The 41,610-nt window shown below is 66.2% G+C and carries 27 protein-coding genes, 2 pseudogenes and 1 riboswitch; of the genes and pseudogenes, 13 read left to right on the top strand and 16 right to left on the bottom strand.

The window, feature by feature from the left end; translation table 11 throughout:
- Positions 1-112: 112 nt before the first annotated feature.
- A pseudogene (locus tag WS68_RS10005) lies at positions 113-721 on the bottom strand (fatty acid desaturase); the annotation flags it as partial.
- Between the two features lie 159 nt (positions 722-880).
- Between WS68_RS10005 and WS68_RS10000 the strand changes: the two are divergent.
- Positions 881-1,915, top strand: coding sequence for an AraC family transcriptional regulator (locus WS68_RS10000; protein WP_059570648.1), 1,035 nt, complete (start codon positions 881-883; stop codon positions 1,913-1,915).
- Positions 1,916-2,076: 161 nt separating this feature from the next.
- On the opposite strand, the gene WS68_RS09995 is transcribed toward WS68_RS10000, so the two are convergent.
- The 3 genes from WS68_RS09995 to cdpA form a co-directional block, all read right to left on the bottom strand.
- Positions 2,077-3,114: a sulfonate ABC transporter substrate-binding protein gene (locus WS68_RS09995; protein WP_059570647.1), complete on the bottom strand. Its 1,038-nt coding sequence runs from the start codon at positions 3,112-3,114 to the stop codon at positions 2,077-2,079.
- A 187-nt stretch (positions 3,115-3,301) separates the two neighbouring features.
- On the bottom strand, positions 3,302-4,768 hold the full coding sequence (locus WS68_RS09990; protein ID WP_059570632.1) for an HDOD domain-containing protein: 1,467 nt from the start codon (positions 4,766-4,768) through the stop codon (positions 3,302-3,304).
- Between the two features lie 34 nt (positions 4,769-4,802).
- Positions 4,803-6,545 (bottom strand): cyclic di-GMP phosphodiesterase CdpA, encoded by a 1,743-nt coding sequence (cdpA, locus tag WS68_RS09985; RefSeq protein ID WP_082709933.1) that lies wholly within the window; start codon positions 6,543-6,545, stop codon positions 4,803-4,805.
- Positions 6,546-6,836: 291 nt separating this feature from the next.
- On the opposite strand from cdpA, the gene WS68_RS09980 reads away from it, so the two are divergent.
- Positions 6,837-7,385, top strand: coding sequence for a peroxiredoxin (locus WS68_RS09980; RefSeq protein ID WP_059570630.1), 549 nt, complete (start codon positions 6,837-6,839; stop codon positions 7,383-7,385).
- A 129-nt stretch (positions 7,386-7,514) separates the two neighbouring features.
- Here the strand turns inward: WS68_RS09980 and WS68_RS09975 are convergent, their stop codons facing one another.
- From WS68_RS09975 to WS68_RS09955, 5 genes are all read right to left on the bottom strand, one after another.
- Entirely contained in the window at positions 7,515-8,141 is a 627-nt protein-coding gene (locus tag WS68_RS09975) for an NAD(P)H-binding protein (protein WP_059570629.1), read from the bottom strand.
- 225 nt (positions 8,142-8,366) lie between these two features.
- A complete protein-coding gene (locus WS68_RS09970; protein ID WP_059570628.1) occupies positions 8,367-11,669 on the bottom strand; it encodes an efflux RND transporter permease subunit in 3,303 nt (1,100 codons plus the stop codon).
- Entirely contained in the window at positions 11,670-14,780 is a 3,111-nt protein-coding gene (locus WS68_RS09965) for an MdtB/MuxB family multidrug efflux RND transporter permease subunit (RefSeq protein ID WP_059570627.1), read from the bottom strand.
- A 13-nt stretch (positions 14,781-14,793) separates the two neighbouring features.
- A complete protein-coding gene (locus WS68_RS09960) occupies positions 14,794-16,134 on the bottom strand; it encodes an MdtA/MuxA family multidrug efflux RND transporter periplasmic adaptor subunit (RefSeq protein WP_059570646.1) in 1,341 nt (446 codons plus the stop codon).
- Between the two features lie 411 nt (positions 16,135-16,545).
- Positions 16,546-17,373 (bottom strand): IclR family transcriptional regulator, encoded by an 828-nt coding sequence (locus tag WS68_RS09955; RefSeq protein WP_059570626.1) that lies wholly within the window; start codon positions 17,371-17,373, stop codon positions 16,546-16,548.
- Between the two features lie 819 nt (positions 17,374-18,192).
- Between WS68_RS09955 and WS68_RS29580 the strand changes: the two are divergent.
- The 3 genes and pseudogenes from WS68_RS29580 to WS68_RS09940 form a co-directional block, all read left to right on the top strand.
- Positions 18,193-18,501 (top strand): annotated as a pseudogene (locus WS68_RS29580) (hypothetical protein); the annotation flags it as partial.
- An 88-nt stretch (positions 18,502-18,589) separates the two neighbouring features.
- Positions 18,590-19,051, top strand: a complete 462-nt coding sequence (locus WS68_RS09945) for an Rrf2 family transcriptional regulator (protein ID WP_059570625.1) — start codon at positions 18,590-18,592, stop codon at positions 19,049-19,051.
- Between the two features lie 121 nt (positions 19,052-19,172).
- Positions 19,173-19,814 (top strand): NAD(P)-dependent oxidoreductase, encoded by a 642-nt coding sequence (locus WS68_RS09940; RefSeq protein WP_059570624.1) that lies wholly within the window; start codon positions 19,173-19,175, stop codon positions 19,812-19,814.
- A gap of 151 nt (positions 19,815-19,965) precedes the next feature.
- Here WS68_RS09940 and WS68_RS09935 read toward each other — a convergent pair whose 3' ends face one another.
- Entirely contained in the window at positions 19,966-20,631 is a 666-nt protein-coding gene (locus WS68_RS09935) for a cysteine dioxygenase family protein (protein ID WP_059570623.1), read from the bottom strand.
- A gap of 147 nt (positions 20,632-20,778) precedes the next feature.
- Between WS68_RS09935 and WS68_RS09930 the strand changes: the two genes are divergently transcribed.
- Together WS68_RS09930 and WS68_RS09925 are read left to right on the top strand one after the other, a co-directional pair.
- Positions 20,779-21,246: an Lrp/AsnC family transcriptional regulator gene (locus WS68_RS09930; protein ID WP_059514088.1), complete on the top strand. Its 468-nt coding sequence runs from the start codon at positions 20,779-20,781 to the stop codon at positions 21,244-21,246.
- Positions 21,247-21,322: 76 nt separating this feature from the next.
- Positions 21,323-21,502, top strand: a complete 180-nt coding sequence (locus WS68_RS09925) for a hypothetical protein (RefSeq protein ID WP_059570644.1) — start codon at positions 21,323-21,325, stop codon at positions 21,500-21,502.
- Between the two features lie 19 nt (positions 21,503-21,521).
- On the opposite strand, the gene WS68_RS09920 is transcribed toward WS68_RS09925, so the two are convergent.
- On the bottom strand, positions 21,522-23,804 hold the full coding sequence (locus tag WS68_RS09920; protein ID WP_059570622.1) for an FUSC family protein: 2,283 nt from the start codon (positions 23,802-23,804) through the stop codon (positions 21,522-21,524).
- Between the two features lie 302 nt (positions 23,805-24,106).
- Here WS68_RS09920 and recC point away from each other — a divergent pair, with 302 nt between their 5' ends.
- From recC to arfB, 4 genes are read left to right on the top strand one after another with little or no spacing between them, the layout of a single operon-like run.
- Complete coding sequence (recC, locus tag WS68_RS09915; protein WP_059570621.1) at positions 24,107-27,454, top strand: exodeoxyribonuclease V subunit gamma; 3,348 nt, start codon at positions 24,107-24,109, stop codon at positions 27,452-27,454.
- Positions 27,451-31,236: an exodeoxyribonuclease V subunit beta gene (gene recB / locus WS68_RS09910; RefSeq protein WP_059570620.1), complete on the top strand. Its 3,786-nt coding sequence runs from the start codon at positions 27,451-27,453 to the stop codon at positions 31,234-31,236. The genes recC and recB overlap by 4 nt, the downstream gene beginning before the upstream one ends.
- Positions 31,233-33,869 carry an AAA family ATPase gene (locus WS68_RS09905; protein WP_059570619.1) on the top strand — a complete coding sequence of 879 codons (2,637 nt, stop codon included), beginning with the start codon at positions 31,233-31,235 and terminating at the stop codon, positions 33,867-33,869. Before recB ends, WS68_RS09905 begins: the two co-directional genes overlap by 4 nt.
- A complete protein-coding gene (gene arfB, locus WS68_RS09900) occupies positions 33,866-34,285 on the top strand; it encodes an alternative ribosome rescue aminoacyl-tRNA hydrolase ArfB (RefSeq protein ID WP_059570643.1) in 420 nt (139 codons plus the stop codon). The genes WS68_RS09905 and arfB overlap by 4 nt, the downstream gene beginning before the upstream one ends.
- A gap of 24 nt (positions 34,286-34,309) precedes the next feature.
- Here the strand turns inward: arfB and WS68_RS09895 are convergent, their stop codons facing one another.
- The 5 genes from WS68_RS09895 to thiC form a co-directional block, all read right to left on the bottom strand.
- Positions 34,310-35,599: a sensor domain-containing phosphodiesterase gene (locus tag WS68_RS09895; RefSeq protein WP_059570618.1), complete on the bottom strand. Its 1,290-nt coding sequence runs from the start codon at positions 35,597-35,599 to the stop codon at positions 34,310-34,312.
- 12 nt (positions 35,600-35,611) lie between these two features.
- On the bottom strand, positions 35,612-36,544 hold the full coding sequence (locus WS68_RS09890; RefSeq protein ID WP_059570617.1) for a DMT family transporter: 933 nt from the start codon (positions 36,542-36,544) through the stop codon (positions 35,612-35,614).
- A gap of 166 nt (positions 36,545-36,710) precedes the next feature.
- Positions 36,711-36,965, bottom strand: a complete 255-nt coding sequence (locus WS68_RS09885; protein ID WP_059570616.1) for a hypothetical protein — start codon at positions 36,963-36,965, stop codon at positions 36,711-36,713.
- Positions 36,966-37,187: 222 nt separating this feature from the next.
- Complete coding sequence (locus tag WS68_RS09880) at positions 37,188-37,400, bottom strand: glycine zipper 2TM domain-containing protein (protein WP_059570615.1); 213 nt, start codon at positions 37,398-37,400, stop codon at positions 37,188-37,190.
- 321 nt (positions 37,401-37,721) lie between these two features.
- Entirely contained in the window at positions 37,722-39,638 is a 1,917-nt protein-coding gene (gene thiC, locus WS68_RS09875) for a phosphomethylpyrimidine synthase ThiC (RefSeq protein ID WP_059570614.1), read from the bottom strand.
- A 162-nt stretch (positions 39,639-39,800) separates the two neighbouring features.
- Positions 39,801-39,917: riboswitch (TPP riboswitch) on the bottom strand.
- Positions 39,918-40,095: 178 nt separating this feature from the next.
- Here thiC and WS68_RS09870 point away from each other — a divergent pair.
- On the top strand, positions 40,096-40,443 hold the full coding sequence (locus WS68_RS09870; protein ID WP_059570613.1) for a hypothetical protein: 348 nt from the start codon (positions 40,096-40,098) through the stop codon (positions 40,441-40,443).
- A 13-nt stretch (positions 40,444-40,456) separates the two neighbouring features.
- The gene (locus tag WS68_RS09865; protein WP_059570612.1) at positions 40,457-41,299 is read left to right on the top strand and encodes a DUF1223 domain-containing protein; all 843 of its coding nucleotides are present in this window, start codon (positions 40,457-40,459) and stop codon (positions 41,297-41,299) included.
- The last annotated feature ends 311 nt before the right edge of the window (positions 41,300-41,610 follow it).

Here is a 41,610-nt window from a genome sequence, read left to right as displayed (position 1 = left end):
GGTGGACTCCTTGCTGTTCGCGGCGCGCATTGCCGCTACGGGCTACGCCCTTCGCGCCAATGCGCGCCAGCATGAAAAACCAACCACTGTCAGATTTAGTCTAGTCCACCGCATATGACATCAGTTGCTCGATGCGCAACTGCACGCTTGTGCCGCGGCCCTGCTCGGGTTGCGCCGCAACGTACTGCAATACTTTTTTGCGCGTGCCGAGCGGCCGAAACGCGACGGCGAGCATGCCGTCGGCGATCATCAGCAGCCGTTTCAGACCCCAACGTTCGCCGTTCGTGATCCCGTATTCCTCGAGATCCGATTCGCCGCCCGATACCTTGTGATGATGCAGATGCATCCGGCGCCGCGTCCACGGATTGATCGTGCCGGGACGGGTGAGCCAGCAAAGCGCCATCATTAGATGGTAGGCCCAAGGCTTCGTCTTGAAGTACATCAGATGAATCAAATCGTGCTCGAGTTCGTGAATTAGCGACGTCGCGAGCGTGGCGACGATCAGCGCGACATACCATGCGATCGCGCCGTGCGCATACAGATAGGCTGAGCCGATCACGATCGCGACGCACACCGCCATCACGCTCGCGCCGATCAGGTTCTGATTGTCGAGCAGCGGGTATTTCGCGCGCAACGCGTCGCTTGCCGCGTTGACCTCACGGCGAACATACGCGACTTTCTCCGCGTCGTTCTTGAAGCGCATCGTCTTGGTCTGGTTCATAAGTTTTGATCCGTATCCCTGAATGATCGACGCTTGGTTCGTCGACGACATCATCTTAGAGCCGCTTGCGCCTTCGCCGGGAGGGGCGGGTGTGCCAAAGAAAGAGTCATTTTGGGCCATTGTGGCTATAATCGACCCGATCACTGCATGGAGTCGAGCATGGCTTTGTCCGTTCCGGACCCCACCAGGCAATTGAACAAGGCCACAGTTTCATCTGCCTATCCGCTTTTTATGCTGATGCTGGCCGAGGAGCGCGGCATTGCCGACGAGGACATCCTCGCAGGCACGGGGGTCACGCGCGCGCAGCTCGAATCGCCGAACGTGCGCATCACGCCGCTGCAGCAGGCTGCGATCGTGTTCAATCTGCTTGGGGCGACGAACGATCCGGCGATCGCGATCGAGATCGGCCTGCGCAGCAGCTTGACGAAATCCGGATTGATCGGCTTCGGCTTGATGAGCTGCGCGACACTTGGTGAGGCGGTCGAACTCGGCATCCGCTATCTGCCGACTCGCGTACCGTTTTTTTCGGTGCGGCTCGCGCGGCTCGAACAATCCGTGCAGATTGATGTGCTCGAGGCGTTTCCACTCGGCCGGCTGCGGCAGTTCGGAGTCGAGAATTTCATGGTCGAGACGGCGATTTTGTTCAATTCGTTGCTCACGCCTTCTCGAGACGAGACGATGGGGCGCACCGAACTGTATTTTGAATGGCCGCAGCCGGCCTATTTCGAGCGTTATCGCGAGCGGTTGCCGCGTTGCCATTTCGACGCGCCGGCCAATCAGATCCGCTTCGATGCGGCGCGACTCGACGAGCCGATCTTGACGGCCAACGCGCAGACGGCGCAGATGATCGTGCAGCAGTGCGAAGAGGAACTGGCCCGGCTCGGGTATGTCGAGAGCGTCGTCGAGCGCGTGCGCAATTTGCTGATTTGCGGTGGCGACGGCTATCCGTCGCTCGATCAGATCGCGCGCGAGTTGCATCTGTCCGAACGCACGCTCAAGCGCAAGTTGAGCGATTGCGGAACGACGTACTCGGCGCTGCTCGACGAAATTCGCCTGCGCGATGCGCTGCGCCTGCTCGAAGGCACGCAACTGAGCGTCGACGAGATTGCCGCGCGTGTCGGCTATACCGACCGTGCGAATTTCAGCCGGGCGTTCAAGCGTTGGACGGGGACGACGCCGAGCTGTCGGCGCTGACGCATCGCGCCGCTGAGCCGGCTGCGGCGTGCGTTTGTCGATGCGCAGTCGGCTGCCGATCGGCGCGCAGCAATGTCGATGACGGCGGCGTTCGTGCGGGGCGCTCGCGTTCGTGCGCGGTGCGGCTTCGCTCGCAAGCCCGCGTACCGCTCTCGCGCGTGCTATGCGCGCTGCCAGCGCGCGGACGAAACGTCGATCTTGCGCGGAATCAGCTTGAGGCTCGAAAATGTGTCGGCGATCTGCTGCTGGTACGCGAGCGCCGCGCTGTCGACTGTCTGCACGCCGTAGCTGGCGCGGTTCAGCGCGAGTTCGAGCGTCGGGGTATCGAGTCCGACGAGCGGCGATAGTTGCGCCGCCGCGGCCGTGATGTGCGCGCGCGCCCAACTGTCGAGCGCGCCGATTTCGTCGAGCAGCGCCTGCACGAGTTGCGGAGCGGCGTCGGCGAACTTGCGGCTCGCGACGTAGTACTGCGCATTGTTCACGAGCCCTTCGCCGTGAGTGAGCGTGCGCACGTTCGCTTGCCGCTCGATTGCGGCGAGATACGGGTCCCAGATCACCCACGCGTCGACGCCGCGCTGGACGAACGCGGCGCGCGCATCGGCGGGGGCGAGATAGACTGGCGAGATGTCCCGGTAATCGATCCGCGCCCGCTGCAGCGCGTTGACGAGCAGATAATGGACGTTGGAGCCTTTGTTGAGCGCGACTTTCTTGCCGCGCAAATCGGCGATCGTATGGATCGGCGAATCGTGCGGCACGACGATCGCTTCGCCTTTCGGCGCGGGCGGCTCGCTGCCGACATAGACGAAATCGACGCCGCCCGCGAGCGCGAAGACCGGCGGCGTCTCGCCGACGGTGCCGACGTCGATCGCTCCCGCATTCAAGCCTTCGAGCAACTGCGGACCGCCGGGGAATTCGATCCACTGAACGGCAACGCGCTGCGCGGCGAGCCGCTTTTCGAGCGAGCCGCGCGCTTTCATCAATACGAGGTTGCCGTATTTTTGATAGCCGATCCTGAGTGTGGCGGGCGTTTGAGCGCTGCTTTGCGCAAGCGCGCCGCCGCTTGCGGACAGCGCGGCAAAACCGCCCAGGAGCGGCGAGGCGAGCGCGGCCGTCGCGCCTGCTGCCTTCAGCAGCGCGCGGCGCAAACCGTCCTGAGGAGTGAGGGAGGGCCGCGGGCGGGATCGAAGGGGCGAAGTCATCTGGCTGGTCCGTTGTGCGAGGCTGCGCTGCGATGTACCCGCATGGCTTGCCGGCGGTTGCATCGCAAATTCGCCGCCATCATGCTTTGCGCGCGTCGCGCCGGTCAACGGCTGGCTTCGACTTTGTTCTGCTATCGATTCCGCACGGCGGAATTAGCGGGGCGCTGCGCGCCGGGCGTCGGGCGCATCAGGCGTCGTCGGCCGGCGCGCGATGGAAGAAGCGCCCGAGTTCTTTAGCGAGCGCGTTGAGTTCGCTCATTTCCACTGACGTGATTTTGCGCGCCGGTTGCCCGCGCGACCAATCGCCATACAGCAGCGCTACCGTGGTTCCGCAGGCGGCGACGGGCAGCAGCACGAACGCGAGCGCGTCGTCGAAGGCCGCGCGGTACCACGTGGGCAGTCGTTTCGCCATTTTCGGATCGCGCACGTTTTCGATGAAAATGCCGACCGAGTTGCTGATCGCGAGGTGGAACACGTCCGGCTCGAAGGTCTCGTCAAAACGCAGCGTGTCGAGCATCGCGTCGATATCGGGCCCGAATCCGAGCCGCGCGGCGAACACGCCGTCATCGCGCCGCACGAACATCACGACGCGAGTGAACGCGAGTCCCGCAAGCACGCTTTCGGACGCGAGCGCGAGCACTGGGCCAAGCACATGCTCGGACGGCAATGCGCGCAAGTCCGCGAGCCCCGCTTCGAGGCACGCGCGCGGATTCGACGCGCCGCGCGCCATTTTGTCGGCGCTCGCGCGCAATTCGACGATTTCACGCATCACCGTGTCGCTCGTCTCCTCGCGCGATACCGACGCGGCGATTTCGACGAGCTTTGCGGGATCGGCGCCGAGCACGCCTTGAAAGCGCTGCGCGAGCGAGGCGAGCCGCGCGTCGCGTTCGCGCGCGCTCGCCGATGTGAGCACGGTGGCCACATCGGTCGAGTAATGACTGACTGCGCGCAGCCACTGGACGTCGCGCGGCGCGTCGTCGTCCGGGCGATACGGCATCATCCCGCAGCGAGTCAGTTCGGGCAGCCGCCAGCGGATCGCGGCCTCGAGGCCGATCTCGGCGAAACCGACGCCGAGCACCGCGCGGCATGCGGCTTCGCCGTCTTCGTCGTTCCCGCCGTCCAATTCGGCAGCGCGGCGGATTGCGTCCCATTCGGCGTCGAGATAGCAGACGACGAGCAGCCTGCCGACTTGCCGCATCAGCGTGCAGACGACTGCTTCCTCGCCCTTGCGTAAATCCACGTGCGCGGTGAGCTTGCGCGCGATGCAGCCCGACAGCAGCGCGCGGTTCAGTTCGAGCTTCGCGGCGATGCGGCGCGGCGCGCTGTGATGGAAGTGGTCGACCAGCTTGAGCCCGACGACGAGATGGCCGACCGCATCCATCCCAAGCACCATCAGCGCGCGCGTGACCGTGGTGATGTTGCCGCCGAACGCCATATACATCGCCGAGTTGGCGAGCCGCAGCACTTTCTGCGTCAGCGCGAAATCGGACAGCACGACGCGCACGAGCGCCGTGATGTCGAGATCGTCGTGCTTCATCGCCGCCATCGTCGCGCGCACCGCGTCCGACAGCAGCGGAAAATCGCCGCGCTCGTTCATCCGGGCCCAGAGCTTATCGAGCAGCGCCGTCCTTGATAATTGTGCGGTGATGGGCATACGAATCAATGATTGAAAAGGCCGCCGCCGTGCGTCATGCGGCCTCGTGCAAATGCAGCTGCTGCGCTTCGAAGCGCAGCGCAAGCTCATCGGACGGCAGCGCCCGGCACACGAGCCAGCCCTGGATGTGGTTGCAACCCATCTCAGTCAGCAGCGCGCGCTGCGCTTCGGTTTCGACGCCCTCGGCGACGAGTTCAAGTTCGAGCGTCTGCGCGAGGCCGACGACCGCCGACACGATCGCCCGGTCATTTCTCGACGTCAACAGATTTTCGACGAAGCTGCGATCGATCTTCAGCTTCGCAAGCGGAAAGCGCTGCAGATAGGCGAGGCTCGAGTAGCCGGTGCCGAAATCGTCGACCGCGAAGCGGATGCCCAGCTCGGTCACTTCCTCGAGTAGCGATTTCGCGTGCTGCGGATCGCGCATCAGCAGGCTCTCGGTGATCTCGAGCACGATTCTGCGCGGATCGATGCCCGTCAAATTGATCGCGTCCCGCACGCTTTGCGTGAAGCGCGGGTCGCGGAACTGCTGCGGCGAGACGTTGACGGCCACGTATTGCAGCGCGATGCCTTGCCGGTCCCACGCGACGAGCTGCATGCACGCGGCCTTGAGCACCCAGTTGCCGAGATAGTTGATGAGGCCGATCGATTCGGCGAGCGGAATGAACGTCGCGGGCGCGACGAGCCCGTGTGTCGGATGTTGCCAGCGGATCAGCGCCTCGACGCCGACGACGGCACCCGTGCTGCTCTTGGTGATCGGCTGGAAGTGCAGCGAGAATTCGCCGTTGCGCACGCCGTTGTACAGATCGGCTTCGAGCTTCAGGCGTTCGGCGTCGGCCGGATCGTCGGTCGGCTGGTGGAAGGCGAGCGCGTTGCCGCCCGCGGTCTTTGCCTGGGCAAGCGCGCGGTCCGCGCGGCGCAGCAGCGGACTGTGATGCTGCGTGTGCCACGGCGTCGCGCGGATGTCCGGATACAGCGCGATGCCGACGCTTGCGGACAGATGCACGGGTTGGCCTTCGTATGAATACGGCTGCTGGATCGCCGTCTGCAGCCGGCGCGCGAACGCCTGTGCCGCGTCGATCGCGGCGGCGCGCGTTGCCGCGGTCAGCATGATCGCGAACTTGTCGCTCGCCACGCGCGCCAGCCGCTCGCCATGCGTTGCGAGCCGCTGCAGCCGCTGTGCGGTGTCGCGCAGCAGCGCGTCGCCCGCATCGTAGCCGAGCGCGCGGTTGATCCGCTGATAATCGTCCAGATCGAGCAGCAGCAGCGCCGTGCAGCCATTGCCGTCGTCGGCCGCCTGTTGCGCGCGCATCAGTTCGGGCAGCAGCGCGGACAGATTGTCGAGGCCCGTCATCGGATCGTGGTGCAGCTCGTAGGTGAGCCGCGCCTCGATCGCGCGCCACGACGAAACGTCGAAGGCCGCGATCGCGAAGCCGTCGACGCCATGGTGGCGGCTTCTCACCGCGCGCACCTCGACGTCGAGCGGATAGGTGAGCGACTTGACGAGGCAGAGCGTGGCCTTTTCGACGCTGCCGGTCTCCGATGCGCGCGCAAGCAACGCGTCGAGCGCCGCGGTATCCTCGTCGTGGATCAGGTCGCGCAGCGTCAGCGTATGCAGATAATCGCGGTGGTAGCCGATGAAGCGCAGGCTCGCGTCCGACACGTAGAGAAAGCGCAGGTCGCGATCGACATGGGCGAGGAAGTCGACCGCGCCGACGGTTTGCTCCAACCAGCTTTGCACGGTATCGTCGGCGCGTGGCGTGCCGGCGCGCGCGGGCATCAGCGCGCCGCCCGACCACGCGAAGCGGCGCAGCGTGCGAAGCGCGGCGCGCCAGGAGCCCTTGCGGGGCGCGGTGTTCCTGAAGGCTTCCATGTATATCGCTGGCGTATAGAGGCTGGAACCGATATCGTCCGGGCGTGATAACGGCGTATTGTGTCGATTCTTTAGCGATGAGGGGAATTGGGCCTGGAATGTTTCATCGATAGCATGCGCTTGAAATATGAAACTCGGTGCATGCTGCCGATTAAAGCGGGCCGGATTCGGAAGAGCCTATCAACAACGAGGATTGGGATGAAACGAAAATGGATTCCGAGCGTCGCGGCGGCGCTCTTCGCCCTGCACGCGGCCATGGCGCACGCGGTCCTGAAGATCGGCGACACGGCGCCGGATTCCAGCACGCAGGCGTCGCTCGGCGGCAAGACCTATACGTATTCGCTCGCGAGCGAGTTGAAGCAGGGGCCGGTGGTGTTGTATTTCTATCCGGCTGCGTTCACGAAGGGCTGCACCATCGAGGCGCATGCGTTTGCCGATGCGGTGGATGCTTACAGGCAATATGGCGCAACGGTGATCGGTGTGTCGGCCGACGATATCGGCACGCTGACGAAATTCTCGGTCAGCGAGTGCCGCAGCAAATTTCCGGTCGCCGCGGATCCCGATGCGAAGATCATCCGCGGGTATGACGCGAAACTGCCGGCGATCGACAAGGCGAACCGCGTGTCCTACGTGATCTCGCCCGAAGGGAAGGTGATCTACGAATACACGAGCCTGTCGCCGGACAAGCACGTCGAGAATACGCTGAACGCGGTGAAGGCCTGGGCGGCGTCGCATAAGCAGCCGTGATCGCGCCGCGCGGCGGTGCAGGCCACGCTTGGCGCCGCACGCGGATCGCGCCGGGCCCGCGCATGCAAGCGCGCCGGGGCGGGGAGCGCGGTTGTGACTGCGCAGTTATCACGGCGCGGTTGGCGTCGATTACGCGCGCAACGCTTGCTCGATCGGCACGCCGCCGCCGACGAAACCGATCGTCTTTTTCGAGATGTCACGCTTGATCGCCTCGATCGCGGCCCACGCGACGTCCTGCCGCGCGACGGGCGGCGCGCCGTCGACCCGCTCCTCGGTGAGCGCGATCGTGCCGACGCCCGGATCGTCCGACAGCGGGCCGGGCCGCAGGATCACGTAATCGACGCCGGATGCGATCACGCGCTCGTCGCCCTCACGCTTCATTTGGGAATAGTGGCGCAGCATGCTGGGGCTGCGCTCCGGCCAGTACGCGGACAGCGAGCTGATCACGACGAGCTTCTGGACGTTGTACGCTTTCGCATAGGCAGCGGCGCGCGCGACGGCGTCGCGGTCGATCTGTTGCTCCTCGGCTTCGCCTTCGGATTCGGCCGAACCCGCCGCGTAGATCGCATAGGTGATGCCGTCGAAGGCGAACGAGAAGTCGGCCGTCAGATCGGCGACGATCACCGTTGCCCCCGGCAACGTGTAATCCGGCCGGCGCACGAGCGCTGTGACCTCGAAATCCTGCTGCTTGAGCAGCAGGTCCGCAAGTGCGTGGCCCGTGCGGCCGGACGCGCCAATCAGTAGTACCTTCGACATGAAACCACTCCTCGCATTGCGTCAGGCCAAGCGTGCCTTTTGTGATAGGACCGTTGGCTTTGGGATAAGTTTATGCCGAATTCAGGCCGGATCGGCGAGGAGGCGAAACGGGGCGGCAGTGGCACGAAACCTGCGGTGTGCCGGACGGCCGGATGCGGGCGTTGCCGCGCGGAAATTGGCGGCGTAATCGGAAGCGGGCCCGCCTGCGGCGGCGAGCCCGCCCGATCATTCGCCCGCGCCGGCGGCGCCGGCCGCTCGCGTGCCGCGCCGGCGGTTTTCCCAGCGCACGCGCAGACGGTCCATATACAAGTAGACGATCGGCGTCGTATAGAGCGTCAGCATCTGCGACACGATGAGTCCGCCCGCGATCGCGATGCCAAGCGGCGCGCGCAGCTCCGCGCCGTCACCGCGGCCGAACGCGAGCGGCAGCGCGCCGAGCAGCGCCGCCATCGTCGTCATCATGATCGGGCGAAAACGCAGCAGGCAGGCTTCGTGAATTGCATCGAATGACGATTTGCCTTGCCGCGACGCATCGATTGCAAAGTCGACCATCATGATCGCGTTCTTTTTCACGATCCCGATCAGCAGAATCACACCGATCAGCGCGATGATGCTGAACTCGGTCTTGAAGAGCAGCAGGCCGAGCAGCGCGCCGACGCCCGCGGACGGCAGCGTCGACAGGATCGTGACCGGGTGGATATAGCTTTCGTACAGAATGCCGAGCACGATGTAGACGGCGGCGAGCGCGGCGAGGATCAGGATCGGCTGGTCGCGCATCGATTGCTGGAACGCCTGCGCGGTGCCCTGGAAGCTGCCCGTGATCGTCGGCGGCACGCCGATTTCGGCCATCGTCTGGTAGATCGCCTGGGTGGCGCTCGACAGCGACACGCCCGGCGGCAGGTTGAACGAAATCGTCGTCGCGACGAAAAGGCCCTGATGATTGACCGACAGCGGCGTCGTGCTCGGGCCGAAGCTCGCGATCGCCGACAGCGGGATCATCGGCGATTTCGACGTCGACACGGCCGCCCCCGCCGATGCACTCGACTTGCCGCTCGATGCGATCGAGTTGAGCGCCTGGTTGCGCGCGGAATCGGAGGCGATCGCGGCGGCGCTCGTCGCGCTCGTGCCGGCCGCCGACGTGCCCGCGGACGTCGCGACATAGGTGCCCGCCGTCGCGTTGGTCGTCTGCGAGCCGCTCGCGCTGCCGCCCGACGTGCTGATGTACACCTGCTTGAGCATCTGCGGGTCCTGCCAGTAGCGCGGCGCGACTTCCATGATGACGTGATATTGGTTCAGCGCGTTGTAAATCGTCGATACTTGGCGCTGGCCGAACGCGTCGTACAGCGTGTTGTCGATTTGCGCGGGCTTGATGCCCAGGCGCGCGGCGGTGGCGCGGTCGATCGTCACCATCGCCTCGAGGCCGCCTTGCTGCTGATCGGAGTTCACGTCGGCGAGTTCGGGGCGTTTTTTCAGCGCTTCGGTCAGCAGCGGCCCCCATTTGTACAGCTCGGGCGTCGAATCGCCGAGCAGCGTGAACTGATATTGCGCATTGCTTTGCCGGCCGCCCATCCGGATATCTTGCGCCGCCTGCAGGAAGGTGGTCGCGCCTGCGACGGCCGCGAGTTTCGGCCGCAACTGCTGGATCACCTGATCGGCGGACAGCTTGCGCTCGGGCTTGCTCTTCAGCGCGACGAACATGAAGCCCGAGTTGGTCTGCGCGCCGCCGGTGAAGCCCGCGATATGCGCGACGTTCGGATTCTCGCCGACGATGCGCATCATCTCCGAGAACTTGAGCTTCATCGCCTGGAACGACGTGGTTTGGTCGGCCTGGATGCCGCCGATCATGAGCCCCGTGTCCTGCTGCGGGAAAAAGCCCTTCGGCACGACGACGTACAGATATAGGTTGAGCGCGATGGTTGCGGCGAGCGTGAGCAGGATCGTGCGCGGATGGCGCAGCGCCCACGACAGCGAATGCTCGTAGCCGCGCTGCATCCGCTCGAAACCGCGCTCCAGCCAGCGGGCCACGCGGCCTTCTTCGCGCGGATCGTGGGCTTCGGGCAGCAGGCGCGCGCACATCATCGGCGTGAGCGTCAGCGATACGACGAGCGACACGCCGATCGCGAGTGACAGCGTGAGCGCGAACTCGCGAAACAGGCGTCCGACGATGCCGCCCATCAGCAAAATCGGCAGAAACACCGCGACGAGCGACAGGCTGATCGACAGCACGGTGAAGCCGACCTCGCGCGCACCTTCGAACGCCGCCTGCACGCGCGGCTTGCCGTTCTCGATATGGCGCGAGATGTTCTCGAGCACGACGATCGCGTCGTCGACGACGAAGCCCGTCGCGACGATCAGCGCCATCAGCGACAGGTTGTTCAGCGAGAAGCCGAGCAGATACATTGCGCCGAACGTGCCGACGATCGAGATCGGCACCGCGACGCTCGGAATCAGCGTCGCGCGCCAGTTGCGCAGGAACAGGAACACGACCATCACGACCAGGCTGACCGCGATGAGCAGCGTGTGCTCGGTGTCGGTCAGCGACGCGCGGATCGTGCCGGAGCGGTCGAGTATCGGCGTGACCTTGATGTCGGCGGGCAGCGACGCCGTCAGTTGCGGCAGCGCGGCCTTCACGCGATCGATCGTCTCGATGATGTTCGCGCCGGGCGACCGGTACAGGATCACGAGCACCGCACGGTCACCGTCGGCCAGGCCGAGATTGCGCAGATCCTCGACCGAATCGACGACGCTCGACACGTCGGAAAGGCTCACCGCGGCGCTGTTGCGATAGGCGATCACGAGATCGCGGTATTGCGATGCCTGCGACGCCTGGTCGTTCGTGTAGAGCTGATAGTGCGCCCGCCCGAACTCGATCGCGCCTTTCGGGCTGTTCGCGTTGGCCGACGCGAGCGCCGCGCGCACGTCCTCGAGGCCGATGCCGTAATGGAACAACGCCTGCGGCTCGAGTTCGACGCGCACGGCCGGGTTCGCCGAGCCGCTCACGCTGACCTGGCCGACACCGCCGACCTGCGACAGCGATTGCTGCAGCACCGTCGACGCGGCGTCATACAGCTTCGCGGGCGACGCGGTCTTGGACGTCAGCGCGACGACCATGATCGGCGAGTCGGCCGGGTTGACCTTGCGGTATGTCGGATTGCTCTTGAGGCTCGTGGGCAGATCGGCGCGCGCGGCGTTGATCGCCGCCTGCACGTCGCGCGCGGCGCCGTCGATGTCGCGGTTCAGGTTGAACTGCAGCACGATCCGCGCGTTGCCCACCGAACTCATCGACGTCATTTCGGCGACGTCCGCGATCGAGCCCAGGTGCCGCTCGAGCGGGCTCGTCACGCTGGTCGCGACAGTCTCGGGGCTCGCGCCCGGCAGCGACGCCTGCACCATGATCGTCGGGAAATCGACTTGCGGCAGCGGCGACACTGGCAGCTTCATGAACGCGAACAGGCCGGCGAGCGCGATGCCGAGCGCGAGCAGCGTGGTCGCGACGGGACGGGTGATGAAAGGGCGCGACAGATTCATTTACGCGTCCGGATTCGCGGCAGCCGGCCTGTTGCGCTCGAACAAGCCGCGGACGCGGCGCGCGAGCGAATCGAAGCCGAGATAGATCACGGGTGTCGTGAACAGCGTGAGCACCTGCGAGACGATCAACCCGCCCGCGATCGCGATGCCGAGCGGCTGGCGCAGCTCGGAGCCCGAGCCCGTGCCGAGCACGAGCGGCACGGCGCCGAGCAGCGCGGCGAGCGTGGTCATCAGGATCGGGCGAAAGCGCAGCAGACACGCCTGGTAGATCGCCTCGCGCGGCGGCTTGCCCTCGACGCGCTCGGCCTCGAGCGCGAAGTCGATCATCATGATCGCGTTTTTCTTCACGATGCCGATCAGCAGCACGATGCCGATGATGCCGATGATGTCGAGGTCGTGCCCGGTGATCATCAGCGCGACGAGCGCGCCGACGCCGGCCGACGGCAGCGTCGACAGGATCGTGATCGGATGGATGTAGCTCTCGTACAGCACGCCGAGCACGATGTACATCGTGACGATCGCCGCGAGGATCAGGAACAGCTGGTTCGACAGCGACGCCTGGAACGCGAGCGCCGCGCCCTGAAAGCGTGTCTGGAACGACGCGGGCAGCCCGACTTCGCGCTCGGCCGCCTGGATTGCGTTGACCGCTTCGCCGAGTGATGCGCCCGGCGCGAGATTGAACGAGATCGTCGTCGCCGGGAATTGCGACAGATGCGTGACGAGCAGCGGCGCAGGCCGCTCGTGGAACGTCGCGATCGTCGACAGCGGCACCTGGCCGCCGCCCGCCGACGGCAGGTAGATATTGTTCAGCGCATCGGTGTAGTGCTGCATCTGCGGTTCGGTTTCGAGGATCACGCGGTATTGGTTCGACTGCGTGAAGATCGTCGATATGATCCGCTGGCCGTAGGCGTCGTACAGCGCGTTGTCGACGGTCGCGGGCGTGATCCCGAAGCGCGCGGCGGTGGCGCGGTCGATCTCGATGTAGACGGACTTGCCGTCGTTCTGCAGATCGGTCGCGACGTCGGCAAGCGACGGTTCCTTCTTCAGCCGCTCGACGAGCTTCGGCACCCACGTCGCGAATTCGTCCGGGTTCGGGCTCGTCAGCATGAACTGATATTGCGTCGGGCTGACCGTCGAATCGATCGTCAGATCCTGCACCGGCTGCATGTAGAGCGAGATGCCGGCAACGTCGGCGGCCTGCTGCTGCAGCGTGCGGATGATCGCGCTCGCCGACGCGCTGCGCGCGTCGCGCGGCTTCAGGTTGATCAACATCCGGCCGCTGTTGAGCGTGATATTCGAGCCGTCGACGCCGATGAACGACGTCAGGCTTTCGACATCCGGATTCTTCAGGATCTCGGCGGCGAGCGCCTGCTGCCGCTCGGCCATCGCCAGGTACGACACCGATTGCGGCGCCTGCGTGATTGCCTGGATCGCCCCCGTGTCCTGGGTCGGGAAGAAACCCTTCGGGATCAGCACGTACAGCAGCGCGGTGAGCGCGAGCGTCAGGAGCGCGACGACGAGCGTCGAGCGCCGCCGGTTCAGCACCCATTCGAGCGCGACGCCGTAACGCGCGATCACGCGGTCGATCAGCGCGTGCACCTTCGCCTCGAAGCGGTGGCTCTCGGGCGGCGGCGTGTGGCGCAGGAGCTTCGCGCACATCATCGGTACGAGCGTGAGCGACACGATCGCCGAGATCACGATCGTCACCGCGAGCGTGATCGCGAATTCGTGGAACAGCCGCCCGACCACGTCGCCCATGAACAGCAGCGGGATCAGCACGGCGATCAGCGATACCGTCAGCGAGATGATCGTGAAGCCGATCTGCCTGGAGCCCTTGAGCGCCGCTTCGAGCGCCGTGTCGCCTTCCTCGACGTAGCGCGCGATGTTCTCGATCATCACGATCGCATCGTCGACGACGAAACCAGTTGCGATCGTCAGCGCCATCAGCGACAGGTTGTTCAGCGAGAAGCCCGACAGATACATTACCGCGAGCGTGCCGATCAGCGACAGCGGCACCGACAGACTCGGGATGATCGTCGCGTAGAGGTTCGCGAGAAACAGGTACATCACCAGCACGACGAGCGCGACCGCGAGCGCGAGTTCGAACTGCACGTCGCGTACGGCGGCGCGGATCATCGTCGTGCGATCGGTGACGATCTGCACGTCGAGCGCGGCGGGCAGCGTTTCCTGCAGCTTCGGCAGGATCGCCTTGATGCCGTCGACCGTCTGGATCACGTTCGCGCCCGGTTGGCGCTGCACGTTCAGGATGATCGCGGGTTCCGAGTTTACCCACGCGCCGAGCTTGGTGTTCTCCGCGCCGGCGACGATCTTCGCGACGTCGGTCAGCATCACCGGGCGGCCGCCCTTGTAGGCGACCACCGCGTCGTTGTATTGATCGGCGCTCGTCAACTGGTCGTTCGCGTTGATCGTGTATGCGCGCGTCGGGCCGTCGAAGTTGCCCTTCGGCGTATTGACGTTCAGGTTGGAGATCGTCGTGCGCAGGTCGTCGAGATTCATCCCGTATGACGCGAGCGCGAGCGGGTTCGCCTGGATGCGCACCGCCGGCCGGTTGCCGCCGGACAGGCTCACGAGGCCGACGCCGCCGATCTGCGAGATCTTCATCGCGAGGCGCGTGTCGGCCAGATCCTGGACTTGCGTGAGCGGCAGCGTCTTCGACGTGACGGCGAGCGTGAGCACCGGCGCATCGGCCGGATTGACCTTCGCGTAGATCGGCGGCGTGGGCAGGTCGGACGGCAGCAGGTTACCCGCGGCATTGATCGCCGCTTGCACTTCCTGCTCGGCGACGTCGAGCGGCAGATCGAGGCTGAATTGCAGCGTGATCACCGACGCGCCCGCCGAGCTTTGCGACGACATCTGGTTGAGCGACGGCATCTGCCCGAACTGCCGCTCGAGCGGCGCGGTGACGGACGACGTCATCACCTCCGGGCTCGCGCCGGGGTACAAGGTCCGGACCTGGATCGTCGGATAGTCGACCTCCGGCAACGCGGCGAGCGGCAGAAAGCGCAACGCGACCAGGCCTGCAAGCATGATCGCCGCCATCAGGAGCGCGGTGCCGACCGGGCGGAGAATGAAGACGCGGGACGGATTCATCGGTCAGCGCGCGTCATTGCGATTGAGCCTGCGATGCGTCATGCCGCCGGCGGCCGGCATGCGCGCCGGATGCCGCCGGCGCGGAAGCCGCGCCGCGCGCGCCCGGCGCCTGCTTCGGCTGCTCGGCCGGGATCGTGATCTTCGCGCCTTCGCGCAACCGGTCCGAGCCGTCCGTGACGACCCGCTCGCCGGGCGCGAGACCTTCGACGATGCTGGTGCGCTCGCCGTCGACGGGCCCCGGCTTCACCTTGCGCACGGTGACCGTGTTGTCCGGCTTCACGACGTAGACGAATTGACCGATCGAGCCCGTCAGCACGGCCGACGTTGGCACGATCGTCGCGTCGCGGATCGTGTCGACGAGCAGGCGCGTATTGACGAACTGATTCGGAAACAGCAGGCCGGTCTTGTTTTCGAACGTCGCGCGCAGCTTCACGGTGCCGGTCGTCGTGTCGATCTGGTTGTCGAGCGTTTCGAGCTTGCCGGTTTCGAGCGGCGTGGTGTTGTTGCGGTTGTACGCGGTGACCGACAGCTTGTTGCCGGCGTTCACTTGCTTGAGGATCGCGGGCAAATTGTCTTCCGAGGTCGTGAAGATCACGCTGATCGGCTGGAGCTGCGTGAGCACGACGATGCCGTTCGTATCCGACGGCGTCACGTAGTTGCCCGGATCGACCTGCCTCAAGCCCACGCGGCCCGACAAGGGCGCGGTGATTCGCGCATAGGTCAGGTTGAGCTTGGCGGAATCGATCGCCGCGCGGTCGATCTGCACGGTGCCCTCGTATTGCTTGACGAGCGACGCCTGCGTGTCGGCCTGCTGCTTGGAGATCGAGTCCTGCGCGAACAGCGTCTGGTAGCGCTGCAGATCGAGGCGGGCGTTCGCGAGCAGCGCCTCGTCGCGCGCGAGCGCGCCTTGCGCGTTGGCGAGCGAAACTTGGTATGGGCGCGGATCGACCTGTGCGAGCACGTCGCCTTTCTTGACGATCTGCCCTTCCTGGAACGCGACCGATTGCAGATAGCCGGAGAGCTGCGTTCTGACCGTCACGTTCGCGAGCGGCGTGACGGTGCCGAGCGCGTTGATGACGATCGGCATCTCGCCGCGCGTGGCGCTCGCCACCTGCACCGGCTGCGGCAGGTTTGCGAACGCGGCCGGCCCGCCGTGCCGGCGGCCGCCGCCCGCTTGGCCGGCGGCCGTGCCGCCGCCGTTGTTGTTACCGCTTTTCCACGGATGCCACCACAGCAGGCCACCGAGCGCGACGGCGAGCACGCCGAGCGCGATCAGCTTGCGGCGTGAGCGGGGCGCGGCGGCCGGCGGCGGGGAAGGGGGTGAGGGGGGCGTGGGCTTTTGTTGGTTGTCCATCGGTTCGATCTGGATGTCGGCGGCGTATACGACAAGAGCGGATGGGCCGCGTTCGCGGTCGACGCGACGCGACGCGTCGGCGCGCGTCGTGAAAGAAAAGAGCGGCAAAGAATTGACGCGCAACGCGGCGGCCAGTGCAGCGATGCATGGATGCTACGTCCCGCTGGGGTTACAGTCCAGCGCGCTATCTTTCGCCGAATTACGGTCGTTACAGATAAACACGCAGGCAGGCGGCAATCGCAGATGCCGAGGGTGGCGCGCATGGTATCCGGCGCGGCCGTGGCGCATGGGCCGGACGGTGCGGGGAAAGGATGGAAGTGAAAGATTGTGACGCGGGCGGCTGACGGCGGCGGCGCCCCCGTCTTGACAGGCGCGTGCGCTATGCGCGTGACGCGCGTGTGCGGCGCACGGTCAGCTCGACGGATTCGGCCAGGATGCGCCGCCGGTCTCCCGGACGATTTTTTCGATGCATTCGCGCAGCGCCGGCGCGGCGATCGAGCGCAAGTAGTCGGCCGAGCATTGATGCGCGGCGCCCCCGCAATTGACCGCGTAGCGCTCGCCAGTCGGCGCGACGAAGCCGGCCGCGATCGCATTCAATTCCTCGCGCCACTCGCCGATCGCGATCGCATAGCCGTCGTGCGCGATGAGTTCGAGCGCCGGGTTCAGGCGCGCGACGACGTGAGGCCACTCGTCGCCCGCGGCGGCCTGCAGTGCGCCGAGCAGTTCGCGGCGCGCATCGGCTTCGAGCGTCGCCAGATACGCGCGGCCGACGGCGGTGCGCGCGATGTCCATTCGCGAGCCGGCTTCGAGCCGCGTGACGAGTACGGCCGAACGCGGGCGCACGACGTCGATCGCCACCATGTCGAGTCGGTCTCGCACCGCCAAATGGACCGATAGCGAGGTCTTTTCGGCAAGCTCGACGAGGAAGGGCCGCGAGCGTGCGCGGATGTCGAAGTTGCGGAGAAAGCCGTTGCTGAGTTCGAGCACGGCGGCAGTCAACACGAAGCGCTCGCTGTCGGGCAGTTGGTAAAGGAACCCGGTGTTGACGAGCGTGGCGGTGATGCGCGAAACCGTCGGCTTCGGGATACCTGTCAGTTCTGCCAGTTCTCGGTTGCTGGCGGGCGCATCGGCGGCGGCGACGTGACGCAACACCGCCAGCCCGCGTGCGAGGGCGGTGATTTCGTCGGACGTCGATTCCCGTTCGCGGGATACTGCTTGGGCGTTAGAGCGTGAGGTCACAAGGTTCTCTCAGTTTTTCGAAACTTCATTTCGGATTTTGATTAATTATCGGACAAATATCAATGAATGCGCACAATGCAAGAGACCTTTCATTTCATGCAATACGCTATGGTTTCCCCTTGAGTTTTCTAGAGAAATGTGAGGCGACGTACTGTTTGAAATTGGATACGCGTTTGCATTTTTCGCTTGACTTGTGCGACGGAAAAGGAAAGAATGTCTCTAATTTCGAAACGTCGTTTCGTAGTTTAATCGGGAACGATGTTCGATGCAGTCTCTCAGGTTCTAGCACGGCCCTCGGAATGGCTAGAACTTTTTTAGCGCCACGGTTCCCGTGGCGCTTTTTTTTTGTTTCTCAATGATTGGATATTTGTCTCATATTTTGGGATGGCTGCCGTTGCGTGCCGGTTCGCATGACCGCGTATGGGCGTGTGGCGGGAGAATTGTAAAAAAGAAACAGAAGTGGCAAGGAGCATGGCGGGCCGTCGTATCATCAGCCTTTCGGATACGAAAGCTGCGTTATTTGAGTCCTTCGCCATCATGATCGAGATCGACACTTCCCGCGCCGTTGTTTCTTCCGACCGTGGCCGTCAAGGCATTCGCCGCCGCATCGCGCAAGCCCCTGTCCATGTTGCCGCGTTCGCGGCGGCCGCGATGCTCGCGCTCGCCGGCTGTAAGAAGCCGGAACAAGTCAGCGCGCCGCCGGCCGATGCCGCCGTGCACGGTGCGGCTCAGGCGGCAGCAAGCGCTGCCCAAGCCGCGGCGAGCGCCGCCCAGGCCGCCACGAGTGCCGTGACGCAGGCTGCTGCAAGCGCGGCGGCCCAGACCGCCGCGAGCGTCGCGGCACAGGCGGCCGCGCAGGCGACCAAGCAGCTCGATCAGGTGGCGAGCCTCGTCAATCAGCAGATCGACGCGGCGAAACAAGGGGTTGCGTCGGCCGTGCCGCCCGTCAGCGCGAGTGCCGTGTCGGCTGCCGTGCAGGCGCAGTTGCAGAGCGCCGCATCCGCGGCGATCGGGCAGGCCGCGGTTGCGGCCAGCGCGGGCCTTGCGGCAACCAACCGCGTGCTTCAGCAATTGGGCCAGACCGCCGCGCAAGCGCCTACCGCGAGCGGCGCACAAGTGGGCAAATAAAATTTCACTTGCCACTCCGGCTATATGTAACTATGATGGTTACTTATAGCCGAGCGCAAGCTCCGGGCATTTCCGTCGCGGGTGAATCATGAATACGAGCAGCCGGTTTGCATTTGCCGTTCACGTGCTTGCTTTGCTGTCGTTGCAAGAAGGCGTGCCGCTGTCGTCGGACATGATCGCGGGCAGCGTGAACACGAATCCGGCGTTGATCCGCCGGTTACTGTCGATGCTCGCCGCGGCTGGGCTGACGACGTCGCAACTCGGTGCGGGCGGCGGTGCGCTGTTGGCGCGCGAGCCGTCAGCAATCACGCTGCTCGACATTTATCGCGCGGTCGACGAAGCGCGGCTTTTCGCGCTGCACCGGGAAATGCCGAATCCGGCATGTCTTGTCGGCCGGCACATCCAGGAGTTGTTGACTCATTACATCGACGACGCGCAACGGGCGATGGAAGCGTCGCTCGCCACGCGCACGCTGACGGATGTGGCAGGCGACGTGTTGCGCTCGGAGGAATCCGGTGCGGGGCACGCACGGTGCTCGGGCTGCAGCTGAAAGAGCGGCAGTTGCGCTGCCGCGCCGCGATGGACGGCTATGATAGGGATCGACAATCCCGTTTTTTTCGATCGAATATGTAATTGATTAAGTTACATATTCATTTACCAGGAGAAACGTCATGACTCAACGTACCTTGAAAATCGCGCTGTTCGGCGCGACCGGCATGATTGGCTCGCGGATTGCCGCCGAGGCCGCCCGCCGCGGACACCAGGTGACGGCGCTGTCGCGCCGGCCCGCCGCCGGCGAGCAGCACGCCAGCGCCAAGGCCGTCGATCTGTTCGATCCGGCGAGCGTTGCAGCGGCGCTTGAGGGGCGCGACGCCGTGGCGAGCGCATATGGCCCGAAGCAAGAGGATGCGCAGAAGATCGTGAGTGCGGCGAAGGCGCTCGTCGAAGGCGCACGCGGTGCGGGAGTCAAGCGCATCGTCGTCGTGGGCGGCGCGGGGACGCTCGAAGTCGCACCGGGCAAGCAACTCGTGGACAGCGAAGGATTTCCCGAAGCGTACAAGGCCGTCGCGCTTGCGCATCGCGACGCATTCAATTATCTGACGACCGTGCAGGATCTGGACTGGACCTTCTTTTCGCCCGCCGCGCTGATTCAGCCGGGCGAGCGTACCGGCCAGTTTCGCACGGGCGCGGGCAAGTTGATCGCTGACGCCCAAGGCAACAGCACGATCTCGGCCGAAGATTATGCGGTCGCGTTCGTCGACGAACTCGAACAGAACCGCTTCATTCGCCAAGCCGCGACCGTCGCGTATTGATCGCCGCCGCGGCGGCGGGCGTCGAAGCGCGGAAATCCCGGCGGCCGTCGCTGGTTTTTACGTCACTTTCATATTGGCCGATCGCGGCGCCGGATACCCGTACGCCGCGGATCGTCACGTGCGTGCGCGAGGCGCGTAAGCGCGAGCGGCGTCAATCAAGCGCATCGGCTGCTGCGACGATGTGGTTGACATGGGTCGCCACGTCTTCGCCGCGCACGCCGTACACGTGCAGCGAGATCGCGGGCGTATCGGTTGTGCTGCCGCCATGCCCGAGCCGGTGAATGCCGGCGAGGCCGGCGCGTACATACGACGTCGAGCCCGGCGCTCGCGCACAGATTCGCGCGTTTTTCACGCGGCCGGTGACGCCATCCCAGTGGTAGACGTTTTCGGTCAGCTCGCCTTCGAGCACGGCGTAGCCGCACCAGGTCCGATGGCCGTGTATCGGGCTCCATTGGCCAGGCCGCCAGACCAGCGATACCACCGCATAACGCCCGAACGGATCGGCGGCGAGCAGGTGGCGTCGATAGTGATCGGCGCTGCTTTCCCGCTGCGCGGGCGTCAGCAGCCCATGCTCGGCGGCGGCCTCGGCGAGCGCGGCGCGCACTGCTTGCGCGAATGCCGGATGGTGGGAGGGGGCGGCCTCGTGCGTGAGCGAGTCGAATGCCGCGTCGATTCGTGCGCACAGGCGTTCGAGTGGACTGGGCGCGGCGGCCGTTGCCGGCTCTCGCAATGGTTCGGACGATCGCGCAGGAGCGGCCGAATCCCGCGCCGGGGCGGGGCGATTCGGTGTGGGTGACAGCAGGTCGGCGTGACTCATCGGGCTGGAATGTTTGTTTTGCCCGCGCGGCGCGCGGGTCTGCTTGCCGTTGTAGTTATACGCGCAGTGGCGAAGAAATGGATTCCATATTGTTCCCTGCCGCCATTCGAGAATAGAATAATTTTCTATTTGCAAAGAGTCGCGGAAATGGACGAGATCGATCTAAAGTTGCTCGAACTGCTACAGGCCGACGCGACGCTGCCGATCGCGGAGTTGGCGCAGCGGGTGAATCTGTCGCAGACGCCTTGCTGGAAGCGCATTCAAAAGCTGAAGGAAACCGGGGCGATTCGCGCGCAGGTCGCGCTATGCGATCCGCGCAAGCTCGGCGTCGGCACGACGGTATTCGTGTCGGTGCGCACCAACCAGCACACCGAGGAGTGGGCGACGCGTTTCACGCAGCTCGTGCGAGACATGCCGGAGATCGTCGAGGTCTACCGGATGAGCGGCGAGATCGACTATCTGCTGCGCGTTGTCGTGACGGGCATCGACGATTACGATCGCGTCTACAAGCAGCTGATCCGCGCGATGCCGCTTTTCGACGTCAGCTCGTCGTTCGCGATGGAGCAGATCAAATATTCGACCGCGTTGCCCGTGCGCAGCGGCGGCTGCGGATGACGGCCAGCGTGCGGCGCCGGCGCGGTTGCGCGTAGAATGCCGGCTTTGACGTTTTTTCAACGGGGTGCCGCACGCGATGAACGATCCACGCAAGAAGAATCCAGTATTCGGGGTGGCGATTCTGATCGTCGTGATGGTGGCGCTCGTGATTGGCACTATCCTGTACAACGCGATTTCGCAGAAGCACGAATACGATGAGGCGCACCCGCCGGAAGCTGCACCGGCGAGTGCGGCGTCGGCCGGCACGGGCGGCTGAGCGCGCGCGGCCGCGCCGCTCATTCGGGCAGACGGATCACGCTTGCGTCCTTGCGGATCAGCAGCGACGACGCGAGCATCTGCTTGCATTGATGCGCAAGCACTTTCAGATCGTGCGTGAGATCGGCGCCCGGGTCCGAGCGCTCGGCATCGACGACCATCGAATCAAGCTCGCGTGTCAATTGTTTGGCCGCTTCCGCGTGGTCTGCGGGCGGCGGCGTGCGGGCTTCGGCTTGTTCGAGATTGTCGCGCACGGCGGCGAGGCCGCGCTCGAGCGCGGGCGGGTCGCCGCGCTGCGCGCGCGCCGCATGCCGCAGCAGCGGCGCGGCGGCCGTGATTTGCGCGCCGAGCACATGGGTTTGCACGAGCAGGTCGTTTAGCTCCGGCACGAACTTTTGATGTGCTTTCGGCTCGATCATCATCCGCTGGAACGCCTGGCCCAGGTTTGCGAATGCGATGTGCATGTTCTTGCGCGCGAGCCGATACGGATAGTCGTCGTCGATCGCGCCGGGCGCGGTTTCGACGGCGGTCGCGACCGCGGGCACCGCCGCCGCGCCGTCGGCCGTGGGCATGCTTGGCGCGGCCTGGCCGCGGCTCGCGCGCCAGGTTGCCTCGAAATACTGACGGGTGGTTTCCAGCATATCGGCGACGAGCTTGCCGATCGCGCGGTATTCCCAGTAAGGGAACAGCCGGCTGGCGGCGATCGCGATCATGCAGCCGACCACCGTGTCGATCGCGCGCTCGCCGATGATGCGCATGTTGCCGGGCGCGAGCAGATGGAACATCAGCAGCACGTATGACGACGTGAACACCACGCTCGCCGCGTAGTTGAAGAGGAGCAGGCTGTAGCTCATCACCATCGACGCGAACATGATCGCGATCAGCACATGCGGTTCGTGCACCGTATAGATGAGCGCGAGGCTCGCCGTGCAACCGATCAGCGTGCCGACGATCCGCTGCGCGTTGCGCTGCTTGGTCAGCGAGTAGCCGGGCTTCAGGATGATGATGCTCGTCATCACGATCCAGTAGGCGTTGGTGAGCGGCAGCAGACGCCCGAGCCAGAAGCCGACCGCGACCGCGACCGTCACGCGCAGCGCGTGGCGAAAGCTCGGCGAACCCATGTTCAGGTTCGAAAAGATGAGAAGCGGCGACATCCGGCGCCGCTGCAGGAAGCGCGACAGCGTCTTGTCGATCTTCAGCTCGGTTTGCTGGGCGTCGACGCTGCCCGACAGATTGCGGCGCATCTTGTCGATCAGGCGCGTCGCGCTCCAGATCCGGCGGAACGTCGCGAGCACGGCTGCGTAGGCTTCGGCGTTCGTCGTCGCGAACTGTTTCTTGCGCATCAGTTCGATTTCGTATTCGATCGCGCGCAGCTCCGCCTTCACGCTGACTCGCGCGTGCGGCATGCGGTTTTCCAGCACCGCGAGGCCGACTTCCTCGAGATCGGCCGCCGCCTTGCGGATCAGGTCGCGGTAAAAGATCATCAGGTCCGAGCCGCCGAACGTGTTGCGCACGAGCGGGTAATCGGTGTGCGCGCCGACGAACAGCTCATGCAGATCGACGCTGTTGATGAACAGGTTGAACATCATCGTGCGGCCCGGATCGAGCTTGCCGCGCCGCAGCTTCGGCAAGTTGCGCAGCACGATGTCGCGCGCGGTTTCCTGTGTTTCGACGGCTGTGATCTGCTTGGCGATGAGGTTCCGGTAACACTCGTCCAGATCGGCGTCGAGATCGTAGAAATCGGCGCGCGCGAGCAGGTACGACGCGCACGCGAAAAGGCTCTCGGCAAGCGCCTGCTGCTCGATGCGGCGCGCCTGCAGGCGCGATACGAGCGTTGCCCAGTACGTATACCAGAGGCCGCCCGCGAGAATCCATGAAGCGTTGATGAGCGCTTGCTTCGGCGTGAGCGTTTCTTCGAGCGTCATCACCATCATGAACAGCGTCGCGAAGCTGATCTGCGGCCAGCGGTTGCCGTAGACGACGATGAGCGACAGCACGAACGTGAGCGGAACGATCGTGAGCCAAAGCGCGAAAATGTGCGGCGTCGCGAGCCCGGTGGCGAGCGCGGAGAAAAAGCCGATCACGCTGCACGCGAGCATCTCGTTGTGCTTGTACTTGAGCGGACCCGGCATATCAACCACGCAGGCGCCGAGCGCGCCCGTCGCGATCGTGAAGCCGAGTTCGCGGTTGTGAAATACGATGAGACAAAGCACGGCGGGCAGCGACACGCCGAATGCGATCCTCAGGCCGCCGTAGAAATACTGGCTGTAGAGGAATTTCCTGATTTCGGTCGAATAGCGCATCGATGAGCGGAAGAACGGGCGGCGAAGCACCGGGAGGTCCGAGTTGGCGACGAGTCTATCGTATTTCCGTGGCCTCGCAGCCGCGCGGCACGTCGCATTTCGCATCGGGCGCGTCGCGCGGCAAGCGGCAAGCGGCAAGCATGGCGCGAGCGAACGATCCCGAGCGGCATGGTAGCGCGCGCCGCATGGCGCGGACTACTGGCCGAACGGCCGATTCTCCGGCCGTGCGCGCTTTGTTATCCTTGGTTCCTCGATAGGCCGGGCCTGCGTCCGGCGGTCCTTACAGGTTTTTACCGGCTGTCATGCTTCATCTTTTCTACTCGAACCGCCACGAGACGCTGGTCGATGCGTTGCTCGACGATCTCGCCGCCGTGGCGGCCGGCGCCGGGCCGTGGGAAACCCAGCAGGTTATCGTGCCGAGCGCGGCGCTGCGCCGGCGGCTCGAACTCGACATCGCGCAGCGGCACCGCGTATGCGCGAACGTGGATTTCCGCTACCTCGCGCAATGGCTGTGGGCGCAGATCGGCAAAGTGCTGGCCGTACCGCCGAACTCTCCGTTTGCGCCCGATCGCCTCGTGTGGCGCTGCTACCGCCTGCTATCGGCGCATGACGACGGGCCTTGGCGCAAGTCCGCGCGGCTTTGCGCGTATTTGGCCGCCGCCGACGCGCCGATGCGCTACGAACTCGCGCACCGGATCGCGACAGTGTTCGATCATTACCTCGCCTATCGTCCGGAATGGCTTGCGCAGTGGCAGGCGGGCGATTCGATCTTTGCGCTCGAAGGCGCGCCGCGCCACGGCGCCGAACCGGTCCGCGACGACGAGGCTTGGCAGGCGGCACTCTGGCATGCGCTCGCGGCCGAGTTGTCCGACGGCGCAGCGCCGCCCGCGCACCGCTTTTTGCGCGACGCCGGCTCGCTTGATCCCGATGCGCGCGCGCGCGCGGGATGGCCGGCATCGGTTCATGTATTCGCGCTGCCGACGATGCCGCCGCTGCATATCGCGTTGCTGCGCGAGTTGTCGCGCTGGATCGACGTGCGCATTTACGCGCTGAATCCGTGCCGCGAGTTCTGGTTCGACATCGTGAGCGCCGCGCGTGCCGAATCGCTGCGCGCGGCCGGGCAGTTCGATTATCAGGAGGTGGGTCATCCGCTGCTGGCGGAATGGGGGCGGCAAACGCAGGCGCAGCTCCACATGCTGCACGAACTGACCGAGAGCGCGGCGTCGGGCGATGCGTCGCGCTACGAGGAAAACCCCGCGCCGACCTGGCTCGCACGCGTGCAGAACGCGATCCTCGCGCTTCAGCCTGAGGCGGCGCTCGGCGAACCGCCCGGCGAGCACGGTATCGAGGTGCATGTGTGCCACAGCCTCGCGCGTCAACTCGAGGTGTTGCACGACCGGCTGCTGGGCTGGTTCGACGCCGATCCGAGCCTTTCGCCGTCGGACGTGCTCGTCGCGATGCCGGATCTTGCCGCGGCGGGGCCGCTCATCGACGCGGTGTTCGGCCCGGCGGCGGGCAGCGGCGCGGCGCGTATTCCGTACCGCATCTCCGGCCTGCCGCCTTCGCACGCGAACCCGGTCGCGCGCGTGCTGCTCGATTGGCTTGCGCTGCCGGAGCGCGACGTCGGTGCGCCGGAGCTGATCGAATGGCTGCGTGTGGATGCGGTCGCCGCGCGCTACGGGGTGGACGCCGCCGCGCTCGAGACCGTGCAGACGTGGCTTGCCGCGGCGGGCGCGCGGCGCGGGCTCGCCAACGCGGACGCCGGCAATGCCGCCGGCGCGGCGCCCGCGCGGCGCCACACGTTCGCCGACGCGTTGACACGGCTCTTTCTCGGCTACGCGATGCCGGACGGCGCGGCGCCCGTCGATGCCTGGCTGCCGATCGGCGGCGCGCAGGGGAGCGAAGCCGAACTGCTCGGCCGGCTCGCGCGCTTTACCGGCGATCTGGACGGTTTCGCGCAACGCATCGCCGGCGATTTGACACCGCAGGGCTGGAGCGATGTGTTCGCCGATGCGCTCGCGCGTTTCTTCGATTCCGGCCCGCTGTTTGCCGACGCGCTTTCCGGTGTTCGCAACGCGCTCGACGCGATGCTTGCGGCAATGGAAGAGGGTGCGGCCGACGTCGAAATGCCGGCCGCCGTCGTGCGCGCGGGGCTTGCCGCCGCGCTCGACGATCCCGCGCGCGGCGGCGTACCGTGGGGCGGCGTCACGTTTTCGTCGCTGACGAGCTTGCGCGGGCTGCCTTATCGTGCGATTTGCCTGCTCGGAATGGACGACGGCGTGCTGCCGAGCCTCGCACGGGCCGACGAATTCGATCTGATGGCGGTATTCGCGAAACTCGGCGACCGGCAGCGCCGGGACGACGAGCGCAATCTGTTCCTCGATCTGCTGCTTGCCGCGCGGGACCGTTTGCTGATCGCCTACACGGGCCGCAGCATTCGCGACAATGCGCCGTTGCCGCCCGCCGCGCTCGTCGACGAACTGCTTGACCATCTGGCAGCCGTGTCGGCGGGACCCGATGCATCGCCCGAGGCGATCGACGCCGCGCGCCGCGCGTTCGTCGTCGAGCATCCGTTGCAGCCGTTTTCCGCCGAATATTTCGCGCCGGGCGGAGTGCTTTTCACTTATGACGCATCGCGCGAGACGCTTGCGCGTTTGCTTGCCGACGGCGCGGCGGCGGCTGCCCGGCCGTTCTTCGCGCAGCCGCTGCCGCCGGAGGCCGCCGAGCCGGTTGCATTTGCCGATTTCGAGCGGTTTTGGCGTCATCCGGCGCGTGCGCTGTTGCGTGCGCGGCTCGGTATCGCGCTTGCCGATGCGCAGGCCGAACTCGTCGACGTCGAGCCGTTCGAACTCGATTATGGCGGCAGCGATATGCTTGCCGCGCGCGTGCTGCCGCTGCTGATCGATACGGCGGGCACAGCCGATGCAGCCGCGTTCGACCACGCGTGGCGCATTGCCGACGCGAGCCCCGAATTGCCGGGCGGCGCGACGGGCGCGGTGCGGCGCGATCGCGTGCTCGGCGCGATCGCACAACTCGCGGGCAACGTGCGCCGCGCACTCGCCGGCGGTGCGACGCGCGTGCCGTTCGCGTTTGACGTGACGCCGCTCTGGCCGGCGACGAACGGCGCGCCCTGGTTCGGCATGCACGACGCGGAATTGGCGCGCGCGGCAACGCGTGAGCCGTTGCGCCTTCACGGCGCGCTTGCGCGGCTCACGCCGATGGGGCAAGTGGTCTACCGTTATGCGCGGCCGGGCGCACGCGATTATTTGTCCGCGTGGCTCGCGCATCTCGTTTATTGCACGATCGATCCGAACGGCCCGCGCCGCACGCTTTGGTTCGGCAGCGGCGACGCATTCGAATTCGCGCCGGTGGCAGCGCCGCTCGATCAGCTTGCGCCGCTTGCCGCGCTGTTCCGCGCGGGTCGGCGCATGCCGCTCGCGTTCTTTCCGAAAAGTGCATGGGCACTCATTTCGGACGGCGAAGCCAAGGCGGCCGGCGTCTGGATCAACGATCGCGTTGCTGGCGAGGCCGACGATCCAGCGCTCGCGCTTGCGTGGCGCGGGGCCAATCCGTCGCTCGACGAGCCGTTCGGCGCGCTCGCGCATCTCGTATTCGATCCGCTGGTCGAGCATTTGCGGAGGTCGTCATGAGCCGGGCGGCACAAACGGATACGCGCGCGGCTGAACTCGACGTGTTCACGTGTGCGCTCGATGGCGTCAATCAGATCGAGGCGTCGGCGGGCACGGGCAAGACGTGGAACATCTGCGCGCTTTACGTGCGGCTGCTGCTCGAAAAGGATCTCGGCGTGGACGAGATTCTTGTCGTCACGTTCACGAAAGCGGCCACCGCGGAGCTGCACGAGCGGATTCGCAGCCGTCTTGCTCAGCTTGCGCATGTGCTTGACTCGGGCGAAGGCAGTGCCGATCCGTTCATTGCGCAATTGTTCGCGACAACGCTCGCGCCGCAGCGCGGCATCGATCGGGAAACGGCGGCGCAACGTGTGCGGCGCGCGTTGCACGCATTCGATCAGGCGGCAATCCATACGATTCATGCGTTTTGTCAGCGTGCGCTGCAAGAAGCGCCATTCGCCGCGGCGATGCCGTTCTCATTCGAGATGGATGCCGATGACAGCGCATTGCGTTTTGAGCTTGCCGCCGATTTCTGGCGCACGCGCATCGAGCCGGCCGCGGCCGCGCATCCGGCGTTTGCCGAGTGGCTCGTCGAATACGGCGCGGGGCCCGCGGTGCTCGATGCGCAGCTTGCGCGGCGTTTGAAGAAGCCGCTTGCCGAGCTGCGCTGGGATGGGCGCGAGGCGGCCCGTGACGATGACGAGATCATCGCGCGTGAGCGTTTCGACGCGGCCGCCGCGCTCTGGCGCGCGTCGCGCGACGAACTCCAGACACTGCTCGCCGCCGCGCAGCCGTCGCTGAAGCAGACGTCGCACAAGCCGGAAGCGCTTTCCGGCGCGCTTGACGCATGGGCGCGCTATTTCGAGCAGGCGAGCGCGTTTGCCGCGTTGCCGCGCGCGGCGCTCAAACTGACCCAGGCCGCGCTCGAGAAGGCGACGAAAAAGAACGGCGCGACGCCGCGCCACGCGTTCTTCGATGCCGCGCAGGCGCTGGAGGAGGCGCTCGCCACGCTCGAAGCCGCGCAGCGCGCGCGTTGGTTGTCGCTCGTCGCACAATGGCTCGCCGAAGCGCCGGGCGAACTCGCGCGGCGCAAGCGCAAGCGCCGCGTCGTGTCGTTCGACGATCTGCTCGCGAATCTGTATCACGCGCTCGATGCGCATCCGTGGTTGCGCGATACGCTGCGCGCGCGCTATCCGGCCGCTTTGATCGACGAGTTTCAGGACACCGATCCGCTGCAATTCGCGATCTTCAATATGGTCTTCGCGCCGGCCGGGCCGCTTTTTCTCGTCGGTGATCCGAAGCAGGCAATCTACAGTTTCCGCGCGGCGGATCTGCATACGTACCTCGCCGCGCGCGCCACGGCATCGGCGCGTTATACGCTCGCGATCAACCAGCGCTCGACGCCTGCGATCGTCGATGCATGCAACCGGTTGTTCAGCGCGAATCCGCACGCGTTCGTGTTGCCCGGCCTCAATTACGATCCGGTGCGCGCGGGCGCGCGCGAACGCGCGCCGTTTGCCGACGCCACCGATCCGCTGGCCGGCGCGGGCGATTTCCGCGTCTGGATGCTGCCGTCGGGCGAACGGACCTTGACGAAACGCGACGCCCAGCGGCAAGCCGCGCAGGCGTGTGCGGCCGAGATCGCACGTCTGATGGGCGGTGCGCGCGAACGCGCGGTGACGCTCGGCGGCGAGCCGCTCGCGGCGTCCGACATCGCGGTGCTGGTCCAGACGCATAAGCAGGGCAGCCTGGTCAAGCGTGTGCTGGCGGCGTGGGGGATCGGCAGCGTCGAGCTGGCGCAGGCGTCCGTGTTCGCGACGATCGATGCGGAACAACTCGAGCGCGTGCTGGCGGCGATCGACGCGCCGGGCGATCTGCGGCGCTTGCGCTCGGCGCTTGCGTCGGACTGGTTCGGTCTCGACGCGTCGGCGCTCTGGCATCTCGAGCAGGGCGATGCGGTGTCGGGCGAAGCCGGTCAAGCGTGGGGCGAGCCGGCCGTGCGTGGCGGTTCGCATGCGGCGGCGAACGATGCCGCGCGCACGCCGGGCGGTGCCGTCGACGCGATGGGTTGGGTCGAGCGGTTCTCCCGATACCGGCTGTTGTGGCGCGAGCGCGGTTTCGCGGTGATGTGGCGCACGCTGGCGAGCGAGCTTTCGATCGCCGAGCGTCTGATGACGGGGCCGGACGGCGAGCGCCGCGTGACCGACGTCAATCATCTGGCCGAGCTGACGCAGGCACGCGCGAGCGCTCAGCCGGGCATCGCGCCGACGCTGCGCTGGCTCGCGGCGCAGCGTCTTGGCGGCGGCAACGACGACGCACAATTGCGGCTCGAATCCGATCGCAATCTCGTGCAAATCGTGACCGTTCACAAATCGAAGGGGCTCGAATATGCGGTCGTGTTCTGCCCGTTCCTGAACGACGGCGCGCTGCGCGATCCGAACGGTTCGGGCTTGCCCGACGCACACGAGTATCACGACGACAAGGGCCGCGCGGTGTTCCATTACGGCTGCGACGATGCGATCGCCGAGCGCGCGGCCCGCGATGCGATGCGCGAGCAGGCAGCGGAGCGCGCGCGGCTTGTTTATGTTGCGCTGACGCGCGCCGTATACCGGTGCTATCTGGTCGCGGGGCCGTATTTGTCGTCGCGTTCGACCAAGGAGGCGCGCCGCAGCGTGCTGAACTGGCTCGTCGCAGGCGCGGGCCGCGCGTTCGAGGCGTGGCTCGACGAGCCTGCCGACGATGCGGAGCTGACAGAGCGCTGGCAGGCGCTCGCGCTCGGGCCGATCGCGCTTGTGCCGCTGCCGGCGCCCGTTCGCCGCGAACCGCTTGCGGCCGGCCGCGAAGCGGGCGGGATGCGCGCGGCGCGGCGCGCGGTACGCGCGCTGCGCGATGCGTGGCGGATCGCGAGCTTCAGCTCGCTGACTTCGGCGATCGCGCTTCGCGAGAGCCATGTCGCAAGCGTGGTGGACGACGAACTGAGCCCCGATCACGACGCGCTCGCTGCGGCGCTCGACACGCATGCGCGGCCGATCGATGCGGCGTTGGCGCAAGCGTCGCCGCCCGAGCCGTCCGGCGACGATATCGTCGACTTCCCGCGCGGCGCGGCGGCGGGCGAGTGCCTGCACCGGCTATTCGAGCTTGCGGATTTTTCCGATCCGTCGACATGGCAGGCTGCTGCGCAGCGCGCGCTGCACGAGCGCCCGGTCGAGGCGCAGCCCGCGCTCGCCGCGCGGCTGCCCGCGATGATGACGCGGCTCGTCGATCAGCTTGCCGCGACCGAGCTCGTGCCGGGCATGCGCCTTGCGGCGCTCGATCCGGCACGGCGCTTGACCGAGATGGCGTTCCTATTTCCGGCGCCCGCGCTCGATTTCAATGCATTACGGCGTCTTCTTGCCGCTCACGGCTATCCGGACGTCGCGCTCGAAGCGGGCACGCTTACCGGATTCATCAAGGGGTTCATCGATATGATCGTCGAGCACGATGGCCGCTTCTGGATCGTCGACTGGAAATCGAATCATCTCGGCGCGACGGCGGACGCATACGGTCCGCGTGCGCTCGATGCCGCGATGGCGCAGCATGCGTACCATCTGCAAGCGTTGCTTTACACGGTCGCGCTGCATCGCTATCTGCGCGTGAGGCTGCAGGGCTACGATTACGACACGCATATTGCAGGCTATCTGTACTTATTCGTGCGCGGCGTGCGGCCCGATTGGCGGGCGGGCGGCGCGCAGGCCGGCGTGCATGCGCGCAAGCCCGCGCGCGCGCTCGTCGAAGCACTCGATTCGTTGATGGGGGACGCATGAATACGGTCGACGAGCGCTTCGGATGGACGAGCGGGCTCGCCGAGCGCCTGCCTGAGCCGGCCGATTTCGGTCTCGCGCTCGCTGAAGGCTTTGCGCGCCGGGTCGGCGGGCTCGCGCGTCGTCAGGGCGCGCCGGCCGTAGCAGCCGGATGGGCGGCGCGCGCGGCGTTCGCCGCGAGTCGCGCGACGGCGGCGGGGCACGTATGCGTGCCGTTGCATGCGCTCGCGCAGCGGTACGGCGAATCGTTTGCCGACGTGCGCGAGATGCTCGCGGCGAGCGGCATGGTCGCATTCGACGGCATTGTCCGCGGCGGCGAGCGTCCGCTCGTCGTTGATCGCGATGGACGCCTTTATCTTGCGCGCTATTTCGAATACGAAACGCGGCTGGCGCGCGCGCTCGTCGAGCGGGCCAGCCCGCCGCACGCCGGCGAAGCAGCCGTTTGCGGCGCCGCCGAAGCTTGCGCGCTGTCGCCCGAGGCGCTCGGCGAGCGTCTCGCGCGTTATTTCGGGCCGCAGAAGGAGCGTGGCGTCGATTGGCAGCGGGTTGCCGCGCTCGTTGCGCTGACGGGGCGCGTGACGATCGTGAGCGGCGGGCCCGGCACGGGAAAGACGACGACGGTCGCCGGCGTGATTGCGTGCCTGCTCGACACACAGCCCGATTTGCGAATCGCGCTCGCCGCGCCGACGGGCAAAGCGGCGCAGCGGATGCAGGAAGCGCTGCTCGCGCGGGCCGGCAGCTTGCCGCCCGAACTCGCCGTGCGTTTGCCGCGGACCTCGTACACGCTGCATCGGCTGCTGGGAGGCGGCGCGGGCGGGCGCTTCGCGCATCATCACGATAATCCGTTGCCTTACGATCTTGTCGTCGTCGACGAGGCGTCGATGATCGACGTCGCGCTTGCCGCGCATCTGCTCGATGCGCTCGCGCCGAGCGCGCGCATCGTGCTGCTTGGCGACAAGGACCAGCTCGCGGCGGTCGAGGCGGGGGCGGTATTTGCGGAACTGAGCGCACAACCGGCGTTCAGCGCGGCGGCCTCCGAGCGGATCGCGCGCGCGCTCGGCATGGAGGTGGCCGAATTCGACGACGCGTTGCCGGAGGGTTTCGGCGGCCGCGCGACTTCCGCGCCGGCTGATATCGCGGGCGACGCCGGGTCTGCATCGAGTGCCGCTTTGGCGGGCGCGGCGGTGCCTGCCACTCCGACCGACTCCGTGCAGGGCGGCCCGGCGGCATCGAGCGGGCCTCGACCTGTTGCGCGGCGATCCGGCACGCGCGGCGCGCAGCGGATGATGCACGCCATGCAGCGCTCGCTGTTCGAGACAGAAAACGAGGGCGCCTTCGACGGCAATCCGAATCAACCGGGCCCGGCAGATCTCCCGGATCGGCAAGCCCAACTCGGCGGGCAAGCCGCTCATGGCGAGCAGGCCGAGTCCGGTGATGGCGCGGGCTTGAGCGGCGCCGCGCATGGGCAGGGTGTGGCTGCCGATTCGTTTGCGTGGATCGATTCGGGCGAACTGGCATGGCTGGACGACGCGAGCTTCGCGGCGCACGACGCCGCGATGCCACACGCCGCCGTACCGGACGAGTGTCACACTACGTCGTTGGCGCGCAATGCGAATGTCGCAGCGCATGTCGGGCCGCATGCCGTCTCTGGCGTGTGCACGGGCTTGCCGCAGCGGGATCGCGCGGGTTCTGCCGGTGCCGCCCGGCACGCCGGCGCGCCGGAGCCGGGCGCGGCAACGGCACGGCAGAGCGTCGAGTCCGCTTGCGTTGCAGGCCGCGCGATTGCGCCGTTGACCGATTGCGTCGTCTGGCTCGAGCGCAATTACCGCTTCGGGCTCGATTCGCCGATCGGCCGGTTGTCGGTTGCGATTCGCCGTGGCGACGCGCGGCAGGCACTGGAGGCGTTATCGACGGATCCTGGCGCGGCCGCATGCCTGCACGACGACGGCAATGGCCCGGCGTTGCCGGGAGCGACCGTCGAGCGGATTGCGCAGGGCTTCTCCGGCTATGCCGCGTCGCTGCGCGACGCGCTCGCCGCGTCGGTGCCGGACCCCGGGCCGCTTTTCGATATGCTCAACCGCTTTCGCGCGCTATGCGCGACGCGAGCCGGCATGCGGGGCGCTGACGAAGTCAACGCGCTTGTCGCGGCCGAGATGCGCCGCGCGGTGCGCGTGCCGCTCGCGATCGGCGCGCAGTGGTTCGCAGGGCGGCCGGTGATGGTGACGCGCAACGATTACGCGCTCGGGCTTTTCAACGGCGATGTCGGTATCGCGCTGCCGGACGCGCAGGGTGCGCTGCGCGTCTGGTTTCGCGGTGCGGACGGCCGCGCGCGCGCCGTCACGCCGGCTGCGCTGCCGCCGCACGAAACGGCGTTTGCATTGACCGTTCACAAATCGCAAGGCTCGGAGTTCGACGAAGCGGCGTTGATTTTGCCCGCGTCGTTCAATCGCGTGCTGTCGCGCGAGCTAGTCTATACGGCAATCACGCGCGCGCGCTCGCGCGTACAGGTGATCGGCTCGCGCACGGTGTTCGCGCAAGCGGTCGCAACGCGTACCGCGCGCGATTCCGGGCTTGCCGCGAGGATCGCCGAGGCACTGTGCGCGCAGCAGCCGATGCCGCAAGTGGGGGCGATATGACGCTGCGCTACGCGTTTTTGCCGGACGAAGTCGAGTTGACGGCCATTCGCGCGCAAGGCGCGGGCGGGCAGAACGTTAACAAGGTATCGAGCGCGATCCATCTGCGCTTCGACATTCGCGCATCGTCGCTGTCCGATACGTTGAAGGCGCGTCTTCTCGCACGGGCCGATCAGCGCATCACGCGCGACGGCGTTATCGTGATCAAGGCGCAGACATACCGGACGCAGGAAAAGAACCGCGCGGCCGCGCTTGCGCGGCTCGACGAGCTGATCCGCAGTGCGGGCGTGACGCCGCGCAAGAGGGTCGCGACGCGGCCAACGCGTGCATCGAAGGAGCGCCGTCTGGCCGACAAGCGGCAGCGCGGCGATGTGAAAGCCGGGCGCGGCAAAGCGGGCCGCGGCCAGATGGCCGAATAGGCGCAAGTGACCGGGCGCGCGCGGCTACGCGCTGGCCAGGTGTGCGCCGGCATCGATGCCGGGTGCGGAGGCAAGATCGACGCAGAACACCTTCAGCGTGGCGTTGAGCAGGATCGCGACCGCTGCCGTATAGCAGTCGCGGCCGTCCGTCAATGACACGTGCGGCCCCATCAGCGCAACGCGTCCTGGTGTGGCGATCGCGCGCTGGAAATACGCGCGGCGCGACCAGTTGCAGTGCAGATCCGACATCAGCGGCGCGAGCCGCCGTGTTGCCGCGCGTGGCGTGTTCGACGCGATCGACGGTTCGATCTGATCGCCGTTCGCTTCGGCGACGAACACCCGCCGCACGCTCGGATGCGCGAACATGCGTTGCGCGGCGCCGCGCAGATCGCCGGTCGCCGCGTAATCGGCGGCGCCCGCGAGCACGATACGCTCGATCGTGTCGACACCCGGCTGCGCGTTGTTGCACCGCTGGCGCATCCGCTCGGCGAAGCGCGACCATGCTGCCTCGACGCATGCGCTTACCTGGGCGCTCGCGTGTGCGATCGAAGGGCCGGGCTGGCCGAAGCAGAAGCCCTGAACGAAATCGACGTCGGCATCCATCAGGAGCTGTAGCGCGTCGTCGGTTTCGACGCCTTCCGCGAGTACCAATGCGCCCGCGTGATGCAGCATCGTGACGAGCGGCGGAATCAGCCGGTGCGCATCGTTGGCCGTGAGCGCGTGCTCGACGATCGAGCGGTCGAGTTTCACGATGTCCGGCTTGATTTGCCAGATGCGATCGAAGTTGGAAAAGCCGGTGCCGAAATCGTCGATCGCGATCAGAAAATCGCCGTGCTGGATTGCGTCGAGCGTATGCGCGAGCGCGACTTCGTCGCGCGACGGCTGTTCGATCACCTCGAGCACGACGCGCGCCGGCGGCAGCGCGAAGCGGGCGCACAGCGTCTCGATGAATTCGCGCGGCGCGCCGCCGGACACGAAGATTTGCGGCAGCACGTTCAGGAACAGCCAGCTCTGGCCGGTGTCCTGCGCAGCAAAGTTCGCGGCGTGCAGGCAGCGCGTGAGCCGATCGAGCAGCACCGTTTCGCCGCGCGCTTGCGCGCGGGCGAACAGCGCTTCCGGCGTGACATATGCGCCGTTCGCGTCGGTGGCGCGCACGAGCGCTTCATAGCCGACGACACGTTTGTGCGTAAGCGAAATCACCGGTTGGAAAACGCTCGCGAGCATCGCGTCGTGATAGCGCGCGCACCAGCCGTCGTCGCAGGCGATGAGCCGCGAGATCAGGCACTCGAGCGAGAACTCCGGCGCTTTGCCCATTGCGTGCCAGCGTCAGCGCGCCTCGCTATGCCTGGCGCCGGCGCCGGGAAGCCGCTTGATCACACCGGTCGCAAGCGCGGTGCCGAGCAGCACGATCGCGCCGCCTTCGATCATGCCGGTCGATACGTGCTCGCCGAGAAAGAGCGCTCCCCATAGGATGCCGAACACGGGGATCACGAACGTGACGGTGATCGCGCGTGCCGGGCCGACATGGGCAATCAGGTAGAAAAAGATGAAATAGGCGATGCCGGTGCACGCGATGCCGAGCGCGAGCACGGCTTCCCACGCGTGCGCGGAGACGGGCGCCGCCGGCCAGGTCGCGAGTGCGAATGGCACCAGCAGGAGCGTCGAGCTGATCATGCTGCCCGTCGCGCTGATGAGCGGGTCGACCCCCGTGAGCTTGCGTTTCGTATAGTTCGCGGCGATGCCGTACAGCAGCGTTGCGCCGAGCGCGGCTGCGGCGGCGAGCGCGACCGTGGCGGGCGCGGCCTGATCCGAGCCGTGCGCGGAGAACACCTGGTCCCAGACGAGCGTGAGCACGCCCGCGAAACCGATCACGAGGCCGAGCGCGCGCGGCAGCGGCAGGGCTTCCTTGAGCCACAGATACGCAACGAGCGCGCCCCAGAGCGGCGCGGTCGCATTAATGACCGACGTGACGCCTGCCGACAGCGTCAGCTCGGCGAACGCGAACAGGCAGAATGGCGCGCCGGAGTTCAGCACGCCGACCACGAACAGCGGCCCGGCATGCTTGCGCAGCGCCGCGGCAAGCTCGCGCGGGCGGTAGCGGGGGAGCGAGAGGGCGATCAGGAACAGCGCGCCGATTGCGACGCGCAGCGCCATCAATGGCGCGACGCCGAACTCGGCCACGCCGACGCGGATGAAAAGAAACGACGCGCCCCATAGCGCGGCGAGGACGATCAGCAGGAGTGCATTCTTGAAATTCATCGGCAGGACTGGACGGGAGGCGGGTGGAGGTAAATGCTCAAAGCATCTTACACCGCGCTGTCGTCCAACGTTTCATGCTGAGACGAAACAACCGATCAACCGGCAATGACCGAAGAAAAACGCAACGGCGCCCACGGTCCGCTGCGCGCGCACGGGCGGCTCGCGCTCAATGGTGGCGCCAGTAGCCGCGACCGCCGCCCCAATAACCCCGATGCCCGCCCCAGTAACCGAAATTGAGCGACAGCGAAGGCGCCGGATAGTAATAGCTCGGATAGGCCGGCGCGACATACGCGGGCGCGGTATATACGGGCGCGGTTTCGACGGGCGCAGCGGCGTAGCCGGCCGGATAGTAGCCATACGGGTAGTAGCATCCGGCGAGCGCGAGGCTCGCGGCCGTGGTGGCGAGGAGGGTCTTGTACATGATGGTTGCGCGCTCGCGTGCGGGGCAGGTTTCGATGTGTTCGAGCTTAGATCGGTCTTAGATGAAACGTTGTGTGAAACGGTAACCGATCATTTCGCGAAGCCGCCGCGCCACGTAGGATGCGAGCGACGCGCGCCGCCGCTGTCGCGCCAAACGCCGGGCTGCCGGCGCGTGTGGTTCGCCGGGCGGCGTCGAACCACACGCGCCCGGCCCGCGACGGCGTTACTTGCCGACCTGGCTGCCGATCAGGCCGCCTGCCGCCGCGCCGCCGACCGTCGACAGCGTGTTGCCGCCGAGCGCCGCGCCGGCGACGCCGCCAATGCCCGCGCCGATCGCCGCGTTACGCTGTTGAGTGGTCATCGTATCGCACGCCGACAGGCCCGCGACAGTGGCGATGAGCATCGCGCATACCCCAATACGCCGAATCGATTTCATGGTCCAATCCTCAGATAAAAGTGTCGTCTCGGATAAAAGTGACGTAACAGAGACGCGTAGACGCGTATTTCGTCACGCTGCCTACGTCTGAAAATCTACGCGGGCGGCTTCGGTTGCGCTGTAAAGACTTGTTAGGGCGTTCGCGCTTTCGTAATCAAATGTTTCGGCGCCCCGGGCGCCTGCGGCAGTCCGGCCCGGCATGCGCGGGCAGCGTCGGCGGCGAACGCGGCCGAGCGCGCGGCGCCTCGCGCGCATCGCGCACGAAAACAACGAAAGCCCGCGCTGCGCGGGCTTTCGAGTGAGTGGCCGTCCGCGCGGGCGTCACTGGCGCTGATAGATTTGCGCGCCGCTCTGCACGAACTCGACAGCCTTCACCTCGAGCCCCTTGGTGAGCGCATCGGCTTCGGACACGCCCTGCTGGGCCGCGAACTCGCGCACGTCCTGCGTGATTTTCATCGAGCAGAAATGCGGGCCGCACATCGAGCAGAAATGCGCGACTTTCGCCGAATCCTTCGGCAGCGTTTCGTCGTGGAATTCGCGCGCCTTGTCCGGATCGAGGCCGAGATTGAACTGGTCGGCCCAGCGGAATTCGAAGCGCGCCTTCGACAGCGCGTTGTCACGCACCTGCGCGCCCGGATGACCCTTCGCGAGATCGGCCGCGTGTGCGGCGAGCTTGTACGTGATGATGCCTTCTTTCACGTCGTCCTTGTTCGGCAGGCCGAGGTGCTCCTTCGGCGTCACGTAGCACAGCATCGCGGTGCCGAACCAGCCGATCATCGCCGCGCCGATGCCCGACGTGATGTGGTCGTAGCCCGGCGCGATGTCGGTGGTCAGCGGCCCGAGCGTGTAGAACGGCGCTTCGTTGCACCAGTCGAGCTGCAGATCCATGTTTTCCTTGATCAGTTGCATCGGCACGTGGCCGGGGCCTTCGATCATCGTCTGCACGTCGTGCTTCCATGCGATCTGCGTGAGTTCGCCGAGCGTCTTCAACTCGCCGAGCTGCGCTTCGTCGTTCGCGTCGTAGATCGAGCCGGGGCGCAGGCCGTCGCCGAGCGAGAAGCTCACGTCGTAGGCCTTCATGATTTCGCAGATTTCTTCGAAGCGTTCGTACAGGAAGCTTTCCTTGTGATGCGCGAGGCACCACTTCGCCATGATCGAGCCGCCGCGCGACACGATGCCCGTCATCCGGTTCGCGGTGAGCGGCACGTATTGCAGGCGCACGCCGGCATGGATCGTGAAATAGTCGACGCCTTGCTCGGCTTGCTCGATCAGCGTGTCGCGGAAGATTTCCCAGGTCAGATCCTCGGCGCGGCCGTTGACCTTTTCGAGCGCCTGGTAGATCGGCACCGTGCCGATCGGCACCGGGCTGTTGCGGATGATCCACTCGCGCGTTTCGTGGATGTGCTTGCCGGTCGACAGATCCATTACCGTGTCGCCGCCCCAGCGGATCGCCCAGGTCATCTTGTCGACTTCCTCGCCGATCGACGACGTGACGGCCGAATTGCCGATGTTCGCGTTGATTTTGACGAGGAAGTTGCGGCCGATGATCATCGGCTCGGATTCCGGATGGTTGATGTTCGCTGGAATGATCGCGCGGCCGCGCGCGACTTCGTCGCGCACGAATTCAGGTGTGATTTCCGCGAGCGCATGGGCGCCGAACGCCTGGCCCGGATGCTGACGGCCCATCATCGCGGCGAGCTTCGCGCCGTTCGGGCCGCTCGCCTTCAGGCTCTCGATATATTCGGCGCGGCGCTGGTTTTCGCGGATCGCGACGAATTCCATCTCCGGCGTGATGATGCCCGAGCGCGCGTAGTGCATTTGCGTGACGTTCGCGCCCGCTTTCGCGCGGCGCGGCTGGCGGTGCAGGCCGGGAAAGCGCAGCTCGGCCGTGGCCGGGTCGGCCGCGCGCTCGCGGCCGTATTGGCTCGTGAGGTCCGCGAGCGTTTCGCTGTCGCCGCGCGCCTCGATCCAGCGCTGGCGCAGCGCGGGCAGGCCCTGGCGGATGTCGATTTTTGCGTCGGGGTCGGTGTACGGGCCGGAGGTGTCGTACACATAGATCGGCGGGTTACGCTCGCCGCCGAAGTTCGTCGGCGTATCGGCCTGCGTGATTTCGCGCATCGGCACGCGGATGTCCGGTTGTGAGCCCGTCACATAGACCTTGCGCGAGTTTGGCAGCGGCGCGATGGCGGCGGCGTCGACGCGCGCGTCGGCGGAAAGGAATTTGGGGTTGGCGTTCATGCGATCTCCTATCGATCAGAGTGGGCGCTTTCGCGTGTGTCGACCGGAGTGAGTGCTCAAGCACCGACGCCGGTCTCACGCAGCGCGCTCTGGTCTCAAAGCTGAAGCGGGGCGCTAAGCAGGAGACGAGATTCGCAATGCGACGGGATTCTGACGCAATTGTGACGAAGCCCGGACGCTTCCCTGCGCTGGCATTATCCAGATCAGGTTCAAAGGGTATTTCTCACCCGCTGCGGCAATCGACAGACCGATCGCCACGCAGGACCCCCGCGTTAGCAAGCGCACACGATACACCGGGACGGCAACGGTTTCAACCGGGGGCGGATCGCTCGCTTGCCGCCGTGCGCGTTGCGGGCCGCGCGGCTTGGCGGCGCGGCATTTTTTGCACGCGGCCTGTCATATCCGGGCGCGCGCGGCGACTATTCGGCTCCTCAACCAAAAACGACGGAGTGATCCCATGAAAGAGCGCCTGATGGCTTGGGCCTGTGCGGCCGGATTTGCGCTGGCTGCTGGAGCCGCGCTTGCGCAAAACGCGGCGATGCAGAAGGAGGGTGGTGCGATGCGGGCCGACGCGATGCCGAAGGAAAGCGGAGCGATGCGGGCCGACGCGATGCCCAACGGCGCAATGCCGCAGTCCCAAGGTGCGATGCCGAAAACCGCGATGCCCGGCGACGCGATGGCGAGCGACAGCATGCACATGAAGTCGGCGCGTGCGTCGAAACATGCGATGCATAAGCGCCATGCGTCGGCGAGCGCGATGAAAAAGACGATGCCGCCGGGCGAGTCGAGCCCGATGACGAACTGAGATCGACGCCGTGATGTTGCCACCGCGGCTTCCGGTATCGATGCGTATCGCCGTCGCGGCGCTTGCGTTCGGCGCGGCCTGCGCCGCCGATGCGGCAGACGCCGTGTGCGCTGCGCGCAGCGAGGCTAGCCGGCAGGTGCTCGTCGAACTCTATACGAGCGAGGGATGCAGTAGTTGCCCGAGCGCCGACGACTGGCTCGCGCGGCTCGCCGCGCAGCGCACGGCGCTGCGTGTGGTGCCGCTTGCGCTGCACGTCGATTACTGGGATGGCCTCGGCTGGGCGGATCGCTTCGCGCAGCATCGCTTCGCCGAGCGGCAGGCCGCGCTGGCGGCCAAGCACCGCGGCGGCTTTGTCTATACGCCGGAAATCGCGGTGGCTGGCCGTGAAATGCGCGACTGGCGGGATGCGGACGCGTTCGCGCGGCGTGTCGCCGCGACGGCGGCGCAGCTTGCGCGTATCGGGATTGCACTTGCGGCGGTGTTGGGTCCGCACGCGCTCGATGTCGTGCTGTCGGTTGTCGCGCGCGACGGCGCGCCGCGCGCGCTCAACGCATATGTTGCGTTGTACGAGAACGGCTTGACCTCGAACGTGCGCGCGGGCGAGAACCGCGGGGCGACGCTGCGCCATGAGCGCGTCGTGCGGCAATGGATCGGCCCGTTCGCGTCGCCGGCGGCGAGGCTCGACGTGCGGCGCAGCGTGCCGTATCCCGACGGCTGGCGCATGCACGATGCGGCGCGTTACGGCATTGTCGCGTTCGCCGAGGATGCCGATACGGGCGATGTGTTGCAGGCGGTCGATCTGCGTTTGTGCGCGGACTCGCTGGGAACGATCGCACCTGCTGAAAAACGACAATAAATAGTGAAAATGCGACAACGGCGTATGGCGGTGGCGATGGCGGCGGTGGGCGATGGCGCGCTGCGGTGGGTTGTCGATATCGGCCGTTCATCGAAAACGGCATTCGCATCCATGAAATGTCGCGCCGAAACATCACCGAATATGCATTCGAATCGGCTTGACAATTATTTTCTATTCCTTAATGCATAATGTCCGCGCAGCGTCGTGCCATTCGGCCGCGCCCGTTTTCGTTCAAGCTCTTCAATCATCTTCCGCCATCATCGGTCATGTTTGCCGTCGCACGTCTCGTCTCGCCATTTCGCATACAGTCA

Origin of the sequence: Burkholderia sp. TSV86 (genome assembly GCF_001522865.1) — a bacterium.
Classification (GTDB): Bacteria; Pseudomonadota; Gammaproteobacteria; order Burkholderiales; family Burkholderiaceae; genus Burkholderia.
This window is presented reverse-complemented; position numbering and strand designations above follow the sequence as displayed.

Bases quoted from the DNA above. Each gene is read 5' to 3' on its own strand.
- WS68_RS10000 (WP_059570648.1), top strand. From the start codon at position 881: ATGGCTTTGTCCGTTCCGGACCCCACCAGGCAATTGAACAAGGCCACA.
- WS68_RS09995 (WP_059570647.1), bottom strand. From the start codon at position 3,114: ATGACTTCGCCCCTTCGATCCCGCCCGCGGCCCTCCCTCACTCCTCAG.
- WS68_RS09990 (WP_059570632.1), bottom strand. From the start codon at position 4,768: ATGCCCATCACCGCACAATTATCAAGGACGGCGCTGCTCGATAAGCTC.
- cdpA (WP_082709933.1), bottom strand. From the start codon at position 6,545: ATGCCCGCGCGCGCCGGCACGCCACGCGCCGACGATACCGTGCAAAGC.
- WS68_RS09980 (WP_059570630.1), top strand. From the start codon at position 6,837: ATGAAACGAAAATGGATTCCGAGCGTCGCGGCGGCGCTCTTCGCCCTG.
- WS68_RS09975 (WP_059570629.1), bottom strand. From the start codon at position 8,141: ATGTCGAAGGTACTACTGATTGGCGCGTCCGGCCGCACGGGCCACGCA.
- WS68_RS09970 (WP_059570628.1), bottom strand. From the start codon at position 11,669: ATGAATCTGTCGCGCCCTTTCATCACCCGTCCCGTCGCGACCACGCTG.
- WS68_RS09965 (WP_059570627.1), bottom strand. From the start codon at position 14,780: ATGAATCCGTCCCGCGTCTTCATTCTCCGCCCGGTCGGCACCGCGCTC.
- WS68_RS09960 (WP_059570646.1), bottom strand. From the start codon at position 16,134: ATGGACAACCAACAAAAGCCCACGCCCCCCTCACCCCCTTCCCCGCCG.
- WS68_RS09945 (WP_059570625.1), top strand. From the start codon at position 18,590: ATGAATACGAGCAGCCGGTTTGCATTTGCCGTTCACGTGCTTGCTTTG.
- WS68_RS09940 (WP_059570624.1), top strand. From the start codon at position 19,173: ATGACTCAACGTACCTTGAAAATCGCGCTGTTCGGCGCGACCGGCATG.
- WS68_RS09935 (WP_059570623.1), bottom strand. From the start codon at position 20,631: ATGAGTCACGCCGACCTGCTGTCACCCACACCGAATCGCCCCGCCCCG.
- WS68_RS09930 (WP_059514088.1), top strand. From the start codon at position 20,779: ATGGACGAGATCGATCTAAAGTTGCTCGAACTGCTACAGGCCGACGCG.
- WS68_RS09925 (WP_059570644.1), top strand. From the start codon at position 21,323: ATGAACGATCCACGCAAGAAGAATCCAGTATTCGGGGTGGCGATTCTG.
- WS68_RS09920 (WP_059570622.1), bottom strand. From the start codon at position 23,804: ATGCGCTATTCGACCGAAATCAGGAAATTCCTCTACAGCCAGTATTTC.
- recC (WP_059570621.1), top strand. From the start codon at position 24,107: ATGCTTCATCTTTTCTACTCGAACCGCCACGAGACGCTGGTCGATGCG.
- recB (WP_059570620.1), top strand. From the start codon at position 27,451: ATGAGCCGGGCGGCACAAACGGATACGCGCGCGGCTGAACTCGACGTG.
- WS68_RS09905 (WP_059570619.1), top strand. From the start codon at position 31,233: ATGAATACGGTCGACGAGCGCTTCGGATGGACGAGCGGGCTCGCCGAG.
- arfB (WP_059570643.1), top strand. From the start codon at position 33,866: ATGACGCTGCGCTACGCGTTTTTGCCGGACGAAGTCGAGTTGACGGCC.
- WS68_RS09895 (WP_059570618.1), bottom strand. From the start codon at position 35,599: ATGGGCAAAGCGCCGGAGTTCTCGCTCGAGTGCCTGATCTCGCGGCTC.
- WS68_RS09890 (WP_059570617.1), bottom strand. From the start codon at position 36,544: ATGAATTTCAAGAATGCACTCCTGCTGATCGTCCTCGCCGCGCTATGG.
- WS68_RS09885 (WP_059570616.1), bottom strand. From the start codon at position 36,965: ATGTACAAGACCCTCCTCGCCACCACGGCCGCGAGCCTCGCGCTCGCC.
- WS68_RS09880 (WP_059570615.1), bottom strand. From the start codon at position 37,400: ATGAAATCGATTCGGCGTATTGGGGTATGCGCGATGCTCATCGCCACT.
- thiC (WP_059570614.1), bottom strand. From the start codon at position 39,638: ATGAACGCCAACCCCAAATTCCTTTCCGCCGACGCGCGCGTCGACGCC.
- WS68_RS09870 (WP_059570613.1), top strand. From the start codon at position 40,096: ATGAAAGAGCGCCTGATGGCTTGGGCCTGTGCGGCCGGATTTGCGCTG.
- WS68_RS09865 (WP_059570612.1), top strand. From the start codon at position 40,457: ATGTTGCCACCGCGGCTTCCGGTATCGATGCGTATCGCCGTCGCGGCG.